The organism is Pseudarthrobacter sp. rb, assembly GCF_056389225.1.
The window spans coordinates 114,913-169,972 of record NZ_JBWJAR010000008.1; the positions used below are offsets into that span (position 1 = coordinate 114,913).

The 55,060-nt window shown below is 67.4% G+C and carries 55 protein-coding genes (1 of these 55 cut by a window edge); 32 read left to right on the plus strand and 23 right to left on the minus strand.

Annotated elements, in window-relative coordinates; genetic code table 11:
• The 3 genes from ACWRN3_RS12685 to ACWRN3_RS12695 all read right to left on the minus strand — a co-directional run.
• Positions 1–237, minus strand: partial view of a universal stress protein gene (locus ACWRN3_RS12685; RefSeq protein WP_476740833.1) — the 5' portion only. Its footprint begins 273 nt before the window's first position; only the first 237 of its 510 coding nucleotides appear in the window; it begins with the start codon at positions 235–237; its stop codon lies beyond the left edge, outside the window.
• Between the two features lie 82 nt (positions 238–319).
• Entirely contained in the window at positions 320–1,132 is an 813-nt protein-coding gene (locus tag ACWRN3_RS12690) for a class F sortase (RefSeq protein ID WP_476740834.1), read from the minus strand.
• A 103-nt stretch (positions 1,133–1,235) separates the two neighbouring features.
• On the minus strand, positions 1,236–1,976 hold the full coding sequence (locus ACWRN3_RS12695; protein WP_476740835.1) for a hypothetical protein: 741 nt from the start codon (positions 1,974–1,976) through the stop codon (positions 1,236–1,238).
• Positions 1,977–2,255: 279 nt separating this feature from the next.
• Here ACWRN3_RS12695 and ACWRN3_RS12700 point away from each other — a divergent pair, with 279 nt between their 5' ends.
• The 8 genes from ACWRN3_RS12700 (at position 2,256) to ACWRN3_RS12735 (ending at position 8,808) form a co-directional block, all read left to right on the plus strand.
• Complete coding sequence (locus tag ACWRN3_RS12700; protein ID WP_255173766.1) at positions 2,256–2,456, plus strand: hypothetical protein; 201 nt, start codon at positions 2,256–2,258, stop codon at positions 2,454–2,456.
• Positions 2,457–2,528: 72 nt separating this feature from the next.
• Complete coding sequence (locus ACWRN3_RS12705; RefSeq protein WP_255173765.1) at positions 2,529–3,638, plus strand: WD40/YVTN/BNR-like repeat-containing protein; 1,110 nt, start codon at positions 2,529–2,531, stop codon at positions 3,636–3,638.
• Complete coding sequence (locus ACWRN3_RS12710; protein WP_255173764.1) at positions 3,631–3,918, plus strand: MoaD/ThiS family protein; 288 nt, start codon at positions 3,631–3,633, stop codon at positions 3,916–3,918. The genes ACWRN3_RS12705 and ACWRN3_RS12710 overlap by 8 nt, the downstream gene beginning before the upstream one ends.
• Positions 3,919–4,052: 134 nt before the next feature.
• Positions 4,053–4,835 carry an ABC transporter ATP-binding protein gene (locus ACWRN3_RS12715; protein WP_255173763.1) on the plus strand — a complete coding sequence of 261 codons (783 nt, stop codon included), beginning with the start codon at positions 4,053–4,055 and terminating at the stop codon, positions 4,833–4,835.
• A complete protein-coding gene (locus tag ACWRN3_RS12720) occupies positions 4,822–5,532 on the plus strand; it encodes an ABC transporter ATP-binding protein (RefSeq protein ID WP_255173762.1) in 711 nt (236 codons plus the stop codon). The genes ACWRN3_RS12715 and ACWRN3_RS12720 overlap by 14 nt, the downstream gene beginning before the upstream one ends.
• Before the next feature lie 5 nt (positions 5,533–5,537).
• A complete protein-coding gene (locus ACWRN3_RS12725; RefSeq protein ID WP_255173761.1) occupies positions 5,538–6,419 on the plus strand; it encodes a branched-chain amino acid ABC transporter permease in 882 nt (293 codons plus the stop codon).
• Entirely contained in the window at positions 6,419–7,555 is a 1,137-nt protein-coding gene (locus tag ACWRN3_RS12730) for a branched-chain amino acid ABC transporter permease (RefSeq protein WP_476740836.1), read from the plus strand. Before ACWRN3_RS12725 ends, ACWRN3_RS12730 begins: the two co-directional genes overlap by 1 nt.
• Before the next feature lie 2 nt (positions 7,556–7,557).
• On the plus strand, positions 7,558–8,808 hold the full coding sequence (locus ACWRN3_RS12735; RefSeq protein ID WP_476740837.1) for an ABC transporter substrate-binding protein: 1,251 nt from the start codon (positions 7,558–7,560) through the stop codon (positions 8,806–8,808).
• Here the strand turns inward: ACWRN3_RS12735 and ACWRN3_RS12740 are convergent, their stop codons facing one another.
• The 7 genes from ACWRN3_RS12740 to ACWRN3_RS12770 all read right to left on the minus strand — a co-directional run bounded on the left by ACWRN3_RS12740 (position 8,809) and on the right by ACWRN3_RS12770 (position 16,487).
• Positions 8,809–9,429 (minus strand): helix-turn-helix transcriptional regulator, encoded by a 621-nt coding sequence (locus ACWRN3_RS12740; RefSeq protein ID WP_255173758.1) that lies wholly within the window; start codon positions 9,427–9,429, stop codon positions 8,809–8,811.
• 69 nt (positions 9,430–9,498) lie between these two features.
• Positions 9,499–10,911, minus strand: a complete 1,413-nt coding sequence (gene ligM, locus ACWRN3_RS12745; RefSeq protein ID WP_324643563.1) for a vanillate/3-O-methylgallate O-demethylase — start codon at positions 10,909–10,911, stop codon at positions 9,499–9,501.
• Positions 10,912–10,949: 38 nt separating this feature from the next.
• Positions 10,950–11,822, minus strand: a complete 873-nt coding sequence (gene purU / locus ACWRN3_RS12750) for a formyltetrahydrofolate deformylase (RefSeq protein ID WP_324643562.1) — start codon at positions 11,820–11,822, stop codon at positions 10,950–10,952.
• Positions 11,823–11,833: 11 nt separating this feature from the next.
• Positions 11,834–12,730 (minus strand): methylenetetrahydrofolate reductase, encoded by an 897-nt coding sequence (locus tag ACWRN3_RS12755; protein WP_476740838.1) that lies wholly within the window; start codon positions 12,728–12,730, stop codon positions 11,834–11,836.
• A gap of 120 nt (positions 12,731–12,850) precedes the next feature.
• Positions 12,851–14,341, minus strand: a complete 1,491-nt coding sequence (locus tag ACWRN3_RS12760; protein WP_476740839.1) for an aldehyde dehydrogenase family protein — start codon at positions 14,339–14,341, stop codon at positions 12,851–12,853.
• A gap of 46 nt (positions 14,342–14,387) precedes the next feature.
• Complete coding sequence (locus ACWRN3_RS12765; RefSeq protein WP_255173753.1) at positions 14,388–15,353, minus strand: VOC family protein; 966 nt, start codon at positions 15,351–15,353, stop codon at positions 14,388–14,390.
• Positions 15,354–15,389: 36 nt separating this feature from the next.
• The gene (locus ACWRN3_RS12770) at positions 15,390–16,487 is read right to left on the minus strand and encodes a 4-oxalomesaconate tautomerase (RefSeq protein WP_476740840.1); all 1,098 of its coding nucleotides are present in this window, start codon (positions 16,485–16,487) and stop codon (positions 15,390–15,392) included.
• Between the two features lie 206 nt (positions 16,488–16,693).
• On the opposite strand from ACWRN3_RS12770, the gene ACWRN3_RS12775 reads away from it, so the two are divergent.
• Genes ACWRN3_RS12775 through ACWRN3_RS12785 form a run of 3 tightly spaced genes read left to right on the plus strand, consistent with a single transcriptional unit; the run spans position 16,694 to position 20,299 of the window.
• The gene (locus ACWRN3_RS12775; protein WP_476740841.1) at positions 16,694–18,043 is read left to right on the plus strand and encodes an aminomethyl transferase family protein; all 1,350 of its coding nucleotides are present in this window, start codon (positions 16,694–16,696) and stop codon (positions 18,041–18,043) included.
• 17 nt (positions 18,044–18,060) lie between these two features.
• A complete protein-coding gene (gene ligM, locus ACWRN3_RS12780; RefSeq protein ID WP_324643554.1) occupies positions 18,061–19,473 on the plus strand; it encodes a vanillate/3-O-methylgallate O-demethylase in 1,413 nt (470 codons plus the stop codon).
• Positions 19,463–20,299 (plus strand): NAD(P)-dependent oxidoreductase, encoded by an 837-nt coding sequence (locus ACWRN3_RS12785; RefSeq protein WP_476740842.1) that lies wholly within the window; start codon positions 19,463–19,465, stop codon positions 20,297–20,299. Before ligM (ACWRN3_RS12780) ends, ACWRN3_RS12785 begins: the two co-directional genes overlap by 11 nt.
• A gap of 29 nt (positions 20,300–20,328) precedes the next feature.
• On the opposite strand, the gene ACWRN3_RS12790 is transcribed toward ACWRN3_RS12785, so the two are convergent.
• The 4 genes from ACWRN3_RS12790 to ACWRN3_RS12805 form a co-directional block, all read right to left on the minus strand.
• Positions 20,329–20,565, minus strand: coding sequence for a hypothetical protein (locus ACWRN3_RS12790; protein ID WP_141158887.1), 237 nt, complete (start codon positions 20,563–20,565; stop codon positions 20,329–20,331).
• 124 nt (positions 20,566–20,689) lie between these two features.
• Positions 20,690–21,916 carry a pyridoxal phosphate-dependent aminotransferase gene (locus ACWRN3_RS12795; protein WP_255173748.1) on the minus strand — a complete coding sequence of 409 codons (1,227 nt, stop codon included), beginning with the start codon at positions 21,914–21,916 and terminating at the stop codon, positions 20,690–20,692.
• Between the two features lie 100 nt (positions 21,917–22,016).
• Positions 22,017–23,711 carry an alpha-amylase family protein gene (locus ACWRN3_RS12800; RefSeq protein ID WP_476740843.1) on the minus strand — a complete coding sequence of 565 codons (1,695 nt, stop codon included), beginning with the start codon at positions 23,709–23,711 and terminating at the stop codon, positions 22,017–22,019.
• The gene (locus tag ACWRN3_RS12805; RefSeq protein ID WP_476740844.1) at positions 23,708–24,748 is read right to left on the minus strand and encodes a TIGR03885 family FMN-dependent LLM class oxidoreductase; all 1,041 of its coding nucleotides are present in this window, start codon (positions 24,746–24,748) and stop codon (positions 23,708–23,710) included. Before ACWRN3_RS12805 ends, ACWRN3_RS12800 begins: the two co-directional genes overlap by 4 nt.
• 148 nt (positions 24,749–24,896) lie before the next feature.
• On the opposite strand from ACWRN3_RS12805, the gene ACWRN3_RS12810 reads away from it, so the two are divergent.
• The gene (locus tag ACWRN3_RS12810) at positions 24,897–25,820 is read left to right on the plus strand and encodes an AEC family transporter (protein WP_476740845.1); all 924 of its coding nucleotides are present in this window, start codon (positions 24,897–24,899) and stop codon (positions 25,818–25,820) included.
• Between the two features lie 52 nt (positions 25,821–25,872).
• The gene (locus tag ACWRN3_RS12815; protein WP_476740846.1) at positions 25,873–26,961 is read left to right on the plus strand and encodes an ATP-dependent DNA ligase; all 1,089 of its coding nucleotides are present in this window, start codon (positions 25,873–25,875) and stop codon (positions 26,959–26,961) included.
• A gap of 116 nt (positions 26,962–27,077) precedes the next feature.
• Here ACWRN3_RS12815 and ACWRN3_RS12820 read toward each other — a convergent pair whose 3' ends face one another.
• The gene (locus ACWRN3_RS12820; RefSeq protein WP_476740847.1) at positions 27,078–28,397 is read right to left on the minus strand and encodes an MFS transporter; all 1,320 of its coding nucleotides are present in this window, start codon (positions 28,395–28,397) and stop codon (positions 27,078–27,080) included.
• Positions 28,398–28,629: 232 nt separating this feature from the next.
• Between ACWRN3_RS12820 and ACWRN3_RS12825 the strand changes: the two genes are divergently transcribed.
• The 12 genes from ACWRN3_RS12825 to ACWRN3_RS12880 all read left to right on the plus strand — a co-directional run bounded on the left by ACWRN3_RS12825 (position 28,630) and on the right by ACWRN3_RS12880 (position 40,039).
• Positions 28,630–29,493 carry an IclR family transcriptional regulator gene (locus ACWRN3_RS12825; RefSeq protein ID WP_476740848.1) on the plus strand — a complete coding sequence of 288 codons (864 nt, stop codon included), beginning with the start codon at positions 28,630–28,632 and terminating at the stop codon, positions 29,491–29,493.
• A gap of 155 nt (positions 29,494–29,648) precedes the next feature.
• A complete protein-coding gene (locus ACWRN3_RS12830; protein WP_476740849.1) occupies positions 29,649–30,530 on the plus strand; it encodes a shikimate dehydrogenase in 882 nt (293 codons plus the stop codon).
• Complete coding sequence (locus ACWRN3_RS12835; protein ID WP_476740850.1) at positions 30,530–32,401, plus strand: bifunctional sugar phosphate isomerase/epimerase/4-hydroxyphenylpyruvate dioxygenase family protein; 1,872 nt, start codon at positions 30,530–30,532, stop codon at positions 32,399–32,401. Before ACWRN3_RS12830 ends, ACWRN3_RS12835 begins: the two co-directional genes overlap by 1 nt.
• 58 nt (positions 32,402–32,459) lie before the next feature.
• Complete coding sequence (gene pcaH / locus ACWRN3_RS12840; protein ID WP_476740851.1) at positions 32,460–33,332, plus strand: protocatechuate 3,4-dioxygenase subunit beta; 873 nt, start codon at positions 32,460–32,462, stop codon at positions 33,330–33,332.
• Between the two features lie 5 nt (positions 33,333–33,337).
• Positions 33,338–33,895, plus strand: coding sequence for a protocatechuate 3,4-dioxygenase subunit alpha (gene pcaG, locus ACWRN3_RS12845; RefSeq protein WP_324643545.1), 558 nt, complete (start codon positions 33,338–33,340; stop codon positions 33,893–33,895).
• On the plus strand, positions 33,892–35,370 hold the full coding sequence (locus ACWRN3_RS12850; protein WP_324643544.1) for a lyase family protein: 1,479 nt from the start codon (positions 33,892–33,894) through the stop codon (positions 35,368–35,370). The genes pcaG and ACWRN3_RS12850 overlap by 4 nt, the downstream gene beginning before the upstream one ends.
• A complete protein-coding gene (locus tag ACWRN3_RS12855) occupies positions 35,363–36,181 on the plus strand; it encodes an alpha/beta fold hydrolase (RefSeq protein WP_255173737.1) in 819 nt (272 codons plus the stop codon). Before ACWRN3_RS12850 ends, ACWRN3_RS12855 begins: the two co-directional genes overlap by 8 nt.
• Positions 36,178–36,618: a 4-carboxymuconolactone decarboxylase gene (gene pcaC / locus ACWRN3_RS12860; protein ID WP_324643543.1), complete on the plus strand. Its 441-nt coding sequence runs from the start codon at positions 36,178–36,180 to the stop codon at positions 36,616–36,618. Before ACWRN3_RS12855 ends, pcaC begins: the two co-directional genes overlap by 4 nt.
• A complete protein-coding gene (locus ACWRN3_RS12865) occupies positions 36,615–37,814 on the plus strand; it encodes a thiolase family protein (protein ID WP_476740852.1) in 1,200 nt (399 codons plus the stop codon). Before pcaC ends, ACWRN3_RS12865 begins: the two co-directional genes overlap by 4 nt.
• The gene (locus ACWRN3_RS12870; protein WP_255173734.1) at positions 37,814–38,503 is read left to right on the plus strand and encodes a 3-oxoacid CoA-transferase subunit A; all 690 of its coding nucleotides are present in this window, start codon (positions 37,814–37,816) and stop codon (positions 38,501–38,503) included. The genes ACWRN3_RS12865 and ACWRN3_RS12870 overlap by 1 nt, the downstream gene beginning before the upstream one ends.
• A 1-nt stretch (position 38,504) precedes the next feature.
• A complete protein-coding gene (locus ACWRN3_RS12875) occupies positions 38,505–39,191 on the plus strand; it encodes a 3-oxoacid CoA-transferase subunit B (RefSeq protein WP_255173733.1) in 687 nt (228 codons plus the stop codon).
• Positions 39,192–39,226: 35 nt separating this feature from the next.
• Entirely contained in the window at positions 39,227–40,039 is an 813-nt protein-coding gene (locus ACWRN3_RS12880; protein ID WP_255173732.1) for an IclR family transcriptional regulator domain-containing protein, read from the plus strand.
• A gap of 86 nt (positions 40,040–40,125) precedes the next feature.
• On the opposite strand, the gene ACWRN3_RS12885 is transcribed toward ACWRN3_RS12880, so the two are convergent.
• Positions 40,126–41,463: an MFS transporter gene (locus ACWRN3_RS12885; RefSeq protein WP_476740853.1), complete on the minus strand. Its 1,338-nt coding sequence runs from the start codon at positions 41,461–41,463 to the stop codon at positions 40,126–40,128.
• 135 nt (positions 41,464–41,598) lie between these two features.
• Here ACWRN3_RS12885 and ACWRN3_RS12890 point away from each other — a divergent pair, with 135 nt between their 5' ends.
• Both ACWRN3_RS12890 and ACWRN3_RS12895 read left to right on the plus strand, forming a co-directional pair.
• Positions 41,599–42,438 (plus strand): shikimate dehydrogenase family protein, encoded by an 840-nt coding sequence (locus ACWRN3_RS12890; protein WP_476740854.1) that lies wholly within the window; start codon positions 41,599–41,601, stop codon positions 42,436–42,438.
• An 87-nt stretch (positions 42,439–42,525) separates the two neighbouring features.
• Positions 42,526–43,305 carry an IclR family transcriptional regulator domain-containing protein gene (locus ACWRN3_RS12895; protein WP_476740855.1) on the plus strand — a complete coding sequence of 260 codons (780 nt, stop codon included), beginning with the start codon at positions 42,526–42,528 and terminating at the stop codon, positions 43,303–43,305.
• A gap of 28 nt (positions 43,306–43,333) precedes the next feature.
• Here ACWRN3_RS12895 and ligK read toward each other — a convergent pair whose 3' ends face one another.
• Positions 43,334–44,017 carry a 4-carboxy-4-hydroxy-2-oxoadipate aldolase/oxaloacetate decarboxylase gene (gene ligK, locus ACWRN3_RS12900; protein WP_476740908.1) on the minus strand — a complete coding sequence of 228 codons (684 nt, stop codon included), beginning with the start codon at positions 44,015–44,017 and terminating at the stop codon, positions 43,334–43,336.
• A 22-nt stretch (positions 44,018–44,039) separates the two neighbouring features.
• A complete protein-coding gene (locus ACWRN3_RS12905) occupies positions 44,040–45,065 on the minus strand; it encodes an amidohydrolase family protein (RefSeq protein WP_476740856.1) in 1,026 nt (341 codons plus the stop codon).
• Between the two features lie 193 nt (positions 45,066–45,258).
• Here ACWRN3_RS12905 and ACWRN3_RS12910 point away from each other — a divergent pair, with 193 nt between their 5' ends.
• The 5 genes from ACWRN3_RS12910 (at position 45,259) to ACWRN3_RS12930 (ending at position 49,963) form a co-directional block, all read left to right on the plus strand.
• Positions 45,259–45,915 (plus strand): GntR family transcriptional regulator, encoded by a 657-nt coding sequence (locus tag ACWRN3_RS12910; protein ID WP_476740857.1) that lies wholly within the window; start codon positions 45,259–45,261, stop codon positions 45,913–45,915.
• A gap of 175 nt (positions 45,916–46,090) precedes the next feature.
• On the plus strand, positions 46,091–47,269 hold the full coding sequence (locus ACWRN3_RS12915) for a Re/Si-specific NAD(P)(+) transhydrogenase subunit alpha (RefSeq protein ID WP_476740858.1): 1,179 nt from the start codon (positions 46,091–46,093) through the stop codon (positions 47,267–47,269).
• Positions 47,269–47,589: an NAD(P) transhydrogenase subunit alpha part 2 gene (locus ACWRN3_RS12920; protein ID WP_255173725.1), complete on the plus strand. Its 321-nt coding sequence runs from the start codon at positions 47,269–47,271 to the stop codon at positions 47,587–47,589. Before ACWRN3_RS12915 ends, ACWRN3_RS12920 begins: the two co-directional genes overlap by 1 nt.
• Positions 47,586–48,959: an NAD(P)(+) transhydrogenase (Re/Si-specific) subunit beta gene (locus ACWRN3_RS12925; RefSeq protein ID WP_255173724.1), complete on the plus strand. Its 1,374-nt coding sequence runs from the start codon at positions 47,586–47,588 to the stop codon at positions 48,957–48,959. The genes ACWRN3_RS12920 and ACWRN3_RS12925 overlap by 4 nt, the downstream gene beginning before the upstream one ends.
• An 83-nt stretch (positions 48,960–49,042) precedes the next feature.
• A complete protein-coding gene (locus ACWRN3_RS12930; protein WP_255173723.1) occupies positions 49,043–49,963 on the plus strand; it encodes a diacylglycerol/lipid kinase family protein in 921 nt (306 codons plus the stop codon).
• A gap of 37 nt (positions 49,964–50,000) precedes the next feature.
• Here ACWRN3_RS12930 and ACWRN3_RS12935 read toward each other — a convergent pair whose 3' ends face one another.
• The 5 genes from ACWRN3_RS12935 to ACWRN3_RS12955 all read right to left on the minus strand — a co-directional run bounded on the left by ACWRN3_RS12935 (position 50,001) and on the right by ACWRN3_RS12955 (position 54,990).
• The gene (locus ACWRN3_RS12935) at positions 50,001–50,726 is read right to left on the minus strand and encodes a maleate cis-trans isomerase family protein (RefSeq protein ID WP_476740859.1); all 726 of its coding nucleotides are present in this window, start codon (positions 50,724–50,726) and stop codon (positions 50,001–50,003) included.
• Positions 50,727–50,734: 8 nt separating this feature from the next.
• Positions 50,735–52,165: an amidohydrolase family protein gene (locus ACWRN3_RS12940; RefSeq protein ID WP_476740860.1), complete on the minus strand. Its 1,431-nt coding sequence runs from the start codon at positions 52,163–52,165 to the stop codon at positions 50,735–50,737.
• A 30-nt stretch (positions 52,166–52,195) separates the two neighbouring features.
• The gene (locus ACWRN3_RS12945) at positions 52,196–52,984 is read right to left on the minus strand and encodes an aspartate/glutamate racemase family protein (protein WP_476740861.1); all 789 of its coding nucleotides are present in this window, start codon (positions 52,982–52,984) and stop codon (positions 52,196–52,198) included.
• Entirely contained in the window at positions 52,981–53,664 is a 684-nt protein-coding gene (locus ACWRN3_RS12950) for a GntR family transcriptional regulator (protein ID WP_476740862.1), read from the minus strand. The genes ACWRN3_RS12945 and ACWRN3_RS12950 overlap by 4 nt, the downstream gene beginning before the upstream one ends.
• 78 nt (positions 53,665–53,742) lie before the next feature.
• Complete coding sequence (locus tag ACWRN3_RS12955) at positions 53,743–54,990, minus strand: MFS transporter (RefSeq protein ID WP_476740863.1); 1,248 nt, start codon at positions 54,988–54,990, stop codon at positions 53,743–53,745.
• Between the last annotated feature and the right edge of the window lie 70 nt (positions 54,991–55,060).

Sequence of the window (55,060 nt, forward strand, 5' to 3'; positions counted from 1 at the left end):
TTTCAGCTCCGTTGCGAGTTCCAGCATGTCGTCATCAGCGTCCGGGTGGCGGGAAAGGCGGTGGGCGGAGCGGGCCGGGTCCCACTCCACGAGGTAGCTGGCTTCATCCACGTACGCGCAGACCAGGGGCGCGCCCAGCCGGGCAGCCAGGACGGCCGCGGTCTGGATGACCTCCGGGTGCTGTTTGGGCATGATCCCCACCAGCAGCGGGGCCCCGTCGAAATGTTCCCACGTCATGCTGCCCATTGTCCGCCCGCCCAAGGCCGCCTGAACAGGTACGTTGGGCCCGGGCCCGTCCCGGGAACACCGCGGTGCGGTGCTAGGGAACGGCGGGGGAGGCGGTGACCACGACGTTCTTGCCCCACGGATCCTCTGTGTAGCAGCTGATGAGGACCAGCCGGTTGGGCACCATGTCCCAGACCGGGCTGTCCTTGAGGCCGGACTTCAGGTAGGTCGTGACGCTGTCCACGTGATAGCTGATGGTTCCGGCCGGAGTCTGGACATCCAGCAGGTCGCCAACGGCGGCCGCCGAGCTCAAATGGTTGAAGGGGGCGTCCGCGCCCTCCCAGCTGTGGCCGATGACGTAGGTGGTGTTGCCGGAGCCCTTTCCGGGGATGCCGAAGGCCGTGAGCCAGTACCCGTCCTTGGTGGCAGGGGGCTCTATGGTGCGGCTGGACTGGGCTTCGCCGTCCAGGTCCAGGGGTTGGACGGCTACGTCGAAGGCGGCGGCCGGGTAGCGGATGTGCAGGGGCGGGGCGGCCGGCGGAAGGTCAGGTGCTTCCGCCGCCGGTGGGCCCGGAGCCTGGGCGGCCGCGGCTGGCGGCTGTGGCACGCCAATTTCCGCAATGGGAGCCGCGGCACCGAGGGGCCCGGCGGCAAGGGGTCCGGCGGCAGGGGACCCGGCGGCAACGGGAACGCTGCGGGCCGAAGCGGAGACGCTGCCGGCGGCCAGCAGCGGAGCCGGGTGGAACAGGGGAGCGCCAACCGTAAAGGACAGGAAAGCGAGGATGCCGCAACAAAGGATGGCCAGGTCGCCCCGGTTCCACCGCCGCCACGACTGCCGCCTGGTGATGCTTCGCCCGGGCCCCGCGTGCCGGCGTCGGTCCTGTCGCATGGCGTTCCCCTGTGGCATGGCATTCCTTAAGGGTTGGGCTGGATGGGAAGGAAGGCGCCCTGCCGGGCACTGGCAGGACGCCTTCCTTGTCGGGAAGCCACGGGAAGTGGCGGATGCCGGGCTAGCCGGCGGTGTGCAGCGGACGTGGCCGGCGGCGTACTGCCACTGCTGCTCCCGCGGCGGCCAGCGCTCCCACACCTGCAAGCCAGCCGGGCGCGCCGTCAACGGAACCCACAGCCGTCTGGGCGTTGTAGCCCTGGTTGGTCCCCACACTGGCGGCCGCTGCGGCGGGGGCTGCCTTCGGAGCCGCGGCCTGCTGGGCAGGCGTTGCCTGGGCGGGTACAGCTGCCGGGGCCACCGCGGCCGGCGGCACCACCGCAGGGGCTTCCGCAACAGGGGTTTCCGCTGGAGGCTGCACCAGGGGTTGTTCCGCGGGCTGGTCGACGACGACGGGCGTCTCCTGGGCCGGCGGGGTCACCACGGGCGGCTGCTCCGTAGGAGGCGCCACCACCGGGGGTTCCTCGGCGGGCGGCGTGGCGGGAGGGCTTACGGGAGGGTCGACGACGACGGGCGGATCCACGGGGTCGAGCACCTCGCCGGGCGGCAGCGGCGCGCACTTGGCGACGTAGAGTGCCTTTCCGGCGCTGGTCCAGTTCTTGCCCGGCGTATTGGATGTCGGCGGAATGATGTCCAGCGGATGCTGGTCGTGGCCGCCCAGCCCGTTGATGCTGAATTCCAAAGGTGCCCAGGTGATGCCGTCGCTGTGGCAAACGGTGACTTTCTCCCCCGCGGCCATGGCGGGCGCCGTGAGGCTGATCAGGCCGAGCCCAACCACCCCCAGTGTGGCTAAGGTGCGTTTCATGATTTCTCCCCATATATGTGTGAAACGGACCATGGCGGGGACGTGCCAGCGGTGGCGCCGTATGCCCCAGCAGCACGGTCAGCTTGCCTTGAGATTTCAGGCTAGGGGCGCCGCCCGGGGCAGTCGCCAGTAGGGGGTACTCGTCTTTCCCCGGGGCCGGCCGGCCAAGTTACCTGCCAGTACCCTAAACCCGGGCCGCGCCACCTGCTTCCGCGCCGGGGACCTTGTCCGCCGGGTGGGCCGCGCCTAACGTTTTAAGTGAAGCAAGGAGGGGGAATCGTGGAAATCTTCATGTGGTGGCTGGACCTGGACCTCGCCAGCAAGGAGTGGCTGCGGCAAAACCTCCATTCAGCGGAACTGCCGCTTCCGGTGCTCCAGGGGATCGCGGAGGCGGGCGGCCCCCACCCCGGCAATCCCGCTGCAGTGCTGACCGCCGCAGACTGGGACTTCATCGAGACCCAGTCGGAATTCGTGGACTGATCCCGCCCGCCGGCAGTTCAGGGAGCCGAAGGGGGCCTGAACCCGTTGCGCCTTGGCCACTGCGGTGGTTGCATGGTCCGCATGGCAACGGCGGCAGAATCATTCCTCCTGGCAATCGGCACCAAGAAAGGGCTGTGGCTCGCCACAAGCCGGGACAGGCGGGAGTGGTCCTTCACCGGCCCGCATTTCCTCATGGCTGAAATCCCCAGCATCGGAATCGATACCAGAGAGGGCCGCACCCGCATCCTGGTGGGCGTCCGCAGCCCGCACTGGGGGCCCACGGTTGCACACTCCGATGACCTGGGCGCCACCTGGTCCGAGCCGGAGCATGGCGCCATCACGTTTCCCGAGGACACCGGCGCAGCCCTGGACCGTGTGTGGCAGATCTACCCGGACGCCGAGTCCCGTCCCGGAGTGGTGTGGGCCGGCGCCGAGCCCATCTCCGTCTGGAAGTCCACGGACGGCGGCGAGCACTTCGAGTTGAACCGGGGCCTGTGGGACCACCCGCACCGCAGTGAATGGGGAGCCGGCTATGGCGGTGCGGCGGCACATTCCATCGTGGTGGACCCTGCGGGTGAAACTGTGCACGTCGCCATGAGCACCGGCGGCGTGTACCGCTCGCTCGACGGCGGCACGTCCTGGGAGGCGCGCAACAAGGGCATCTCGGCCTACTTCATGCCGGACCCCAACCCCGAGTTCGGCCAGTGCGTCCACAAGATTGCCGCTGATGCTGTGGTGGAAGGACGCCTCTACGCCCAGAACCACCACGGCGTCTACCGGACAGACGACAATGCCGACAGCTGGAACTCCATCGCGGAGGGCCTGCCCGCGGACTTCGGCTTCGTGATGCTGACGCATCCGCGCAGGGACGGCACCGCCTGGGTTGTTCCGCTGAAGGCCGACGGCGAACGCATTCCTCCCGACGGAAAGCTCGCCGTCCACCGCACGGACGACGCCGGGAACAGCTGGAAGCGGCTCAGCACCGGGCTCCCCGGGCAGGAGTACAACAGCGTGCTCAGGGACGCCGCCTCGGTGGACACCGCCGAACCCGCCGGCGTCTACTTCGGTACCCGCGGCGGGACCGTCTACGCGAGTGCGGACGAAGGGGAGACTTTCACGGAAGTGGCGTCGCACCTGCCGGACGTCCTCTGCGTCCGGGCGGCAGTGGTGGCCGGTGCCTGAGATCTCGCTGCTGCTGCCCGGTGTCCTGCAGCCGCTGGCCGGCGGGCAGTCCGTCCTGTCCACCCGGGCCGACGGGCCGGTGACGGTGGCACACCTGCTTGACGCGGTGGCCTCGGACTATGCCGTGCTGGGCCGGCGGCTCCGCGATGAAACCGGGGCCCTGCGCAGATTCGTGAACATCTATGTGGGCGGCGACGAAGTGCGGCGGCTGCAGGGCCTGGACACCGAGGTCCAACCCGGCCAGGAAGTGCTGGTAATCCAGTCCGTTGCGGGTGGCTGAGCCGCGCCTGGGGTCCTGACCGCCAAACGATTCCAAAATCGTTGACAATTTCGTCCGCGATCCGTACCGTCGGTTTCGTGCAGTGGTGATCAACTGCACCCATTCCTAGCGATGATGCGACAGGAAGGTACAGGGTGGCCGCGAGCCTGAGCCTCAAGGACGTCAGCCTCCACTTCGGCGGGGTCAAGGTGCTGCAGGACGTCAGCTTCGACGTCGAGCCCGGCGTGATCTTTGGCCTGGTAGGCCCTAACGGTGCCGGCAAGACCTCCCTGTTCAACTGCATCAGCGGCCATTACCGGCCAAGCTCCGGATCGATTTCCATCGACGGAACCGAGGTTTCCGGCAGTGCCCCTTCCCGGATGGCCCGCCTTGGACTTGCGCGCACCTTCCAGCATCCTGCGCTCCAGCTAAACACCACAGTGCTGCAGAACGTGCTCCTCGGAGGGCACACGCGGCTGCCCGGCGGCCCGGTCTCCTGGGCGCTGAGGATGCCCTACACCGTCCGGGCCGAGCGCGCCGTCCGTAACGAGGCGCTCGAACTCCTTGCCAAGGCCGGGCTGGGCTGGGCGGCGGATGTGCCAGCCGACGAACTCTCCCACGGGCTGCATAAAGGCATCGAGCTGTGGCGGGCCCTTCTTTCCAGGCCCGCCCTGCTTCTTCTCGACGAGCCGGCAGCCGGGCTCTCCCACGGGGAAGTCGAACAACTCATCGCCACCGTGAAGCGCCTCCGCGCCGAGCAGGACGTCACCATCATCATCGTGGAGCACCACATGGGACTCATCTCCGCGCTCACCGACCAGGTGGTGGTCCTGGACCACGGACGGAAGCTGATGTCGGGAACCGCGGCGGAGGCCCAGTCCGATCCCCGCGTCATCGAGGCCTACATTGGGAGGGACGCCGCGGATGACGCTGCTTGAACTCACGGACGTGACAGCGTCCTACGGGCCCGTGCAGGTCCTGGACGGGGTCTCGCTCAGCGTGCCGGACGGCGGGTCCGTGGGCATCCTGGGCGCGAACGGGGCGGGCAAGACCACCACGCTCCGCGCCATCAGCGGCAGCGTCAGGACCGGTGGACGGATCAGGTTCGATGGCCGGGACATCCGGGGCCTCCGGCCGGACCAGGTGGCCGCGCTGGGCATAGCCCACGTGCCCGAGGGCCGGGGCACACTGGGCCAGCTCAGCGTGCGCGAGAACCTGATGGTGGGCTCCTACCTGCGCAAAGACCGGAAAGCCATCGCCGGGGACATCGACTACTGCCTTGACCTGTTCCCGCAGCTGCAGGACCGGGTGGGCTCGCGGGCGGCGGCACTGTCCGGCGGCGAACAACAGATGCTCGCGGTGGGCCGCGCCTTCATGGCCAAACCCAAACTGCTGCTTTTGGACGAAGCCTCGCTGGGGCTGGCGCCCAGCACTGCCAAGGCGGTCTACCAGGCCATCCGCCGGCTGCGGCTCGAGTCCGGGATCGCCATGCTGGTGGTGGAACAGAATGCGAACCTCGCATTCTCCCTGGTGGACACCGCCACGGTCCTGGAAACGGGCCGGAACGTCCTCACCGGAACCTCGGCCGAACTCAAGGGCATGGACGAAATCCGCCGCGCCTACCTGGGGGGCTGACCGGCATGGGAACCTTCATCCAACTCGTCGTTGACGGCCTCGCCACCGGTTCCATCTACGCCGCCCTGGCCCTGGCAATCGTGTTGGTGAACCAGGCCACCGGCCTGATCAACTTCGCGCAGGGCGGCATGGCGGTGGTGTCCGCCTACATCGCCTACGTGTTCGTGGAACTCGGCCTGCCGCTCATCCTGGCCATCATCCTTGCCATTGTCCTGTCCTTCCTCTTCGGCGCACTGGTGGAACGGTTCCTGATCCGGCGGTTTGAACGGGGGGATCCGGACACCGCAGTGGTGGTGACCATCGGCCTGCTCACCCTGGTCACCGGCATCTGCGCAGTCCTTTGGGGCTACAACAACCTGGGGTTCCCGTCGCTCTTCCCGCTGACCAGCGTTGAAATCCTCGGGGCGGTGGTCAGCGTCAGGTCCCTTGCCACCGCCGTGACCATCGTGGTGATCATGGTGGTCCTGCAGCTGCTCTTCCTGCGCACCAAGCTGGGACTGGCCCTGCGCGCCGTTGCCGACAACCCGGCGTCGGCCGCTTTTTCCGGCCTGCCGGTGGGCCGCCTGCTCATGGTGGGATGGGGACTTGCGGCCACCCTGGGGGCGATCGCCGGCGTCCTCGTGGCTCCCCAGCTGACCCTCACGCCCGGCATGCTGGACACGGCCCTGGTCTATGCGCTCGCCGCCGTGATCCTCGGCGGCCTGACCAGCCCCATCGGCTGCGTGGTAGCGGCGTCCGCGATCGGTGTCCTGGAAAACCTGGTGGCCGTGTACATTCCCCTCATCGGCCACGACCTCAAGATCGCCGTGCCCTTCGCGCTGATCTTCGTCATCCTCATCGTTCGTCCCCAGGGCCTGTTCGGCAGAAAGGTCGTGGTGAGGGTCTGATGAGTGCCGTTGCCGCCACTGCCCGCAGGCCATGGGTCCGGATAGTCCTCGCCGCCGTCGTGGCCATAGTGCTGCTCGTGGCCCCACTGGCCCTGCCGGCCTTTGCGAACCAAACGCTGGTCCGCATCGGTGTCTATGCCGTGGCGGTGCTCGGGCTGAATATCGTCATGGGCTACACAGGCCAGGTCAACCTCGGGCAGATCTTCTTCGTGGGGCTGGGCGCCTATGTCACCGCGTACGGCGTCAACCATGGCTGGAACATCCTGCTGGTGTTCGCCGCCGCCTGCGCCGTTGCCGGCGTGGTGGGACTGCTGGTGGCCCTTGCCGCCGCCCGCCTGGGCGGCCTTGCCATCGCGATGGTCACCATCGCCCTCCCGATCGTCGGGGTGCCACTGGCCAAGCGCCTCTCCGAATTTACCGGCGGCTCGCAGGGGATCTCCGCGCGGTTCACGGACGCCCCGGACTGGTCCGGCCTGGACAACGACCAATGGCAGTTCTACATCGTCCTGGCGGTGGCGGCCGCGGCTTTCCTGCTGGCGCGGAGCCTGGTCCGGGGCAAGTACGGGCGGGCATTCGCGGCCGTCCGGGAAGACGAGGCTGTTGCGGCCTCCATGGGCATTTCGCCCTACCGGACCAAGGTCCTCGCCTTCACCATCGCCTCCATCTTCGGCGGTGCCAGCGGCTTCCTGTACCTCGCAGCCGTGCAGTACACCTCGCCGGAGACCCTGAGTTTCGGCCATTCCATCAGCCTCGTGGCCGCCATGGTCATCGGCGGCGCCGGGAGCATCGCGGGTTCGCTCCTGGGCGGCGCCTACTACGTCTTCGTTCCGCAACTCACCAACGCCATAGATCCCAACCTCACCACCATCAGCCAGGGTGCCATCCTCCTCGCGGTGCTGTTCCTGTTGCCCGGCGGCCTGGTCAGCATCCCCAGGGTGGTCCGCAGGCTGGCCCGCCGGACCGGCGCCGCCGGTGGCCGCTCCGCCGCCCGCTCCACCGCCGCCCACTCCACCGCTGCCGGCTCCCCGGCGGCTCCTGCAGCGGATACCTCCCAGCAGACCGCTCCAGCCCACCGTCCGGTACCGGACAGTGCGCTGGAGGGACACGAACAAACAGAGAGGCAAGATGGACCATGAAGATGAGAAAGAAGCCCGGCGGGGTACTTGGCATCGTTGCCGTGACGGCCGCCGTCGCGCTCTCCCTGTCCGGATGCAGGGGTGACAGCGGCGGCCAGGGCGGCGGTTCGGCATCCTCTCCGGGGATCACGGATTCGGCGATCACGCTTGGGATCACCACGCCGCTCAGCGGCGCCACCGCCGGACCGGGCAAGTGCACGGTTGCCGGGGTCTCGGCGTACTTCGGGGCCGCGAACGCCGCGGGCGGTGTGAAGTTTGGTGACGGCAAAACGCGCACCGTGAACATCAAGTCCTATGACGACGCCTACGACCCGCAAAAGTCCCTGGCCAACTTCCAGCAGATGGTGTCCGACAACGTGTTTGCCGCCACCGCCGGCCTGGGGACGCCCACCAACCGGGCATTCCGCGACGCGGCCATCAGCCAGAAGGTCCCGCAGGTGCTGGTGATGACCGGTGACCCACTGTTCAGCGACCGGAAGCAGAGCCCCTGGCAACTGGGCTTCGTGCCCGTCTACCAGAATGAGGGTGCCGCGTTCGGAAAGCTCCTGGCGAAGTCGGGTGCGCAGCACAAGGTGGCCATCCTGTCGCAGAACGATGACTACGGCAAGGGATACGTCTCGGGCTTCAAGGAGGCCATCCAGGGGGCGTCCAACATTTCGGTGGTGGGGGAGCAGACCTATGAGGCCACCGACACGTCCGTGGATGCCCAGCTCACCCAGCTGGCCTCCTCGGGGGCTGACGTCTTCTTCAACGCCATGTCCATCACGCCGCTCACCATCGCGGCACTGCAAAAGGCACAGCAGATCGGCTGGAAGCCCAGCTGGTTCCTGCCCTCCAACACGTCCAGCCCCACGGCGATCCTCGAACCGGGCGGCGCCTCCGCCTACCCCGGAATCTACTCGGTGTCCTTTGCCAAGGCACCGCAGAGCCCGGCGTTCGCCAAGGACACCGACGTCGTCAAATTCCTCGACGAACTGAAGAAATACGGGAACTACCCGGACATGCCGGCCTTCCCGCATTGCATGTGGAGCTACATGGTGGGGGCCACCCTTGAGAAGGCGTTCCAGAACATGAAGGAGCCCACGCGGGACAGCTTCATGACGGCGCTGCGGGACATCAAGGACCTGAAGGCGCCACTGATGCTGGAGGGTACGTCGGTCAACACCACGGTGGATGGCCAGCCGGCGGTGTCCTCGGTGGTGGTGCAGAAGTACAACGGCAAGGGCTATGCAACTGCCGAGAACTTTGGCTGATCAGCTCCGGGCGGCGCTTGGCACCGGCCGGGCGCCGCCCGGGGATTCCAGGCTGTCCACCAGTTCCAGCCCGCGCCGGGCCCACGCGATCTCCGCGTGGGCCCGGTCCACCAGGCCCTCATAGGTGAACCGCTTGAACGCAATGGTCCGTTCGCGGTCAGCCGGATCGGTCACGGCCAGGCGGCGCACCAGCATCGGGTTCTCCACCTGGGCGATGCGCTGGAGCTCACCCTCCCATTGGGCGAGCTCGGCCTCCCATTGCTCCTGGTGCCGGCGGAAAAACTCCCTGGCCGTCTCCGGGGATGCCGCCTCAAGGTAGGCGGCACGCAGGTGGGCGGGATCGCGGACCCGCGCGTACTCCAACGGGGTCTGCATCCACTCGAGGAAGGCCTGGTTCCCCGCGTCCGTGACATGGTAGACCCGGCGGGTGGCGCGCTGGCCCCTGGGCTGCTCCTCACCCTCGATGAGGTTCTCCGCTTCCATCTTGCGCAGCTCAGGGTAGATCTGGGAATCGGGGGCATGCCACACGTGCCCCACCGACATGGAGAACTGCTTCTGCAGTTCATAGCCAGACAGCGGGCCCACACGCAGCAGCGCAAGCAGCGCGTACCGAAGGCTCATGCGGTACTCCTCCAAGGGCTCAAGGAAGGTGCGGGGGCGCCCGCGCCCCCGCACTCCGGCGTCCCCAGCCTAGGCCGACTGGTAGTTCGTCCGCCACCCGCCGTGATACGTGGCGCGCGCCACGGTGGAGTAGGGCACGGGGCTGACCACGGCCCGCACTTCAGTCTGCACATGGGGTTCGACGGCGGCCTTGGCGGTTCCGCCGTTGGGCTCACCCCACACGACCTTCAGTTCCGTGCCTTCCGGGACGTTGGGATCGATGGTGGCCAGCGACAGGGCCCGGCGTTCATTGGCGCTGTAGCCGGTGAACATCGAGTAGCCCACCACGGTTCCGTCGGCGTCCACCACCGAGTCATAGTTGGCCGAGCCGTAGTTTGCCAGGGGCAGGTCAAAGAACTTGTAGCTTGGTCCGTCCACGTTGAACAGCGACGCGAAAATGGAGGTGACATCCTCCGCGTCCCAGGCCAGGGTGACCTTCTTGCGCTGCGAGGCGGGGTCGATCTTCTGGAGTGCGTCGCGGCCGATGAAGTCGTGGTCGAACTTGACGAACGAGCCGTAGCCCAGCTCCCACGGGGTCAGGTAGTAGTCCTCGATGTTCCCGGACACGAACGAGCCCGCCAGGGTTCCGGTGGCTTCGTAGCCGTCAGCGGGCAGCCATTCGCGGTAGCCGCGCTCCGCTTCGCCGGTGTAGATGGCCGGCAGCGGCGACGGGATCCAGCCGGACTCGAGGGTGTTGGACGGGTACGCCCGGGAGCCCACGGGCACCAGCCCGAACTCGGCGCCGGCCTCCACGATGGCGTCGCGGATGCGGTCGTGGTCCGCGTACGGGCCCCACACTTCCAGGCCCGGTGCGCCGGCCATCCCGTGCCGCAGGGTGCGGACGGTGGTCCCGGCGATGGCCATGGTGGACATGTTGAAGAACTTGAGCTGCTCCAGTGCGCCGCCGTTGAGCTTCTCAATGACCTGCCAGGCGTTGGGTCCCTGGATCTGGAAGCGGTAGTACTGGCGGGTCACGGGGTGGCCGTACGGCCGTGACGGTGAGCGCCGGTCCACGGTGATGTCCAGGTCCCGGTAGCCGCCAGTCTCGCCGTGGTAGAGCAGCCAGTTGGCTGCCGGGGACCGGCCGACGTACACGTATTCGTCCTCCGCCTCGTGGAAGAGGATGCCGTCTCCGATGACGTGTCCGGACTCGGTGGTGGGCACGTATTGCTTGGCTTTGTTCACCGGGAAGGCGGCGGTGGAGTTGATGGCGGTGGCGGTGATCAGCTTGATCGCGTCCGGGCCCTTCAGGAACAGGTTGTCCATGTGGTGGGACTGGTCGTAGAGGACGGCCGTCTGCCGCCAGGCGGTTTGCTCCTTGATCCAGTTCTGGAAGTCGGCCGGGACCACCGGGTAGATGTAGGAGCCGATCTGGGAGTTGCGGAGGAGGTCAACCGCCCCTTTCGACGCGTCGAGGACTTCCTGCAGGTTTTTCGGTGCCACGTTGAACCTCTTGTTCTGTATCGGATTGTTGGTGGGTATCAGAAGACGATGGTCTGGTTGCCGTGCCGGATGACCCGGTCCTCGGCATGCCACTGGACGGCGCGGGAGAGCACCGCGCGTTCCACGTAGGCGCCGCGCGCCTGGAGGTCCAGGGCGGAGTGCGCGTGCGTTACGCGGGCCACGTCCTGTTCGATGATGGGCCCTTCGTCCAGGTCCTTGGTCACGTAGTGCGAGGTGGCGCCGATCAGTTTGACGCCCCGCTCCTTGGCCTTGCGGTAGGGCGCGGCGCCCACGAACGCAGGCAGGAAGGAGTGGTGGATATTGATCAGCGGCACGGAAACCGCGTCCAGGAATCCGGGGGACAGGATCTGCATGTACCGGGCCAGCACCACGAAGTCCACGTTGCCCTCCAGCAGCTTCAGGACCTGGGCCTCCGCTGCTGCCTTGTCCGGCCCTGCGGAGGGGACGTGGAAGAACGGGACGCCAAAGGCCCGCACGTCCTCGGCCGTGTTCGTGTGGTTGGAGATCACCATGGGAATGGTCACGGGCAGTTCACCCCTCCGGTGCCGCCAGAGCAGTTCCAGCAGGCAGTGGTCGGAGGTGGATACCAGGATGGCCATGCGCTTGGGGATGGAGCGGTCGGTCAGGGTCCAGGAGAGCCCCAGCGGGGTGAGGGTCCTGGCGAGGTCGGCCTCGATTTCAGGCATCGCGGCGGCCAGGTCCGGCCGGTTGAAGACGACCCGCTGGAAGAAGTCACCCGATGAAGGATCACTGGAGTACTGGTCCAGGGAGACGATGTTTCCCCTGTTGCGGGTCACCAGGGCGGCCACCGCAGCCACGATGCCCGGCTGGTCCGGCCCGTCAACGATCAGGCAGGACTGGTCCTTGCGGGATTCGGTGTGCAGGACCATCGCGTGCCGTCCTAGCCCTCTTCCGCGGTGAAGTGCCGGACCCAGTTGGCCGTGGCCAGCAGGCCGCCAAACGTGTAGAAGTGCAGGCCAACCTGCCCCGGGAGGTGTTGGTGGGGGCCGGGCGCGCGGTCGGCAAGGACGGCGGCCAGATCGTTCACGAACCGGTCCGGTCCGGCGTCGCCCATGAGGTTGGTCAGCGAGAAGCCGTATTTCTTGACGATCATCGCGTTGGCGCCCACCCCGAAACGGCGCGCAAAGCCGAGGAGCCGTTTTACTCCCGCCGGGCCGGGGGTTCCCACGCGGATTGGTGCCTGGATTCCCCTGGCCCGGACCTCGGCGATCCACGCAGCCACCGGTTCGGTGTCGAAAGCGAACTGCGTGATGATGGAGGCGCCAAGGTCCTGCGCGGCGAGGGCTGCGGTCTTGTCCTCCAGCGCCCGCCAGAGGTCCTCCTTGCGGATATCGGGATGGCCCTCCGGATATCCGCCGATTCCGACCTCCCGGACCCCGAACTGCTGCAGGAGGCCGGTGTTGACCAGCGCCAGGGAGTCTTCGTACGGGCCCTGCGGTTCTGCGGGGTCGCCGCCCACCACGAAAAGGTGCTCGGCGGCGCCCGCTTCCGCCAGGCGCTGGAGGAACTTTTCGAGGTCGCCCTTCGACGCCAGCCTGCGCGCCGAGACGTGCGGCACGGGGGTGAATCCCAGGTCCCGGGCGGCCTTGGCCGCGGCCACCCGCATCTCCAGGTCCTCGTTGCCGAGGAAGGTGACGTTGATGCGGGTGCCCGGCGGAATGCTGTCTTTTGCTTCGATGAGGGCGGGAATGTCCTTGCCGGTCATCTCCAGCGAGAAGTTCTTGATGAGTTCCAGGGATGCTGCCCGGTTTTGGGCGGGCATGATTCGAGTCGCCATCAGGTCATCCTTTCGGCGGGTGCAGCGGTGCACCCGCCTCCAAGATTACCTATGCACATAGGTAATGTCGATAGCTAATGACGGAATCCAGGACCTTCCGGCCCATCGTCCATCCCGGGCCTACCCTTCTGCTGCCTCCGGTTCCAGATGGGCGATGGCGCGGGTGTCCTGGAAGGCCCGGACCCCTTCAATGCCCTGTTCCCTGCCCATGCCGGACTGCTTCATTCCGCCGAATGGCGCGCGCAGGTCCAGCCGGGTTGCACCGTGGTCGTTAACCCAGACGTAGCCGCAGACCAGGCGTCCGCCCACGCGGTCGGCCGCTGCCGGATCGGCGGTCCACACAGAGCCGCACAGCCCCGCCCAGCTCGCGTTCGCCGCCTCCACCGCCTCGTCCTCCGTGTCGAACGGGATCAGGGGGATGACGGGCCCGAACTGTTCCAGGGTGACCACCCGCAGGGAAGGGTCCGGATCGATCACCAGTGCCGGACGCAGGAAGTTCCCGCCCTGCAGTGCAGGGTCCGAGGGAAGGGTTCCGAACTCCCTGACATCGGCACCGGCTTCCTTGGCCTCCTCGATGAGCTCAGCCACGAAGGCCTTCTGCACGGGGGAGTGCAGCGGACCCATGGTGGTCCCGTCGTCGAGCCCGTAGCCGATGACCGCCTTTTCAAGCCGCTGCGAGAGCCCCGCCACCACCTCGTCCAGGCGCGAACGGTGCACGTAAACCCGCTTCGCGTTCATGCAGATCTGGCCGGTGGTATCGAAGATCGCGGCGTAGAGCCGGTCCAGGTGGGTGTCATCGAGGACCGCGTCCGCGAGGATGACGGCGGCGTCGTTTCCGCCGAGTTCAAGCGTCACCCGGGTGAGTGACTTCGCAGCCATTTCCATGATGCGCTTGCCGCCGCCCACGCTCCCCGTGAAGCAGACCTTGGCGATGTCCGGGCTGGTGATGAGCGCAGCCATGTCCGCGTCCTTGCCGGTCACCACGTTCAGCACCCCTGGCGGCAGTTTTTCGGCAATCCGCTGGACCACGCGCGTCGTTGCCAGCGGCGCGGTGGGTGGCGGCTTAACGATTGCCGTGTTCCCCGCCAGCAGTGCGTGCGGCAGCGAGGCCGCGAGGATGGCAATGGGCCAGTTGAACGGCACGATGACCGTCACCACGCCCAGGGGCTGGAAAGTGACCGAGGTGGAGACGGGAATGCCGGGCGCGGGCGGCAGCACCTTGGCGGTGTCGACGTCGGGAGCCAGTTCCAGGGCGAGGTTCCACCTGATCTCGAACACCAGGGAGTCCACCCAGGCTTCCATGCGGATCTTGCCGTTTTCCTGCGAGAGGATGGCGGCATCCTCATCACGGAAATCCGCGATGCCCTCCAGTGCCTGCCGCATCCGGTCTGCGCGCTCCTGCGCCCCCAGTGCAGCCCATCCGGGGTAGGCCGCCTTCGCCGCAGCAATGGCGTCCTGGACGTCGGCCGCGCCGGCCGCCGCGGCGTGGCCCACGATGGTGCCGGGCTTGCCCGGATCGGCAATGTCCATGGTGGCGGCGGCCTGCCGTTCTGAGCCTCCGATGTAGAGGCCGGTGGTCACCGGGGCGGACGTGTCCACTGTGTTGGTCATGATGATGCACCTCTCTGTGCGGTACTGCAGGGATCCTTTAATTTTCTCACTGGCGGATGTTTGGCGTTCCGTGCGTATGGAACGTCTCGATGGTTTTCATGCCCCAGGCCTGCCCCTTCCTGCGCTCCTCCTGGCTCCACTCCACCACGGGCGAGTCCGGGTCCAGCAGCAGGCGGGCGCCGGCGTTGGCCAGTTCGATCCGGTTGCCGCCGGGCTCCCAGACGTAGAGGAAAAACGTCTGGTTGATGGCGTGCTTGTGCGGCCCGGACTCGATGTGGATCCCGTTTTCAAGGAAGATGTCCGCGGCCTTCAGGATGTCCTCGCGGGTATCCGGAGCGAAGGCAACGTGATGGAGCCGGTTGCCGTGCTTGAGCCAGTCGTCGGAGTACACGATGTCATAGGACTTGTTGTTGAAATGGAACCACCATGCGGCGTATCCGCCGTCGTCGAGCCGGATGCGTTCACTCTCCCGCCCGCACAGCGCGTGGGCCACGAACTCCCCGTTGGCCACCACATCCTTGGCCAGGAAATTGATGTGGTCCAGCCGGCGGGCGTTAACGCCCCGGCCGGGGAAGGCCGAGGCCTGGTTCTTCAGGGCGGGTTTGTCGTCCGTGGCCACGTACCGTTCGGTTGCGTAATAGATGCCCATGAGGTGCCCGTCGGGGTCCCGGAAGGAGTAGGTTGGCCCCGTTCCCACCTCACCGTCTTCCCAGCCGATGCCCAGGCCGGTGGCTTCGATGGCGGCGACCCGGCGCTCCAGCGCCTCCTGGCTGGTGGCCCGGAAGGTGGTACGCCCGACACCGGCATCGGCTGAGGCGGTGAGCTTGAGGGTGTAGAGCTGGTATTCGTCCCAGGTCCGCAGGTAGGCGGACTTCGTGCCCGCGCTGCTGGTCTCCGCTACGACGCGCATGGCGAGCAGGTCGCGGAAGAACCACAGGCTTTCCTCGAAGACGGGGGTCAGCAGTTCCACGTTTCCCAGGTGGGCGACGTCGAACGAGGTATACCCGGTCATGAAGCTGTCCTCTCTAAAGGGGTCGTTGTGCAGTCGTCACAGGCGCGGGCGCGGGAAGACGCGTCCTTCGAAAATCTTCCGTGCTGTCCTGAGGGCAGTTGAGCGGGTCACGGTATAGCCGTCCGGGGTCTTCTCGATGGCCACCTCGACATCAAAATGGCCGGTGGGGTGTTCCACCCGGAAGGGTTCCCCCGGTGAAGGAAGCGCGGCAAGGCCATGGCCCACCGACCCCTCCGACAAGACACCCGCCGCCACGGTGAGTGCTCCGAGCACGCCGATTGAGGTGTGGACCCGGACGGGAAGGAAGCTGCGGGTGGCTATGGCGCCCCCGGCCCGCGGCGGTGCCAGCAGCACCAGCTTGGGTACGGTGGCACCGCTGACATCGCCCATGCCCATCAGGCCCGCCGCTGCGAGGCGGAGCCCGGCGAGCCGTTCTGCCAGGCCTTCGTCTGCCTCAAGGTCTGCAGGGGCTTCCTGGCCGGTGATGCCCAGGTCGGCAGCTCGCATCAAAACGCTGGGCATTCCGTTGTCAACGCAGGTAAGGTCCACGCCCTCCGCGTGGTCCAGAGTCCTGCCCGTGGGGAACAGGGCACCCGTCGATGATCCCGCCGTGCCCTCGAAGTTGAGCCGGATGGCCGCTGCCGTTCCCGGAACGCCGTCGATTGCCACTGCCTCACCTGCCGCCGGGCCGCCGTCGTAATCCACCACCCCGCCGGGCGTGGCAAACCGCGCGGTGGCCATGCTGCCGGTGTTCACCATCCGGATGCGCACCTCGGTGTGGCCATCGGTGGGCTGCACCAGGCCCCGCTCCACGGCGAAGGGTCCCACGGCGGCAAGGATGTTTCCGCAGTTCTGGCGGCCGGTGACCAGTGCCGTGTCGACGCCGACCTGGAGGAAGAGGTAGTCGACGTCCGCGCCGGCGTCCGGGGACGGGGCGATGACCGCAACCTTGCTGGTCAGGGGGTGTGCCCCGCCGAGCCCGTCCACCTGCCGTGGATCGGGAGAGCCCATGATCCTCAGCAGCAGGTCGTCGCGTTCCGCGGGATCCGCGGGCAGGTCGGAGGCGAGGAACAGGGCACCCTTGGAGGTCCCTCCCCGCATGAGGAGGCAGGGGATCCCCTTAGTTTCGGGCATTTCCACCCTCGCGTTCCACGGCGGGCATGGTGCCTGGACGGCCCATGGTCAGTCCTTTCCGGCGGACAGTGCCAGACAACCATGCTCTGGAACTCTGGTCAAGACATCCGATACAATTTTGTTAGCAATCGTGTTGGTACTGGATGTCCCGGGCTGCTTTCCACCGTGGACCGAACGACGGAGTTCGCAGTGACAGGGATTTCGCAGTGACGGAGACTTTGCAGGAAGCGCTGGACCGCGCGGCTTCCCCGGTCCAGCTTTTGCGCGATTCCCCCGCCAGCCCCCATGTTTTCCCCGTGCGGGCCGAGTTCAGCAACTGGCGCTCCGAGCAGAATTCCTGGCGCAGCACCTGTGCCCTCCTCGACCAGTCGCACCACATGACCGATCTCTTCCTGTCCGGGCCGGGAGCGGAGGGGCTGCTTCGCGGGCTCGCGGTGAACTCCTTCGCGAATTTCCCCGTGGACCGCGCCAAGCAGTTCATCGCGGTGAACCATTCCGGACAACTCATCGGCGACGCCATCCTGGCTCACCTCGACGAACAGTCCTACAACCTCGTGGGGCACCCAATGGCCATCGACTGGGTGCAGTACCACGCCGAGTCCGGCGAACACGACGTGGACGTCTCCCGTGACGGGAACTCAATCGTCCGCGCCGGTGATCCCCGCCTGTTCCGCTTCGAGCTCCAGGGGCCCACCGCCCTGGCCATTGTCGAAAAGTTGACCGGTGCCCCGGTGCCGCAGCTTGGGTTCTTCCACATGGGGCGCTTTCCGATCGCCGGGCTGCAGGTCCGCGGGATCCGGCACGGCATGGCGGGACAACCGGGGTATGAGCTCTTCGGACCCTGGGCCGAGGGCGCCCGCGTCAGGGACGCGCTGCTGCAGGCGGGCGGCGAATTCGGCCTGACCCAGGTGGGGGCAAAGGGCTATTCGACGGCGAACCTTGAGTCCGGCTGGGTGCCCTCACCAGTGCCGGCGGTCTTCACGGACGAACGGTTGCGTGGCTACCGCGAATGGCTTCCGGCGTCAGCTGCCGGTTCACTCGGGGGAAGTTTCGATTCAGCGGACATCGAGGACTACTTCGTCACCCCGTACGAGCTCGGGTATGGCCGCTCGGTCGCGTTCGACCACGACTTCGTGGGGCGGGATGCGCTTGAAGCGCTCTCCCGGACCTCCTCCCGCCGCAAGGTGACGCTCGTCTGGAACCCCGACGACGTCCAGGACGTGATGGGTTCCATCCTGCGTCCCGGGATTCCCGCCAAGTACATCGAACTGCCCAAGGCCCGCTACGCCCTCTTCCAGGTGGACCGGGTCCTCCAGGACGGCAGGACGGTGGGCCAGTCCTTTGACTGCGGCTACATCGCCAACGAGCACTCCTTTGTTTCCCTGGCGGCCGTGGACAACCTTGAGGACGGTGCCGAGGTCACTGTGCTCTGGGGCGAAGAGCCCAACTCCGCCAAACTGCAGGTGGAACCCCACCGTCAGGTCCCCATCCGAGCGACCGTCGCCCCCGCTCCTTTCGTGCAATACGCACGCGAGAGCTACCGCGCCACCCACTGAACCGAAGGAGAAAGCCCATGGCCCCGAAATCCCTGCAGGACGTGCTTGATGCGGCGGGCAACACCGTCGAACTGCTGCGCAATTCCCAGCTCGGCACCTACATCTATCCGGTGGTTCCCGCCGAGTTCACCAACTGGCGGCGCGAGCAGCGCGCATGGCGTGAAACGGCGGTGCTCTATGACCAGTCCCACCATATGGTCAACTTCTTCGTGAAGGGCCCCGATGCCCTGAAGCTCTTCTCGGACACGGGCATCAACAGCTTTGCCAACTTCCCGGTGAACACCGCAAAGCAGTTCGTTCCCACGGCCTCCAACGGCGGAGTCATCGGCGACGGCATCCTGTTCCACCTGGAAGAGCAGGAGTTTGTCTACGTTGGCCGCGCGCCGGCCGCCAACTGGCTCCAGTTCCACGCCGAAACCGGCGGATACGACGTCGAATGCACCTACGATGACAGGTCTCCGTCGCGCCCCTACGGCCAGGCAGTCACCCGGAAGTATTACCGTTTCCAGATCCAGGGCCCCAGCGCCTGGCAGATCATCGAGAAGCTCAACGGCGGAACGCTTGAGCAGGTGAAGTTCTTCCACATGGGCCACCTGGCCATCGCCGGGGAACAGGTCCGCACGCTGCGCCACGGCATGGCGGGGGCCCCGGGGCTGGAAATCTGGGGACCCTACGAACAGCACGGAAAAATCCGGGATGCCGTGCTCGAGGCCGGGACTGAGTTCGGGCTGGAACCGTGCGGGTCGCGGGCCTACTCCTCGAACACGCTCGAATCGGGTTGGATCCCCTCGCCGCTGCCGGCAATCTACAGCAGCGATGCCGAGCGCGCCTACCGTGAATGGCTGCCGGCAACCAGCTATGAGGCGGTCAATGCGCTCGCCGGCTCTTTCGTCTCCGGCAACATCGAGGACTACTACCTGACCCCCTGGGAACTGGGCTACGGCTCCTTCGTAAAATTCGACCACGATTTCATCGGGCGGGACGCCCTCCAGAAGGTCGATCCTGCCGCACAGCGGAAAAAGGTAACCCTCGCCTGGAACGATGAGGACCTGGCCACCATCTGGGCCTCGTTCCTGGACCGCGACAAGCCCGGCTACCAGTTCTTCGACGTCCCCAACGCCAACTACGGATCGTCCAACTACGACTCCGTCATCGATGCCGACGGAACGGGAGTGGGGTTGTCGCTCTTCACCGGCGTGACGGCCAACGAACGCCGCGGCCTCTCGCTGGCCACGGTGGACCCCAACGTGGAGATCGGTACCGAGGTCCGTGTCGTCTGGGGTGAACCCGATGGCGGCTCCCGCAAGACCACCGTGGAACCGCATGAGCAGATCAGTGTCCGGGCGGTGGTCAGCCCGGCGCCCTACGCGGTCACCGCCCGGACCGAATACCACGGCGGCTGGCGGACCGCGGCCGCCGGTGCACGGTAGTCCGGCGGGAACGGCCGGCCGGTCTGTTGCCGTCCTGGGCCTGGGGGAAGCCGGGAGCATCTACGCCCAGGATTTGGCCGGCCGTGGATTGCGGGTCACGGGAACGGACCCTGCCGTCGACGCAGTCCCGCCCGGGGTGCTGCGGGCCCCTGGCATCAGTGAAGCGGTGGCGGGCGCCGGCCTGGTGATCAGCCTGGTGGGAGCCCGCGCGGCGGAATCCGTCCTTGACGAGGCGCTGGCCGCCATGGACCCGGCGGCCATCTTCGCGGACCTCAACACCGCCGGACCGGACCAAAAGCGGCAGCTCGCGGAACGGGCGGCCGGGAGCGGCGTCCTTTTCGCCGATGTCGCCGTCCTGGCGCCCGTTCCGCGGGGCCGGATCAATTCGCCCCTGCTGGTCAGCGGCACGGGGGCGGACGCGTTGGTGGCCCTCTTCACCGGATGGGGCATCCCGGCCAGCAACGCCGGGAGCGAAGCGGGTGCGGCGGCCGGCCGGAAGCTGCTCCGCAGCGTCTTCATGAAGGGGCTGGCCGCCACTGTCCTGGAGTCAGTCACGGCCGCCGAGGCGGCGGGGGCAAAAGACTGGGTCATCAGCCAGATTGCAGCGGAACTGGGCCCGTCAGGCGATGCGCTGGTGGAGCGGATGCTTGAGGGCACGCGGCTGCATGCCGTCCGCAGGGAGGCGGAGATGGTTGAGGTGCGGGACTTCCTGGAGTCGCTCGGGACAGCCCATCCGGTAACGGACGCCAGCATCGAGTGGCTGCATTCGCTCGCACTCCGGCAGCAGGAGCTGGAGGAGGAACAGGCTGCGGACAGTCCTTCCTGACTACGCCCGCCACCGTCTTCCCGGACCTGCTATGCCACCCGCCAGACGCTGCACTCGTCTGTATTGATTGCTTTGCGCACGCCGCTGATGCGGTCCAGGATCCAGACCACACCGATGCCGGGCGCTGTTTCCTGGACGCTGCCGCGGCGGATCACCACGTCGTCGTAGGAGGGCCCCACCGACAGGCGGGCTTCGATTTCATCGCCGCGGTGGAGCTGGTCCAGGGCGCGGACTCTTGTTACATGCGTGGTCGCTTTCTTCAACATCGCTGGGGCCTCCTGGCTGGAGCTGGTGCCGGCTCTTGCCTGCACTACCAAGTGTGGGCCTGGAATGTTGCGTACCGGTTTCCCCGCGGTTAGGGCCCGGTTAGTTCTTCGCGCCGCCGCGGTTTCAGGCTGCGGCCCCGCTCCGGTAGGCCGCCAGGAATGTGGAAATCCTCCGGACGGCTTCCTCGATGTCCAGCACCGAGGGAAGGATGACAAAGCGGAAGTGGTCCGGCGCGGGCCAGTTGAAGGCCGAACCGTGGGAGACCAGGATCTTTTGGTCCCGGAGCAGGTCCAGGACGAATTTCTCGTCGCTCTCGATCGGGTACAGCTCCGGGTCAAGGCGCGGGAACAGGTACATGGCGCCCGACGCCGGGACGCACGTGACGCCGGGAATGGCCGTGAGCAGTTTGTGGGCAAGGTCCCGCTGTTCGCGCAGCCGGCCGCCCGGCTTCACCAGCGCATCAATGCTTTGGTAGCCGCCGAGGCAGGTCTGGATGGCGTGCTGGGCGGGAACGTTGGCGCACAGGCGCAGCGACGCCAGCAGTTCCAATGCTTCACGGTAGGCGGCGGTGGCGGCCAGCGGGCCGGTAATTGCCACCCACCCGGCCCGGTAGCCCGGCATCCGGTAGGCCTTGGACAAGCCGCTGAAGGTCAGGCAGCACACGTCCTCCGCCACCGCAGCGGTGTGTATGTGCGTGGCGTCTTCATAAAGCACTTTCTCGTAGATCTCGTCGGAGAAAAGAACCAGGTTGTGCTTCCGGGCCAGGCCGGCGAACTGTTCCAGGATGTGCCGGGGGTAGACGGCCCCGGTGGGGTTGTTCGGGTTGATGATCACGATGCCCTTGGTGCGGTTGGTGATCTTCGCTTCCACATCGGCCAGGTCCGGCCACCAGTTCTCCGCCTCGTCGCAGACGTAGTGGACGGGCTTGCCGCCGGTCAGGGTCACGGCGGCGGTCCACAGGGGGTAGTCAGGTGCCGGGACCAGGATTTCGTCGCCGTTCTCCATGAAGGCCTGCAGGCACATGGAGATCAGTTCGCTGACGCCGTTGCCGATGACGATGTCCTCGACCCCGATGTTCATCAGGCCTCGGGTCTGGTAGTACTGCGAGATGGCGGTCCGGGCCGTGAAGATGCCCTTTGAATCGCTGTAGCCCTGGGCGCCGCGAAGGTGGTGGATCATGTCCACCACCACAGACTCGGGCGCTTCCAGCCCGAAGGGTGCCGTGTCCCCGAGGTTCATCTTGAGGATCCGGTGCCCTTCGGCCTCCATGTTCTTGGCGGCCTCGAGGATCGGTCCGCGGAGTTCGTAGCGGACGTTCCGGAGTTTGCTGGAGTGTTGCATGGCGCGCATGGTTGATCTTTTCACAAAGCACGACGGCGGGCGGCGGCTCCACACCTTTCCGCCACACGTGCGGGAGGGGAGGACCCGGTCCAACCCCTCATCCCGTCCGTTACGGCGCCAGCCGGTCGCCTTTCCGGTGCACGCGGAACCAGCGGTAGCCGTAGCGTCCCAGCTCCACCTGGAATCCGCCGTCGGGATCCAGGTCGACGTTGCCGCCGTCGAACAGGTCCAGCAGCATGGCACCGCGGAATGCCTGCGCCGGGCCGTCCCCCGGCCCCACCTTCCCGCTCACCTTCACCGGATCCTCGCCAAAGTTGTGCAGCAGTACCAGCGTGCCGCCGCCGGAACTGCAGGCATGGGCGAACACCGCCGGCTCAGGCTGGTCGATGACCCCAAACTCGCCCCACCCCAGCTCAGGGGCCTCCCGGTAGCGGGCGATCAGCGTGGCCATGAAGGTGAACAGGGACTCCGGGTCCCGTTTGCCCGCCGCCGCGTTGACCTGCTCCGGCCCGTAATCCCCGCGCACCAGCGGTGCCACCAGGTCCGAGGCCTTGGCGTTGGAAAAGCCGCCGTTCTTTTCGCTGTTCCACTGCATCGGCGTGCGGACGGCGGCCCGGCTCTTTTGCCGGAGGTCCTCACCCATGCCTATCTCCTCGCCATAGAAGATCACGGGGGTGCCTGGCAGGGAGAACATCAGGGAGTACACCATCCGGATCCGTTCCTGGTCCCCGCCCAGCATCGGGGGCAACCTCCGCCGCAGCCCCCTGCCGTAGACCTGCATGTTCTTCTCCGGCCCAAAGGCTGCGAAGACCTCCTGCCGCTCCCCGTCGCTGAGCTTGTCCAGCGTGAGCTCGTCATGGTTCCGCACGAACATGGCCCATTGGTTGTCCGGGTTTATGGGCGGCCGGCTCTTGAGCGTTTCCGCCAGCGGCCTGGCGTCCTTCCGGGCCAGTGACAGGTAGATGTGCTGCATGGACATGAAGTCGAACTGCATGTTCAGCTCACTGCCCTCCGGGCCGCCGAAGTACTCGAGCTGCTCCTTGTAGGGCAAGTTCACTTCGCCCAGCAGCACGGCGCTGCCGTTGCGCCGGTTCAGGAAGCTGCGCAGCGCGCTGAGGTAGCCATGCGGGTTGATGTTTGCTGCCTGGTCCTTGGGTTGGCCCCTGATTTCCAGGAAGAACGGCACGGCGTCCAGCCGGAAGCCGTCCAGCCCCAGTTCCAGCCAGAGTCCCATGGCTTTTGCGATCTGGTCGCGGACTTTCGGGTTTGTGACGTTCAGGTCCGGCTGGTACTTGGCAAACATGTGCAGGTACCACTCGCCGGTGGCCTCGTCGAGGGTCCAGAGCGAGTTCTCCTCCCCAGGGAACACCACCTCGGCGGAGGTGTCCGGGGGTGTGTCCTGCCGCCACACGTAGAAGTCGCGGTACGGGTTGTCGGTTGATTTCCGGGCCGCCACGAACCAGGGGTGCTGGTCGGAGGTGTGGTTGACCACGAAGTCGGCGATGACCCGCAGGCCCCGGTCCTTGGCGGCACGGATGAACTCCACCAGGTCGCCCAGCGTGCCGAGCCGCGGGTCCACGCTGAAGAAGTCAGTCACGTCGTAGCCGTCGTCCCGGTCCGGGGACGGGTAGAACGGCATCAGCCAGATGCACGTCACGCCCAGTGCGGCGAGATAGTCCACCCGCTGGGTCAGGCCGGCAAAGTCACCGGTGCCGTCGCCGTCGTCGTCAAAGAACGTCTCTACGTCCAGGCAGTAGATGACGGCGTTCTTCCACCACAGGTCGGACGTCTCCGCGATCCTCATGCCGGAGACCCCGACGCCGGATTGGCAGCCGCGCGGACCAGCTGAGGTTCAGAGGGGGTTCCGGCAGCAGCGGTTCCGCGGGTGCGCAGCTGCGGCAGGACGCCTGCGGCGAACGCGTCGATGAAGGGGGCCTGCTCCTGACCCACGAAGTGCAGGTACAGCTCGTCGAAGCCCAGCTCCGCATACCCGCCCAGCCAGTCCACGTGCTCGGCCAGGCTGGCGGAGACGTTGACCGTGCTGCGGACCTGCTCTTCGTGCACGTGCTCGCCCACGCCGTCGAAATGTCCTGCGGTGGGCAGGTCCCAGGGGATGGGCGGTGCGAACGTGTTGGTCCGCCACTGGTCCATGGCGATGGCTGCCGCCTCATCCCCGCTCCGCGCCCAGGAAAGGTGCACCTGCAGCACGGCCTTCCCCCTGCCCCCGCTGTCGCGGTAGGCGGCCAGCATTTCACGCAGCTTCGGCGCGGGCTGGTTGACGGTGACCAGCCCGTCCGCCCAGGCCGCTGCCCGACGCGCCGTGTCCACACTGATGGCCGGCGCGATTAACGGCGGCGGGGCACCGGGGACACCCCAAATCCGCGCCTGCTCCACCGTCACCAGGCCCCGGTGCGTGACCTCCTCGCCGCGGTGCAGCCGGCGGATCACGTCCACGCATTCCTCCAGCCGGCGCTGCCTGATGTCCTTCGGCGGCCAGGGGTCCCCGGTGACATGCTCATTCATGTTTTCACCGCTCCCCGGGGCAAACCAGAACCTGCCGGGAAACATGCTGGCCAAGGTTGCGGAGGCGTGCGCGATGATCGTGGGGTGGTACCGCTGGCCGGGTGCGGTCACCACTCCGAAGCGCAGGCCGGTGGTGGCCAGCGCTGCCCCCAGCCAGGACCAGGCGAAACCGGAGTGACCCTGGCGCGCTGACCAGGGCTCGATGTGGTCCGAGCACATGGCCGCATCGAAGCCGGCGCGTTCCGCGTGCTGGACGTCTTTGAGCAGCTGGCCGGGACTTATCTGTTCGTGCGATGCGTGAAAACCGACAGTTACCATCGATAACCTCTACCGTCCCGCACCGTGCCGTGTCGAGGGTTCGCCGGAAATTCAGCGGGCCCGGGCCACTTGTCGGATAAGTTGGAGACTTGTGGTACTGCGTTCTGGCTGACGGTGGGAACGCAGTCGATGGAAGGGAAGTACCTCGATGGGCGGCGTGCTGATCGGGCTGGCGGTGATCGGCGTCGTCATAGCTGCCGGGTATATCGCCGCGCGCTGCGGCCTGGGCGATGAAGCCACCATCTCGGCGCTGACCCGGACCGCCTTTTTCATCACCAACCCGGTACTGCTTTTCACAGTGGTGCTTAAGTCGGATTTGTCCGTGGTCTTCTCCGCCTATGTTCCGCTTGCCATGATCACCGCCGCGGTGACCGCGCTGCTTTATGTGGCCGCCAGCCGCATCTGGTTCCGCAGGCCGCTGGCCGAAACGGCAGTGGGCGCGATGGCCGGCTCCTACGTTAATGCCAACAACATCGGCATCCCCATCACCCTCTATGCCCTGGGTGACGCCACTCCCGTGGCCCCGGTCCTGCTGGTCCAGCTGCTCCTGTTCGCCCCGCTGGTCCTGACGCTTCTTGACCTCAGCGAAGCCGGCCGGTTCTCGCCCCGGCTGATGCTGACGCAGCCCTTCCGCAACCCCATGATCATCGCCTCGCTCCTGGGCGTGGTTCTGGCCGCGTTCCACGTGCAGCTGCCGGCCCCGGTGATGGCACCGCTCACCCTCCTGGGCGGTGCGGCCGTCCCGGTGGTGCTGCTGGCGTTCGGCATGTCACTGCACGGCACCAAAATGCTCCGAAGCGGCGGCCACACGGCCGAAATCCTTACTGCCACGGCACTGAAGTCCACCGTGATGCCGGCGGTGGCCTTCGTCGTCGGGCGCTTCCTCTTGAACCTGGACCACCACATGCTCCTGGGCGTGGTGCTGATGGCAGCGCTGCCCTCGGCCCAGAACGTGTTCCTGTTCGCCAGCAAATACGGGCGCGGCGTGGCCGTGGCGCGGGAAACCATCCTGCTCTCCACGGCCGCCGCTGCGCCGGTGCTGGTGCTCATCGTTTGGCTGTTGGCAGCCTGAAGCGGGCGCGCCGCCCTACCGCCCCGGCCACGGGCCGGGCAAGAATGGGCACATGGAACTTCCCGTGATGCCGCCCGTCCCGCCCATGCTCGCCAAGGCCGTCAGCGGCATCGACGGCATTCCCGGCAGCGGGGACCTCAGCTACGAACCCAAGTGGGACGGCTTCCGGTCCATCATTTTCCGTGACGGTGATGACCTGGAGATCGGCAGCCGCAACGAAAAACCCATGACCCGGTACTTCCCGGAACTCGTGGCGGCGCTCAAGGAGAACCTGCCGCCGCGCTGCGTGGTGGACGGCGAGATCATCCTGGTGGGGGCGTCCGGGGACAGGCTCGATTTCGACACCCTGCAGCAGCGCATCCATCCTGCTGCCAGCCGCGTGAAGCTGCTGGCGGAGCAAACCCCGGCAAGCTTTGTGGCTTTTGACCTCCTGGCCCTCGGCGATGAGGACTACACCGGCAGGCCCTTTGCGGAGCGGCGCGCTGCGCTGGAGAAGGCGCTCGCCGCGAGCAAGGCACCAGTGCATCTCACCGCCGCCACCACGGACAAGGACACGGCCGGGCACTGGTTCGAACAGTTCGAGGGGGCCGGGCTGGACGGCATCGTGGCCAAGCGGCTAAACGGCCGGTACGAACCCGACAAGCGGGTGATGTTCAAGGTCAAGCACGAGCGCACCGCGGACTGCGTGGTGGCCGGCTACCGCCTGCACAAGAGCGGGCCGGACGCCATCGGCTCACTGCTGCTGGGCCTGTACAAGGACGACGGCGGCCTGGCAAGCGTGGGTGTGATCGGCGCCTTCCCGATGAAGCGGCGGCAGGAGCTCTTCCAGGAACTCCAACCACTGGTGACCGATTTCGACAACCACCCCTGGGCCTGGGCCAAGCAGGAAGAAGGCGAACGGACCCCGCGGAACGCGGAGGGCAGCCGCTGGAGCGCCGGCAAGGACCTGTCCTTCGTTCCGCTCCGGCCCGAACTGGTGGTGGAGGTCCGCTACGACCACATGGAGGGTGACCGGTTCCGCCACACGGCCCAGTTCAACCGCTGGCGGCCGGACCGGGAACCGGAATCCTGCACCTACGCGCAGCTGGAGGAGCCGGTGAACTTCGATCTCGCCTCGGTGCTGGAGACCGGCCGGGGGTAGCGGCAGGCTCTCGGTCGTCACAAACTGGCCCGGTTTTAAAGGGGGAGAGCCCGCCATTTGGGGAATGGCGGGCTCTCCGGCCTGAAAACCGGTCCAGTCTGTACGCGGCGGACGGCCTACTTCAGGCCGAGCTGCTTGGTGGGGGTCCGGAAGGATTCCTTGGCGGTCAGGGCTGAAACAGCGGCCACGGCGCAGATGATGGCAGTGAAGATGCTGATCTGCACCCAGCCGCCGGGCTTGATGCCGCCCATGGCCGCGACGATGGCCGGCGCGAACCCTGCCATCAGGAAGCCCAGCTGGGTTCCGATGGCGAGGCCGGAGAAGCGGACCTTGGTGCTGAACATTTCGGCGTAGAAGGAAGGCCAGACGGCATTGGCCGCCGCGTAACCGCATGAGAAGTAGCCGATGGCGGCCAGGAACATCAGCGGGACGCTGTGGGACTCCAGGCTCAGCAGGAAAACGGGGGTGAGGACCGCGCTGGCCACGGCGCCGTAGATGAAGACGGGCTTGCGGCCGATCTTGTCCGCCAGCATTCCGAAGAGCGGCTGGGTGCCCAGGGCCACGATGTTGGCGGCAACCACCAGCCACAGGGTGGTGGTGCCGTCCACGCCTGCCACGGTCTTGGCGTAACTGATGGCCAGGGTGCCGAACACAGTGGAAACGGCGGCGATGAAGGCGCAGCAGATCACGCGGAGGACGTCGCGCCAGTGGCCCTTGAGGAGGTCTGCCACGGGCAGCTTGGCGATCTGCGCGTTCTTCCGGGCTTCCTCGAAGGCGGGCGGCTCGTGCAGGGTGCGGCGGATAAGGAACGCCACCACAACCACCGCGGCGCTCAGCCAGAACGGGATGCGCCAGCCGATGCCGAACTTGATCTCGTCCGGCAGGGCCAGGACAGGGATGAACACCAGGGCCGCGAGGATCTGGCCGCCCTGGGTGCCGGTGAGGGTCCAGGAGGTGAAGAAGGAACGGCGGTTGTCCGGGGCGTGCTCCAGGGTCATGGAGGAGGCGCCGGCCTGCTCGCCTGCAGCGGAGAGGCCCTGGCACAGGCGGGCCAGCACCAGCAGCGCCGGAGCCCACCAGCCGACCGTACGGAAGTCGGGCAGGCAGCCGATGACGAAGGTGGAAGCACCCATGAGCACCAGGGTGAACATGAGCACTTTCTGGCGGCCCACCCGGTCGCCGAAGTGGCCCAGGATGACGGCGCCGATGGGCCGTGCCACGTACGCGAACCCGAAGGTGGCGAAGGACATGATGGCGGCGTTGGCATCGGCGCTGGGGAAGAAGACCGTGGGGAAGATCAGCGCTGCGGCCGAGCCAAAGATGAAGAAGTCATAGTATTCGACGGCGCTGCCCAGGAAGCTGGCGAGGGCGGCCTTCCTGGGTGTTCCGGCGGAGGTGAGGGCACCCGCCCCTGCGGACGGAAGTGTCTTGCTCATGGTGTTCCTTTGGTGTGACGACATTGTCGCGGATGGATCTGGGGGTCGCAGCCGCCGAGGCCTTGGTGCGGGCGGGGGATGCGGCTGGAGTCCGGTGGAAAGACCCGGCAGTTGTAGCCACATGGTGGGAGCTACTTTTGCGATACAGAAACTATGACTGTGAGGGCAGTCACCTGTCAAGAAAATAATCACCATCTAGAAATAGCTCTCACATTGTGGCAACATCGAACCCATGAGTGTGAACCAAACCACAGCGGCCAATGAAGAACCCGCTGCCGCCGCCCGCGCCGGAGAGCCCGTGAATGCCATGCCGCCGGAAGGCAAAGTGGGTGCCCGTCCCGCCGACCGCACGGACATGGTGGGCAAGGCCCTGGGGCTGCTGGTCCTCCTGGGTGATGAACCCCGCGGTGCAAGTGCCGCGGAGATTTCCCGCCGCGCCGAACTTCCCTTCAGCACTACCTACCGCCTGCTGGGCTCCCTGACCCGCGACGGCTTTGTCGATTACGAGCCGGACGGCCGCCGCTACCACCTGGGCCTGCGGATCTTCCAGCTGGGACAGCGCGTCTCCAACCACCATGGCTTCGCGGGAACAGCCATGCCCATCCTCCGCCGGGTCACCGAACAGACCGGCGAGGCCACCATCCTCAGCGTCCGCGACGGCCTGCACCACCTGACCGTCAGCAAGGTGGACGGGCCGCAGACCTTCCGCGTGACCAGCGACCCCGGCCACCTCGGCTCGCTCTCCACCACCGCCGTGGGCAAGGCCCTGGTGGCTTTTGCCGAGGATGTGGAACGCGAAAAGCTGCTGGCCGAGGTCCCGCTTGAGGCGCTCACTGACACATCCATTACGGACCGCGGCGCCTTCCGGGCCGAGATCGAGAAGGTCCGCCGGCAGGGATATGCCGTCATGGATGAGGAGAACGAGGCGGGGATGCGCGCCGTGGCCGTGCCGCTGCTCAATGACCAGGGGCATGCCTTCGCCTCGCTGGCCACCGCCGTGCCGGTGTTCCGGCTGGACCTTGAGGGGCTCGTGGCGCACGTTCCCCTGCTGCAGGAAGCCGCCGCCGAACTGGCCGCCAGGCTGCCCCAGCGATAGCACCAGGAGGCCTCACGGCTTCCCCGGAGACTTATTCTGTTCGCATCTAGAACAACAGTGCGATAAGTGAACATTTGTTGTACCGTAATCCCTATCACCCCGCAGCGCGGCCGAGTTCCGCTACTGCCCGGTGTCGTACCAAAGGAGCTGCACGCATGAGCAATCGAACTGAGTCCTACCTGGTAGGGCTGGTTGGTGACGGCGTTACGCCATCGCTCACGCCGCCTATGCACGAACGGGAAGGTGACGTGCAGGGCCTGCGCTACCTGTACCGGCCCATCGACCTGCTGGAACTGGGGCTGACCGGGGAATCGGTGGGCGCCATCCTGCACAGCGCCCGCACCCTGGGCTTCAACGGCCTGAACATCACCCATCCCTGCAAGCAGCTGGTCCTGCAGCACCTGGATGAGGTCAGCCCGGACGCGCGCCGGCTCGGCGCCGTAAACACCGTGGTCATCCGGGACGGCCGCTTCATCGGCCACAACACCGACTTCTCCGGCTTCGCCGCCGCCCTCGCCTCCGGCCTCCCCGGCGCCCGGCTGGACCGTGTAGTGCAGCTCGGCGCGGGCGGGGCCGGGTCCGCCGTCGCCTACGCCCTGCTCAGCGCAGGCGTAAAAACGCTGGACCTGGTGGACATGGACCCCCAACGGGCGGCGGCACGGGCTGCCGAGCTGCAGGGCTTTTTCCCGCACAGCACCGTCACGGCCCGCACGACGGCGGAGCTGCCGCAGCTGATGCCGCTGGCCGACGGCCTGGTGCACTGCACACCCGTTGGCATGGCAGCCCACCCCGGCGTCCCGCTGGACCTGGACCTGCTCGAGCCCCGGCACTGGGTGGCGGACATCGTCTACCGGCCGATCGACACCGAACTGGTCCGCGGCGCCCGCGCCAAGGGCTGCGAGGTCCTGGACGGCGGCCGGATGGCAGTGGGCCAGGCCGCCGACGCGTTCCGGATCTTCACCGGCCTGGACGCGGACCCGGAGCGCATGCGCTCGCACTTCCTGGAACTTGTGGCCGCCGAGGAGGTGGCCGCCTGATGCGCACCGGAATCGCCACCGTCTGCCTCTCCGGCACCCTGAAGGAAAAGATGCAGGCCTGCGCCAGCGCCGGCTTCGACGGCATCGAGATTTTTGAGCAGGACCTGGTCACCTCACCGCTCAGCCCTGAAGATGTGCGGAAGATGGCAGCGGACCTGGGGCTCGGCCTGGACCTGTACCAGCCCTTCCGCGACTTCGACGGCGTCACCCCGGACCTGCTGAAGGCCAACCTCCGGCGCGCCGAGGCCAAGTTCAAGCTCATGGCACGCCTGGGCATGGACACCATCCTGGTGTGCTCCAACGTTGCCACCGCCACCATTGACGACGATGCTGTCCGCGCGGAACAACTTGCACAGCTCGCAAACCTGGCCGGGGACCACGGCGTCAAGGTGGCCTATGAGGCCCTGGCCTGGGGCAAGTACGTCAACGACTACGAGCACGCCTACCGCCTGGTGGAGATGGTGGACCACCCCAACCTGGGAACCTGCCTGGACTCCTTCCACATCCTGTCCCGCGACTGGGACACCGCGCCGATCGAGGACATCAACCCGGACAAGATCTTCTTCGTCCAGGTGGCGGACGCCCCCAAGCTCTCGATGGACGTCCTGTCCTGGAGCCGCCATTACCGGGTGTTCCCGGGCGAGGGGCAGTTCGAGCTGGCCAAATTCATGGGCCACGTGGTCCGCGCCGGCTACACCGGACCCGTCTCGCTGGAGGTCTTCAACGACGTCTTCCGCCAGTCGGACGTCGAGCGCACCGCGGTGGATGCCATGCGGTCCCTGATCTGGCTGGAGGAGCAAAGCGCCAAATGGCTCGCCGGCACCGAAGCCGCGCCCGGCAACGCAGGCGCGCTCCGCCGTCGTTATCCCATGGAACTTGCCACGCTGCCCAAAGTGAACGAACCCGCCGGCTTCAACTTTGCCGAGGTCAAGGCGGACGACACCGCCCAGCTGGAGAAGCTCCTGGGCCAGCTCGGGTTCCAGTTCGAGGGCCGGCACCGCACCAAGGACGTCCAGCTGTGGACCATGGGCCAGGCCCGGGTCATCATCAACGAGCAGGCCGCACGGCACGCCGAACCGGCAATTGCCGCACTGGGGTTCGACGTCGATTCCCCCGTGATCGCCTCCGCCCGCGCCCAGCAGCTCAAGGCCCCCGTGGTGGCCCGCAAGGTCCAGGCGGACGAGGAAGTGTTCCAGGGCATCTGCGCCCCGGACTCCACCGAGATCTTCCTCTGCCAGGGCAGCCCGGACGGAACCGCAGCGTGGACGCACGAATTCGGGGAAGGGCTGGAACACCCGTCAGCAGGAGCGAGGGCGGTCATCGACCACGTCAACCTGGCCCAGCCGTGGCAGCACTTCGACGAGGCTGTCCTCTTCTACACCAGCGCCCTGGCCCTGGAGCCCCAGCCCTTCGCCGAGGTGCCCAGCCCCAGCGGGCTGGTCCGGTCCCAGGTCATGCAGACCTCCGACGGCGCGGTGCGGCTCGTGCTCAACCTGGCACCCATCCAGCAGGCACGGAACGAGGCCCGGAAGACCTACCAGGAACACATCGCCTTCGCCGTGGAGGACCTGGTGGCCACCGCCCGGGCCGCGCGGGAGCGCGGCCTGGAATTCCTCCAGATCCCGGCCAACTACTACGAGGACCTGGACGCGCGGTTCGACCTGGAACCGGGATTCCTGGCCACGCTGCAGGAACTCAACCTGCTGTTCGACCGGGATGCCGACGGCGAGTTCCTGCACTTCTACACCGCGACCGTGGGCAGCGTGTTCTTCGAAATGGTGGAACGCCGCGGCCGTTACGACGGATACGGCGCCCCGAACGCCCCGGTGCGGCACGCGGTCCAGTACGACTCGCTGCACCGCAGCCCTTAAACCCGCACCACCCAAAACCCAGACGCAACAAACCCAACAGATCAGAAAGGAGCCAGCCGTGAAGGAAGACATCAACGCCGAGCTGGAGTCGGAGGAGCTCGTGCCCCCGGCCGAACCCAAGGCTGCCCACCAGCCCCTGGACAAGGCCATCGAGTCGCAGGCGGACCTCAGTGCAGAGATCAACGCCATCGGCGAGGCTTACCGGCGCGCCCTCAAGGACGGCGGCCGGCCGGAGATCCAGCCGCGCCTGGACTACCCGCCGTACCGCAGCAGCATCCTGCGCCACCCCACCAAGAGCCTGCAGCACGCGGACCCCGAGACCATCGAGCTGTACTCGCCGGCGTTCGGGCACCAGGACGTACACGCCCTGGAATCGGACCTGACGATTCAGCACAACGGGGAACCGCTGGGCGAACGGATCATCGTCTCCGGCAAGGTCCTGGACGGCGACGGCCGCCCGGTGGCAGGACAGCTGGTGGAAATCTGGCAGGCCAACTCCTCCGGCCGCTACATCCATAAGCGTGACCAGCACCCCGCGCCCATCGACCCCAACTTCACCGGCATTGGCCGCTGCATCACCGGCCCGGACGGCTCGTACCGGTTCATCACCATCAAGCCCGGCGCCTACCCGTGGAAGAACCACCTGAACGCGTGGCGGCCGGCGCACATCCACTTCTCGCTGTTCGGCACCGAGTTCACCCAGCGGATCATCACCCAGATGTACTTCCCCGGTGACCAGCTCTTCCCGCTGGACCCGATCTACCAGACCATCGTTGACCAGGATGCCCGCGACCGGCTGGTGGCCACCTATGACCACAGCATCACCGAGCCCGAATGGGCCCTGGGCTACAACTGGGACATCGTCCTGACCGGTCCCAAGCGGACCTGGACCGAAAACGAGGCGCTCGGCGCCGCAGGCGACGAGGAGTAGGAAAGATGAGCACCAAACTGGTACCCACCCCCGGCCAGACCGTGGGCCCGTTCTACGGCTACGCGCTCCCGTTCGAGAAGGACAACGAACTCCTGCCCCCAGGCTTCCCGGGCTCCATCCGCCTGCAGGGCACCGTCTATGACGGCGCCGGCCACACCATCCCGGACGCCATCCTGGAGATCTGGCAGCCGGACGCGGACGGCAAGGTTGTCCAGCGCACCGGTTCCCTGGTCCGCGACGGCTACACCTTCACCGGCTGGGGCCGCGGCGCCGTGGGCAACTCCGGCGTCTTCACCTTCACCACCGTCAACCCCGGCCCCACCAAGCCGGGCGCGGCACCGTTCATTTCGGTGGCGCTTTTCGCCCGCGGCCTGACCAACCGGCTGTTCACCCGCATCTACCTGCCGGAGGACACCGAGGCACTGGCCAATGACCCGCTGCTGGCCTCGCTGGAGCCGGAGCGCCGCGAGACGCTCATCGCCCGCCGCGACCCCGACGGCGGCCTCACCTGGGACATCCGTCTCCAGGGTGAGGGCGAGACGGTCTTCCTGGACTTCCAGTGACCCACGCCGCCGCTTTGGGAGACTTGCGCGCCTTCGCGGAAGAGGCCGACGCCGGCCTGCTCACCCCCGTCTCAGCGTCGCCGTTGGTGGCGGCGCTGACGGGGGACCGGGCAGTGCTGGCGGCCATCCTTGCCGTCGAAGCCGGCTGGGCCGCCGTCCTGCAACGGGCCGGGCTGGCACCCGCCGGTTCGGCCGCCGTCGTCGCCTCCGCCACCGAGGCGGGGCGCTACGACCTGGCCGGTATCGCGCTGCGCGCCCAGGGCGGCGGCAACCCGGTGATCCCGCTGCTGGCGGACCTCCGGAAGAACGTGGCGGCGCTGGATACCGCCGGAGTTGGTGCCGCGAAGGCCGTGCACACCTCCCTGACCAGCCAGGACGTGCTGGACACTGCCCTAATGCTGCTGGCCCGCAACACCGTCCACGCGGTGCTGGCGGACTTGAAAGGCACTACGACGGCGCTCGCGCACCTTGCCGGGGAGCATGCGGACACGCTGTGCGTGGGCAGGAGCCTGACACAGCATTCCCTGCCTTACACCTTCGGGCTGCGGGCCGCGCAGTGGTTCCAGGGCGTGGCCGCCGCGGGGCGGCAACTGGAAACCCTCGAGTTCCCGGTCCAGTTCGGCGGGGCGGCGGGAACACTCGCTGCCGGAACGGTGCTGACGGATGGCTCCCAAGCCACGCCGTTCACCCTGGCCGACGCCCTGGCGGCCCAGCTGGGCCTGGCCCCGGCCGCAGCTCCCTGGCACACCAACCGCCTGGCCATCACATCCCTGGGGCATGCGCTGGCGTCCGCGCTGGACGCCTTCGGCAAGATCGCCGCGGACGTCCTGTTCCTGAGCCGGCCCGAGGTGGCGGAGCTCGCCGAACCGCGGGCCGCCGGGCGGGGCGTGTCATCCGCCATGCCGCAGAAACAGAACCCGGTGCTGTCCGTCCTGGTCCGCAGCGCCGCGCTCCAGGCACCACAGCTGGCCGCCCAGCTGCATGTGGCTGCCGCCAACTTCAACGACGAACGCCCGGACGGCGCCTGGCACACCGAATGGCCGGCCCTGCGCCAGCTGCTGGCCCTGGCCCTCGGCGCCGCGGGCCACATCCGCGAACTCGCCGGGGGGCTGCAGGTGTTCCCGGACGCCATGCGCCGCAACCTTGACCTGTCCGGCCCGCTGCTGCTGGCTGAGGGCGTCAGCGCCGCGGTTGCCCCCCTCCTCGAGGAGAAGGACGGCCGCAGCGGCAAGCAGCAGCTGCAGGACGTGGTGGACCAGACGCTGCAGGCGCCCCCTCCGGAACAGGCCGCTACCTACCGCAAGCTGTTCCGCGACGCCTTCCCCGCCGCCGTCGTCCCTGACGCCCGGCTGGAGGAGCTCCTGGACCCCGCCAGCTACCTGGGCCAATCGGCGGAGATTACCCGCCGCGTCCTGGCCGCCTTTCCCGAATTCACTTCCCCTACCACCGACGCGAATGGAGCTTACCGTGGCTAAGCCGGCTTTGAAGGCAGCACTGCTGTCCCCGCAACGTCCCCTGGGCGACCACCCCCTGATGGTGGTGGGGCCCTCCCTGGGCACCTCGTCGATCCTGTGGAACAGGGTGGCGTCCCTGCTCGGCAACGATTACGACGTGGTGGCCTGGGACCTTCCCGGACACGGCGTCTCACCCGCCGCCATCGAAGCGTTCGACGTCGCCGCGCTCGCTGACGCCGTCGTGGACCTGGTGGACTCCATCGCCCCCGGTGAAAACTTCCACTGCGCAGGGGTCTCCCTGGGCGGCGCCGTCGGCCTGCAGCTGGGCATCAAGCACGGGGAACGGCTGAAAAGCCTCTCCGTGCAGAACAGCGGCGCCAAGATCGGCACCCCCGAAGCCTGGCTGGAGCGCGCCGAAACCGTCCGCACCCAGGGCACACCCGTCATGATCCAGGGGTCCGCGGAGCGCTGGTTCGCACCGGGCTTCATGGACCGGGAACCCGATTTCAGCAGCCGGCTGCTGCACGCCCTGCGCGACGCCGACCGCTTCAGCTACGCCTTCTGTTGCGAAGCGCTGGCCGCCTTCGACGTCCGGGAAGAGCTGGGTAGCATCACCGTCCCCACCCAGGTCATTGCTGGGTCCCTGGACGGCGTGGCCACGCCCGCCATGGCCGAGGAAGTGGCAGCGGGCATCACCGCCGGCGGCGGCACCGCGACGGCGGTGACCGTGGAGGGGATCTCGCACCTGGCACCAGCCGAAGCTCCGGCACACGTTGCGGACCTGATGCGCAGCCTGGCCACCTGGGCCGAATCACGGCAGGCCGCCAAGTGAGCGGCGCTGAACACCACGGAGCGCAACGCCACGGCGTGGTCCAGCCCGGCGCCACCAGCCAGGAAATCTACGACGGCGGCATGGCGGTCCGGCGCGAGGTGCTGGGCGACGCGCACGTGGACCGGGCCAACGCCAACAAAGATGAATTCACCGACGACTTCCAGGACATGATCACCCGCATCGCCTGGGGCGGAATCTGGACCCGGCCCGGCCTGACCCGCCAGATGCGCTCCGCGGTCACCATCACCGCCATGGTGGCGCACGGCCACTGGGAGGAGTTGGCCATGCACATCCGCGCCGCCCTCCGGAACGGCCTTAGCAGGGACGAGATCAAGGAAATCCTGCTGCAGACAGCCATCTACTGCGGAGTCCCCTCCGCCAACACCGCCTTCAAGACCGCCCAGCAGGTCTTTCGAGAAATGGACACCACCCGATGAACCAGGCTTTTGTGTACGACGCCGTGCGCACCCCCTTCGGCAAGTTCGGCTCCGGCCTCGCCGCCGTCCGTCCGGACGACCTTGCCGCGCACGTGATCAAGGAGTCCGTGAAGCGGGCGCCGGGGCTCGATGTCGAGCGGATCGATGAGGTGGTGTTCGGCAACGCCAACGGTGCCGGTGAGGAGAACCGCAACATCGCCCGGATGGGCACCCTGCTGGCCGGGCTCCCGGTCTCCCTCCCGGGCACCACGGTCAACCGGCTCTGCGGTTCCTCGCTGGATGCCGCGATCATCGCCTCCCGACAGATCAACGCCGGCGACGCGGACCTGATGCTCGTCGGTGGCGCCGAGTCGATGTCCCGCGCGCCCTGGGTGCTGCCCAAGACGGAGAAGCCGTATCCGGCCGGGGACATGACCCTGGCGTCCACCACGCTGGGCTGGCGCCTGGTGAACAAGGCCATGCCCAAGGAGTGGACCATCTCCCTGGGCGAGGCCACCGAGCGCCTCCGCGAAAAGTACGGCGTGACCCGGGAGGCGCAGGACGAGTTCGCCGCCGCCTCGCACAACCTGTCCGCCGCCGCCTGGGACGAGGGCTTCTACGACAACCTCGTCGCCCCCGTGCCGGGAACGGACCTGGTCCGCGATGAAGGCATCCGGGCGGGTTCTTCGGCGGAGAAGCTCGGCGGGCTCAAGACCGTGTTCCGGGCAGAGAACGGCACGGTCACCGCGGGCAACGCGTCACCATTGTCCGACGGCGCCTCCGCGGCATGGGTGGGCTCCGAGGCGGCCGCCGGGCTGCTGGGGCTGGACCCGCTGGCCCGCATCGCCGGGCGTGGCGCGCACGCCAACGATCCGCAGTACTTCGGCTACGCCCCCGTCGAGGCCGCGAACAAAGCCCTCGAAAAGGCGGGTATCGGCTGGGACCAGGTGGGCGCCGTCGAACTTAACGAAGCCTTCGCCGCGCAGTCCCTGGCCTGCATCAACGCCTGGGGTATTGACCACTCAATCGTGAACCGGCGCGGCGGCGCCATCGCCATGGGACACCCCCTGGGTGCTTCCGGGACCCGGATCCTGGGCACCCTGGCCCGGTCCCTGCAGGCCTCCGGCGAACGCTGGGGCGTCGCTGCCATCTGCATCGGCGTGGGCCAGGGCCTGGCCGTCGTGCTCGAAAACGTCACCGCTGGAAAGGACCAGTAATGCTGAACTTCGTAGATTCGGTCCAGGACGCCGTTGCCGGCATCAAGGACGGCTCCACCGTGATGATCGGCGGGTTCGGCAACGCCGGCCAGCCCTTCGAACTGATCGACGCGCTGCTGGAATGCGGCGCCACCGGCCTGACCGTGGTGAACAACAACGCCGGCCAGGGCGACCAGGGCCTGGCCCTGCTGATCAAGGAGGGCCGGGTGAAGAAAATGATCTGCTCGTTCCCGCGGCAGTCCGATTCCTGGCACTTCGACGCCAAGTACAAGGCCGGCGAGATCGAGCTCGAGCTGGTGCCGCAGGGCAACCTCGCCGAACGCATCCGCGCCGCAGGGGCCGGCATCGGCGGGTTCTTCACCCCCACCGGCTACGGCACCATGCTCGCCGAGGGCAAGGAAACCCGCTTCCTGGACGGCAAATGGCAGGTCTTCGAAACCCCGATCCACGCCGACGTCGCCCTGATCAAGGCCCTCAAGGCGGACGGCAAGGGCAACCTGGTCTACCGCAAGACCGCCCGGAACTTTGGCCCCATCATGGCAGCGGCCGCGAAGCAGACCATCGTCCAGGTGTCCGACATCGTGCCGACCGGCGGGCTGGACCCGGAGAACGTGGTCACCCCGGGCATCTACGTCAACAGCATCGTCAAAGTTGCCGGCAGCGGCAGCACAGCAGAAAAGGCGGCCTGACATGAGCGTGCAGTCCAACGAAAAGTCCCTCCAGACCTCGGCGACGCCGCTGGGCCGCGACGACCTGGCCCGGCTGGTGGCCAGGGACATCGCACCCGGGTCCTTCGTGAACCTTGGCATCGGCCAGCCCACCCTGGTGTCCAACTACCTCACTGAGGAACAGAACATCACCCTCCACACGGAGAACGGGATGCTGGGCATGGGCCCGGAAGCCAAGGGCGAGGAGATCGACGAGGACCTCATCAACGCCGGCAAGATCCCCGTCACCGAACTCCCGGGTGCGTCCTACTTCCACCACGCGGACTCGTTCGCCATCATGCGCGGCGGGCACCTGGACATCTGCGTCCTGGGCGCCTTCCAGGTCTCCGCCACCGGTGACCTCGCCAACTGGCACACCGGGGCACCCGGTGCGATTCCCGCCGTCGGCGGCGCCATGGACCTGGCCACCGGCGCCAAGGACGTCTTCGTGATGATGACCCTCCTGACCCGCGAGGGCGCCTCGAAGATCGTGGACGCCTGCACCTACCCGGTCACCGGCGTCGGCTGCGTCACCCGCGTCTACACGGACAAGGCCGTCTTCCTCATCGGCCCGGACGGCGTCACCGTCCGTGAGACCTTCGGCTGTACCCTCGAGGAACTCCAGGACCTGGTGCCCGTCCCGCTGAAGGCCACGCCCGCCGCCGCATAAGCCTGCGCCCGTCACCGCACCTAGGATTGGTAACCATGATTGACGCCGCAGGCACAGATACCCAGGCCGCCCCGCAGGCCAGCGACCAGTACGTCCAGTCGCTGGCCCGGGGCCTGGCGGTGATCCGCGCCTTCGACGCCGAGCGTCCGGTCATGACGCTCACCGAGGTGGCCTCGCGCACCAACCTCACACGGGCTACGGCCCGCCGTTTCCTGCACACCCTGGTGGAGCTCGGCTACGTGCGGACCGACGGCAAGACATTCGCGCTCACGGCCAAGGTCCTCCAGCTGGGATACGCCTACCTTTCGGGGCTGTCGCTGCCGCAGCTGGCGCAGCCGCACCTGGAGGAGCTGTCCCTCAAACTGGGGGAATCCACGTCCGCGGCCGTGCTGGACGGCACGGATATCGCCTACATCGCGCGGGTGACCAGCCGCCGGATCATGACCGTCGGCATAACGGTGGGCACCCGGTTCCCGGCCTATGCGACGTCGATGGGCCGGGTGCTGCTTGCCTACCTGCCGCCGGCGGACCTCAAGGCCTGCCTGGCGGCCACCGACGTCAAACCGCTCACCCCCCGCGCCCTGGGCACCGTCCCGGAGCTGCTGAAGGTCCTGGAAACCGTCCGGGCGCAGGGCTGGTGCCTGCTGGACCAGGAGCTGGAGCTTGGCCTCATGTCCGTGGCCGCCCCGGTCTATGACGGGGCCAAGGTGGTGGCGGCAGTAAACGTGTCGCTGCAGGCCCAGTCCGTGGAGGCGAAGCCGGACCCGCAGGCGTACCTGGCGTCCGTGGCGCAGGAGATCGTGGCCACGGCCAAGCTCATCTCCGCGGACCTCACTGCCCGCGGCTGACCTTACCCGGAGCTTATTGAAGAGGACGACGGCGGGTGCTTCCCGCCGTCGTCCTCTTCAGTTTTTCCGGATGGCCGCGAAGGCCGCTACTTTACGTGGTTGCCCAGCTCCCGGAGCGGGGTCTTTGCAGTTTCGCGCGCCCACCAGGCGCCTGCCACCGCCAGGACTGAGGAACCTGCCACGATCCAGGCTGCCGGTCCCCAGTTTGCCTTGTCCGCACCCACCAGGGCGGTGCCGAGCAGCGGGGTGAAGCCGGCGCACAGGATGCCGACCTGGAGTCCGATCGCCATGCCGGAGTACCGGACCTTGACGTTGAAGAGCTCGGAGAACCAGGCCGGGTAGATGGCGTTGGACATGGCATAGGTGCCGGCGGTGATCAGCGTGCTGGTCAGGAAGATCATGGGGATGTTTCCGGTGGAGATCACCCAGAAGTAGACAAAGATCATGGCCCCGGAACCGAGCACACCGCCGATGAAGATGGGACGCCGGCCAAAGCTGTCGGACCATCGTGCCATCAGCGGTTGGCTGGCGATCGCCAGGACGTTGCCCAGGATGCTGACCCAGAGCATGGTGGACGCGGGGACACCCACCGAGACCGCATAGGCCAGGCCGAAGGATTGCATGAACGTGTTGGTGACGGTCTCGAAGGACATCAGCGCCACCTGGAAGAACTGCGCCGGGTGCGTCTGGAACATCTTGGCGAAGGGGAGCTTCACCAGTTCCCCGTGGTCATGCTTTTCCTCAAAGACCTCCGGCTCCTCCAGCGAGCGGCGGACCAGGTAGGCGACGATCAGGACCACCAGGGAGAGCCAGAACGGGATCCGCCAGCCCCAGGCGAGGCGGTCCGCCTCGCTCATGGCGGCCACGGGCAGGAAGGCCAGGGATGCCAGCACGATGCCGGCGGAAATGCCGCTCATGGCGAAGCTGGCGAAGTAACCGCGGCGGCCTTCGGGCGCTTCCTCCGTGGACAGTGCGGAAGCGCCTGCGGTTTCCGCTCCGGCGGACAGGCCCTGCATCAGGCGCAGCACCACCAGCAGTGCCGGGGCCCAGTAGCCGGCTGCGTTGAAGTCGGGCAGGGCGCCGATCAGGAACGTGGCACTGCCCATGAGCACCAGGGTGAGCACCAGGGTGTTCTTGCGCCCGATCTTGTCACCGAGGTGTCCGAACACCACGGCTCCGAAGGGCCGTGCGACGTAGGCGACGCCGAATGTGGCGAAGGAGGCGATGAGGGCCACCGTGGGATCGCCGGCCGGGAAGAAGATCTTCGAGAACACCAGCGACGCGGCGGTGGCGTAGATGAAGAAGTCGTAGTACTCCAGGGCGCCGCCAAGGAAGGCAGCCAGCGCGGCTTTCCGGGCGCGCTTGAGCTGGCGTTGTGCTTCAGGCGTTGACTGCGCCTGGGCTCCTGCTGCGATGTGGGTCATGGTGGGGTTCCCTTCCACGCTGAAGGTGGGGATCTGTCGTTATTTGTACGCAATGCGAACAGGTGTGCGGAATGCGCCTAGAAAGAGGATACTAGTCGGTGACGCCAATCACAACGGCAAGAGGAAAGGTGCATCATGGCCGAACCACGCGGGCAGGCATCCCGGCTGGTCCTGATCGGCTCCGCCGCCTCACAGGCCATGTCCCCCGGCCTGTGGAATCCGGTTCTGCAGGAACTCGGCAGCGGGTGGACATATGAGGCTTGGGATGTGGCACCGGACGCCGATCTTGGCGCCGTCCGGCGCAGGCTCATGGAACCGGACATCGTGGCGGCAAACGTGACCATGCCGCACAAGCACTGGGCCGCGGAAACTGCTGATGAAGCCACCGGGCCCGTCCTGCTCAGCGGTGCCTGCAACCTGTTGGTACAGCAGGGCCGCCGCCTGGCAGGGCACAACACGGACGTTACCGCCGTGGGCGTCCTGCTGGAGGGCCGGTACCAGCGGCACGCGGTGTTGCTGGGCGCCGGGGGAGCAGCCCGGGCAGCCTTGATCGCGCTCAAGGACAACCTGGGAAGAGTGTCCATTGCGGACCGCGATCCCCATGCGTCGGAGGAGTTGCTGGACCTGGCCAACGGCTTCGGCATCGAGGCGCAGGCCGTCACCTGGCAGGAGGCGCAGGACCTGGCGCCCGGGGCATCCCTGATTGTCAATGCGACACCCGTCGGGAAAAAGGCCACCGACGGTCCGGTCTGGGGCGGCGCCCCGCTGGCCCCCGATGCTGTGCTCTACGACTACGTCTACGCCGGCCACGCCACTGCCAGCGTGGAGCGGGCCATGGAGTTGGGAGTCCGGTGCATCGATGGGTGGGACCACCTTCGTGAGCAAGCCGTGGCCATGGTGCCCCTTCTTGGCCTGGGCGGCCGGGCCTGCGAGTTGCTGCGGCAAACCCTGGGAGCCCTCCGGGAAAAGCACTGAAAGGCGGACGCGCCGAACGATAAGATCGAACAGGCACCGCAGGCCGGCGCAGGTGTGCCAACCGTTCAGAGAGGAACAGCAACGTCAATGGAGGAGCAGGCAGCCTACTTCGTGAAGTCGGTTGAGAAGGCATTCGACGTCCTGCTCGCTTTCACTCCGGACCAGCCCCGGCTGACCGTGTCGCAGGTTGCTGCCCGGACGGACATGACCCGTGCCTCCGCCCGCCGCTTCCTGCTGACCCTGGCGGACCTTGGGTACATCCGCGTCGAGGGGCCGGCCTTCGAACTCACGGCGCGGTCCCTGGACGTCGGCCGTTCCTACCTTGCGGGCCTGACCTTGCCCAGGGTTGCCGAGCCCCATCTCAGGGACCTGGCTGCGGAGCTCAATGAAACAACAGCCCTGTGCGTCCTCGACGGCGGCGATGTGGTCTACGTGGCCTGCGTGCCGTCTCCGGGGCTGCTCAGCGTTTCCATCACCGTCGGCACGCGCTTCCCGGCGTGGGCAACCTCCATGGGCCGGGTCCTGCTTGCCGGGCTGCCTGGTCCACAGCTGGAGGAGTACCTCCGGTCGGTCCAGCTGCGCCGTTTTACCGACCGCTCAATCGGCAGCGTGGAGGACCTCAGGGCAGAGGTGGAAGCGGCGCGGGCCAGGGGCTGGTCCATGGTCTCCCAGGAACTTGAGGAGGGCCTGCGCGGTGTGGCCGTCCCGGTCCGCCGCGGAAACGAGGTCGTTGCTGCTGCCAATGTGTCCCTGCAGACACACCGGGCAGCGGCCCGGGACATCGAGGCAACGGTCCTGCCGCAGTTGACCGAGGCTGCGCGGCGCATTGCACTCGATTACGGCGGTCCTGCCGTCCGCGCCGTTTAGCCCTCGCAGCTCCTGGTCCACGCAGCAGTTAGTCCACGTACCGCAGCCCCGCCGCTTCAAGCAGTCCGCGCATGTTGTAGATGTCCAGGCCCAGCTCTCCTGCTGCGAAGCGCCCGCGCTTGGCTTCTTCGTTCTTTTCGCGTTTCATGGCGGCTGCCGCTACCTCGGCGGCACGGGCGGCAGGCACCACCACGACGCCGTCGACGTCGGCAATCACCACGTCCCCCGGGGTGACCAGCGCGTTGGCACAGACCACCGGGACGTTCACGGATCCGAGCGTTGCTTTCACGGTGCCTTTGGAATTGATGGCCCGGCTGAAAACGGGGAAGTCCATGGCCTGGAGAGCTGCGACGTCGCGGCAGCCACCGTCGATGACCAGGCCGGCAGCGCCCTGTGCTCGGAGTGACGTGGCCAGCAATTCGCCGAAGAAGCCGTCCTCGCATTCCGTGGTGCACCCTGCCACCACCACGTCTCCGGGCCGGAGCTGTTCGGCTGCGACATGGAGCATCCAGTTGTCGCCGGGCTGGAGCAGGACGGTGACAGCGGTACCGCACAGGGCGGCACCGGGGTAGACGGGGCGGATATAGGGACGCATGAGCCCCAGGCGGCCCATGGCCTCATGCACAGTGCTGACGCCGAACGCGGAGAGGGCCTTGACGGCGTCTTCCCCGGCGCGGGTGATATTGGTGTGGACCACGCCGAGTTCCTGCATCATTGTTCCTTCCGAAGGCATGTCACCGGCCCTGTTGTGTGAGCAGGGCGTCAAGGCGTGGATAAACGTTGCGTGCGTTGTGCTCCTGGATGGCACCGAGTTCGGCCTCGTCAAGGCCGGCGTCGTCGATGTAGCGTGCCGTGTCGTCGAAGTGGTGGCCGGTCCACGGGTCGATGTCCCGCACCGCGCCGATCATTTCAGAGGCGAAGAGAATGTTCTGCGTCGGGATGACTTCCAGCAGCAGGTCGATTCCGGGCTGGTGGTAGACGCAGGTGTCGAAAAAGACGTTCTGCAGCAGGTGTTCTTCCAGCGTTGGCTTTCCCAGTGCCATGGCGAGGCCCCGGAAGCGTCCCCAGTGGTACGGCACTGCGCCGCCGCCGTGGGGGATGACGAGCTTCAGGGTGGGGAAGTCTGCGAACAGGTCGCCCTGGATGAGCTGCATGAACGCTGTGGTGTCGGCATTGAGGTAGTGCGCGCCGGTGGTGTGGAAGGCGGGATTGATGCTGGTGCTGACATGGACCATGGCAGGGATGCCGTACTCCACCATTTTTTCGTAGATCGGGTACCAGTACCGGTCCGTCAACGGCGGGGCAGTCCAATGGCCGCCGGACGGGTCCGGATTCAGGTTCAGGGCCACGGCCCCGTAGTCCTCTACGCATCGGGTGAGTTCCGGGAGGCAGGTAGCCGGGTCCACGCCGGGTGACTGCGGGAGCATCGCGGCCGGGACGAACCGCTCCGGATAGAGCAGGCTGACCCGGTAGCAGAGTTCGTTGCAGACGGCCGCCCATTCGGAGGAGGTTTCAAAGGACCCGATGTGGTGGGCCATGAAGGATGCCCGGGGTGAGAAGAGGGTGAGGTCGATGCCGCGCTCATCCATGAGCCGCAGCTGGTTCGCCTCGATGCTCTCCCGCAGGTCGTCGTCGGAGATCTTCAAATCCGCACGGGATGGCGGCGGCGAAGGATCCTGCAGCGCTGCCACCTGGCGCTCACGCCACTCCCCAAGGGCGGCGGGCGCCGTGGTGTAGTGGCCGTGGATGTCAATAATCATCGCGCATGCTCCTGGCAGGGGCGCCTGCAGAACGACGCCGTTCTAACTCGATAACCGCACAAGCAAATGTTGTCAGCAATATAGCTAACAATCAATGGTTAGCACGGGGTCCAGGCAGCCGAGTCTGGAGTACGCTGAATCCGGAAAATTGTCAGCAAAATTGGCAACCGGCTGAACAGGGAGATGGTGGGCTGTGGAGACCGTGGACGGAACGGGCCGGACCCTCACCGCCGCCGAACTCGCGGAGCTGCTGCGCACCGCCATTGTCAGCGGCGAACTGGTCCCCAACCAGCGCCTGGTGGAAGGCGACCTCGCCGCCGAGTATGGAGCGAGCCGTGGAAACATCAGGGTGGCGCTCTCGGAGCTGAGCGTTGAAGGCCTCGTGGAACGCGTCCAGAACCGGGGTGCCAGGGTGCGCGCCGTCTCTGTGGACGAGGCCGTTGAAATCACTGAGGTGCGCGCGGCCCTGGAAGCCCTTTGTGCCCGCAAGGCCGCCGAACGGGCCACGGACAGCGACCTCGCCGAATTGCAGGAGCTGGCAGCCCGGATGAAGGGCGCCGTGGACCGCGGAGACCGCGAGTCCTACTCGGAAGGCAACCAGGCGATGCACGAAAAGATCATTGCCATGAGTGCCCAAAAGACCGCCGCAGCAACCATCCAGCGCCTGCGCGGACAGGCGGTCCGCTTCCAGTTCCGCCTGGCGCGCCAGCCGGGCCGCCCGGCCGTCTCGCTCCCGCAGCACCTCGCCGTCATCGATGCCGTCTGCGCCCATGACGCCGATGCCGCCGCCGAGGCCATGCGCGTCCACCTCGAAAGCGTGGCGGACGCCATCCGCGCCAGCAACAAGTAGGCCGGCCGCCGGGCCACACGTGACGCCCAGCCGCGGGAGGACGCGCGCTGACAGGCGAATCGTTACCCACAACCTCCCCGCCGACTACTCCCGCCGCGGGCCGCTGCGCTCTAGACTCAACCCAACTGCGTGCAGCAGAGCCGCTGCACAGCTCGTCAGGAAGAGGAGTCGGCGGGTGAAACTGGGGATTCCGCGGGAACGCAGGGAGGGCGAGCGGCGTGTCGCCGCCACTCCGGATACTGTCAGGCAGCTGGCGGGGATGGGGCTGGACGTCCTGGTGGAAACCGGGGCAGGGGACGGCGCGGGGCATGCCGATCCCGCCTACCAGCAGGCCGGAGCCACCATCGTCCCTGTACTGGACACTACGGCCCTGGACGTCCTGGCCCACGTCCGGCCCCTTGACCCGCACACTGCCGCGTCCCTGCCGCGGGGAGCCGTGACGGTGGGCCTCGCGTCGCCGTCGTCCGAACTGCCCGCGGTGCAGGCGCTCGCGGACAACGGAGTGACTTCCTTCGCCCTGGAACTGGTGCCCCGCATCTCGCGCGCCCAGTCCATGGACGCCCTGACCTCCCAGGCCCTGGTGGCCGGCTACCGGTGCGTCCTGGAGGCAGCCATCAGGCTTCCCCGGTTCTTCCCGCTGTACATGACCGCGGCGGGAACCGTCCCGCCGGCCCGTGTCCTGGTGCTCGGTGCCGGCGTGGCAGGGCTGCAGGCCATCGGCACCGCCAAGCGGCTCGGGGCACGGGTTTTCGCCAACGACATCCGCCCCGCCTCAGCCGACGAGGTCGCCTCGATGGGCGGCACCTTCATCCGGCTGGACCTCGAAACCGCTGAAGCCGCCGGCGGCTACGCCCGGCAGCTGAGTTCCGACGCCGGCACGCGGCAGCGGCAGCTGCTGGCACCCCACGTGGCGCAGTCGGACGTCCTGATTACCACGGCGGCCGTCCCCGGGCGTCCGGCGCCCCTCCTGGTGACCCGGGAGATGGTGCAGGGCATGCGCCCGGGATCGGTCGTCGTCGACCTCGCCGCCGAGTCCGGCGGCAACGTGGAGGGCTCCGTGCCCGGACGGGACATCCCCATCCCCACCGCCGACGGAACGGGCCACATCACCTTGGTGGGGCTAAAGGACCCTGCTTCCGCCATGGCGTCGGATGCTTCACGCCTGTACGCCAAGAACGTGGCCAACCTGTTGGCCCTGCTGGTCCACGACGGGAACCTCACGCTGGATTTCGATGACGAAGTGGTGGCCGGTGCGTGCCTTACCCATGCCGGGGAAGTGCGGCACCAGCCCACCGCGGACCTCCTGGCGGCACGGACAGCCACGGCTGCGGCCGGGCAGGAAGGAACGCGCTGATGGACGGGATCGCGCTGCTGACCATCACCGTGCTGGCGGTATTCGTCGGTTTCGAGGTGGTCTCCAAAGTCTCCAGCACCCTGCACACGCCCCTGATGTCCGGCGCCAACGCCATCCACGGGATCATCCTGGTGGGGGCCATCATTGTCGCAGGGCAGGCAACGGACCCCTGGGTGCTCGCGGTGGCGCTGCTCGCCGTCGTCCTTGCCACGGCCAACCTGGTGGGCGGGTTCGTGGTGACAGACCGGATGCTGCACATGTTCCACGGCAAAAAGGACGCCCTTAGGGCAGACGCCCAACCCAAGGCAGGCAGCAAATGAGCCTCCTCGACCCCGTCTGGACCTCCCTGCTCTACCTCGCCGCTGCGGTCTGCTTCATCCTGGCCCTGCGCGGACTCAGTTCCCCGCGGACGGCCCGCCGCGGAAACCTGGTGGGCGCACTCGGTGCGCTGATCGCCGTCGTCACTGTCTTCCTGTCCGCCCGGCTGGAGAACATTCCCTGGATCCTGGCCGCCATCGCCGTGGGTTCCGCGGTGGCGGCGCCCGTGGCCCGGCGGGTGAAGATGACGCAGATGCCACAGCTGGTGGCGCTCTTCAACGGGGTTGGCGGCGGCGCGGCAGCCCTCGTGGCGCTCCTGGAGCTGGGCCATGCGGAAGACCCCTGGGTGCGGGTGGCGATCGTCTTCACGCTCCTGGTGGGTGCTGTGTCCTTCGCAGGATCAGGCGTCACGTTCGCCAAGCTGCAGGAACTGATGACCACCCGGCCTGTCGTCTTTCCGGGCCTTCCCGTGGTGATGGCTGTGGTCCTCCTGGCCGCACTCGCCGCCGGCGTCGCCGTGGTCCTCACCGCTTCGCTGCCCCTTGCGGCGCTGTTGCTGGTCCTGGGCCTGGCCGCCGGCGTGCTGCTGGTGCTGCCCGTGGGCGGCGCCGACGTGCCCATCGTCATCTCGCTGCTGAACGCCTTCACCGGCCTGGCCGTCGCGGCATCCGGCCTGGTGCTGGGCAACGTCCTGCTGGTGGTCGCCGGCACCCTGGTGGGAGCCTCCGGCACCATCCTCACCCGTGCCATGGCGGCTGCCATGGGCCGCAGCGTGGCGGGCATCCTGTTCGGGGCTTTCCGGGGAGGTTCGACGGCGGGGTCCACGGCCGTGAGCGGGCGTCCGGTCCGCTCGTCCTCACCGGAGGACGTGGCAGTCCTGCTGGGGTACGCCCAGCGGGTGATCATCGTCCCCGGCTACGGGCTGGCGGTGGCACAGGGCCAGCACACTGCCGCCGAACTGGCCCAGGCACTGGAAGCCCGGGGCATCGAGGTGGACTTCGCCATCCACCCCGTGGCCGGCCGGATGCCCGGCCACATGAACGTGCTCCTGGCGGAAGCCAACGTGCCGTACGAGTCGCTCAAGGAGATGGGCGAGATCAACCCGGAGTTCAAGACCACCGATGTGGCCCTGGTGGTAGGCGCCAACGACGTGGTGAATCCGGCCGCCAAGACGTCCTCCGGGTCCCCGATTTACGGCATGCCCATTCTGGAAGTGGCCCAGGCGCGGCAGGTGGTTTTCCTGAAGCGCTCCATGCGCCCGGGCTTCGCCGGCATTGAGAACGAGCTGCTGTACGAACCCCAGACCTCCCTGCTGTTTGGTGACGCCAAGGACTCCCTGGCCCAGGTGCTGGGTGCAGTCAAGGCGCTGTAGGCCGCCGCGCTGCGCCGGACCGCCCCCGCGGCGGGATACCCTTCTTTCAGAAGCCTGCTTTCCATCCGCCATTAGAGGACGCCATGACTGAGACCAGCTCCACTTCGCCCAAACGTGCCGCCATCATCGTCAATCCCGCCAAGCCGGTGGACATCGACGTGCGCGGCCTGGTGGCCAAGCACTGCGTGGAAAACGGCTGGGGCGAAGCCATCTGGCTGGAAACCACCAAGGAGGACCCCGGGGTGGGCCAGGCCAAGGAGGCTCTGGCGCAGGGCGCGGACATCGTCATCGCCGCCGGCGGCGACGGTACTGTCCGCTGCGTCGCCGAGGTCCTGGCAGGCGGTGACACCCCCATGGGCCTGCTGCCCCTGGGAACCGGCAACCTGCTGGCCCGCAACCTGGGCATGGACGTCACCGACTACGACGGCGCCATGGCCGGGGCCCTGATCGGTACCGAACGGAAGATCGACGTGGTCCGCGCCCGCCGCAGCGACCCGGACAAGGAACAGCTGTTCCTGGTCATGGCCGGCATGGGCTACGACGCCACCATCATGGCGGACACCAATGAGGACCTGAAGGACAAGGTGGGCTGGCTGGCCTACGTGGACGCCGGGATCAGGAACCTGCCCGGCAAACCCGTCAAGGCCACGGTGGTGATCGACGGGAAATCAGTGGTCCACCGCGGTGTCCGCAGCGTGATGGTGGGCAACTGCGGCAAAGTCCAGGGCGGCCTGGAAATCTTCCCTGACGCCAAGATGGACGACGGACTGCTGGACATCGCCGTCCTGGCCCCCCACCACGGAAAGCTGGGGTGGCTCTCCGTGGTGGCCGGCATGATCGGCAAGGGCCGGGGCAAAGACACCGCAGTGGAGTACTTCCAGGGCAAGACCGTTGAGATCACGCTGGAGCACAAGGACGACTACCAGCTGGACGGCGACCACGAGGGCGAGGGCAAGCACGTGCTCATGACCATGGAGCCCGGCGCCCTCACCCTGCGCATGTAACGGCCTGCGGGTGCAGGGATTTTCCGGGGCAGGTCCGCTACACCAGCAGCCTGCCCCAGCGCGCGTCCAGCAGCGGCGCGCCTGCCAGTTTCAGGGCGTGCCAGAGCGTCACTGCCACTGAATCCAGCACCGGGACCCCGGTGGCGTGCTCGATCTCCGCGGTGATGTTGGCCCCGTACAGGTTGGTGCACAGGTACACCAGCGCGTCGGGAGCCGCGGCGGCGAGTTCCAGGGAGCCGGGACGCATCTCGTCGTCGGTGACCCGGGCAAAGGACTCGTTGTCACTCAGGCCCAGCGCCCGGTGATCCACGGTCTTGATGCCTTCCCGCTCGTAGGATGCGATGACCTGGTGGTTCACATCCTCGGTATAGGGCGTGAAGAGGCCGATCCGCCCGGTGCCGAAGGCCCGGAAGGCCTCAAGGTAGGCCAGCGTTGAGGTGGTGGCCGGGATCCCGGTGGCGGCCGTGATCCCGCCGGCCAGTTCCTGGTCGTGCGCTGACCCCAGCCAGGAACCCGAGGTGCCGTTCCAGGCGATCACGTCCACATCCGCCGTCGCCAGCAGCGTGGCCGCCTCCGCCATGCCGGCGGGGTCGAACTGCCGGTTGGAGGAATCGTCCAGGGCGATGCGGGTGACCGGGATCCTGGTGAAGTGCACCGTGACGTCGGTGCGGCTGCCCAGGATGCGGTAGGTCTGGGGTTCCAGGCAGGTGTTGGAGGAGGGCACGATCATGCCGATCCTGCGGGGGCGTGTGGTTGCTGGCATGGGGGCTCCTAGAGGACGGCGGCAGGCAGGTGGGAGGCTTCGGCGGCAGGGGACTGGTGCTGCCGGAAGCCGTTGCGGTTGATGAAGCGGCCCACCGCACCCGGGTCGTGGAAGCCGCCGGCGTCCAGGACCACGCGCCCGTTGGAAACCACGACGGCGGGCCAGCCCGTGAGTGCCTTCCCGTCGAAGGGTGAAAAGTCGGTTCCCATGTGCAGGGCGGCGCCGTTGACCGTGCGTTCCTCGGCTGGATCGAAGACCACCAGGTCGGCGTCGAACCCCTCGGCGATGCGGCCTTTGCCGGGGACGGCGTTGATCCGCGCGGGCTCCGCAGCGAACGCGCTGACGAACTGCTCAACGGTGGCGCCTGCGGAGGTCATCGCGCTGAACGTGACGGGCATCCGGGTTTCCACGCCGGGCAGTCCGTGCGGCATGGCGCGCACGTCATCGGTGCGCTCGCGCTTCTGTGACAGGTCGTAGCAGGAGTGGTCGGAGGACATGGTGTGGATGGCGCCGGACGCCAGCCGCTCCTTGAGGGCGGCCACGGTTTCCGCGCTGCGCATGGGCGGGCAGCAGGCGAACCACTCGGGGAAGGTGGAGGCGTAGACGGTGTCGTCCAGTGTGACGTAGTGCGGGCAGGTCTCGGAGTACGCCTCAAGCCCGCGTTCCCGTGCCTGCGATACCAGGTCGACGGCGCCGGGCGTGGACTGGTGGACGAAATAGACCGGTGCGCCGGTGTATTCGGCCATCGCCAGGGTTTCCTTGACCGAGATCTCCTCGGCCAGTTCGGGCCGGGTCCGGTGCAGGTGTTCGATGCCGATCCGGCCGTCCTGGGCGTGCTGTTCGGTGCAGTCGGCGATGATGGGATCGTGCTCGGCATGGATGTAGGCCAGGCCGTCCAGCCGCACCATTTCGCGCATCACCTTCAGGATGGTGTCGCCGTCGGCCATGGTGGTGCCGCGGTTGGTGGTGTACATCTTCACCGAACGCACGCCCTCGGCGGCCAACTGCTCCAGCTGCCACGGCACGGTCTCATCCCAGCTGACCACGGCGCCGTGCAGGGCCACGTCGCAGCGTGACTGGGTGGCGAGTTCCTTCTTATGCAGGACGGCGGCGAGCGCGGTTTCCTGGGCATCGCGGGGGATGCCGAAGTCGATGATGGTGGTGGTGCCGCCCCACAGGGCTGCGGTGGAGGTGGTGCGGTAGTCGTCGAGGGTGCGGAAGCGGCCGGTCACCTGCGCGACGTGGCAGTGTCCGTCCACGCCGCCGGGGATCACGAGCTTGCCCGTGGCGTCGATGGTGCGGCCGGCCGCCGGGGCGGGTTGGGCGGCGTCCACGAGGGCGGCAATCTTTCCTTCGTGCACCACAATGTGGGCTTCCTGCCGGCCCGTGCTGTTGACGACGGTGGCGTTGGCTATGACGAGGTCTGGCTGGTGGGACATCGGTGTCCTCCTTGGAGGGGTGAAGTTTGTTTAGGTGGCGGGCTGCGGGGTGCCGGCGTGCTCCTGGCGGGCGGCGAGGGCCGCGTCCAGGTTGCCGGAGAGGCCTTTGCGGTCCTTGGCCGGGGGCGGGGCGAAGGCGCCGGCGCGGTGGGTTCCGGACTGCAGTGCAGCTACGGCTTCGGCCATGCGGATGCCGGCGGAAATGCCGTCGACCACGGGGACGGGAATCTGTCCGTTGAGTTCCCGGGCAAGCCCGGCCAGCGGGGCGCCGGCGAGGATCACGACGTCGGCACCGTCCTCGGCCACGGCCTGCCGGCCCAGTGCCAGCAGGGTTTCCCTGAAGTCCTGCTGGACGGAAGCGATGCTGGTCAGGGAGTCGTTGATGGAGCGGATGGAAGCCAGCCGGCCGGAGAGGCCGAACCGCTCCACGCACTCGCGGTACCAGGGCCTGATCCGGTCTGAGATGGCGATGATGGAAAAACGGTGGCCCTGCAGGGCGGCTGCGCACAGGGCCGCCTCGGTGATGCCGATGACGGGGACGTCCGCGAGTTCCTTGAGGGCAGGCATGCCCGGATCCCCAAAGGCTGCCACCACCACCGCATCCACCGGGTCTGCTCCGGGGCGGGTGTGTTCGGCGATGATTTCGGCCACCGCTCCGGCGGCGATGAGGGATTCGAAGCGGGTCTCGATGTATTCGACGCCGTGGGCGGCCGTCCGGACCAGCAGTTCAGTGCCGTGGGAGGCGGATCGGAGCGCCTCGGATTTGATCAGCGCCGTGACATCTGCGCTGATGTTGGGGTTGATGACCAGGAGTTTCATTTTCTCTTCCGGTGGAATTCTGGTTCGGTCTTCTGGAAGTCCTCAGGGAACTGGTCCCGGTACTTTCCAATGTGGGAGGCGGACTGGGCGGCTGCCCTGTCCGGATCGCCGCTGGCGATGGCGGCATAGAGTTCGCGGTGTTCGCGGACGAGCTCGGGCAGGTCGCTGACGTGCCGGAACAGCCAGTGCATGCGGCCCTGAAGGGGTTCCAGGGCGGACTTGAGGAAGTTGTTGTCGGCGATGGCGGTGATGGCGTCATGGAATTCGCTGTTGGCGCGGTGTGCCTCCATCACCGCCCCCTTGGCCAGGAACGCCTCCGCGTTGTCCAGCAGCCGCTTGAGGTAGGAGAGGTCGTCCCTGGTGGCCCGCTTGGCGGCGAGCCTGCAGGCCAACACCTCCAGGGACTGGCGGACGTCGAACAGGTCCTCCACGTCCTTGGGGCTAAGGCTGCTGACTTCTGCCCCGCGTGCGCCGCGGTCGCTGATGAGGCCTTCCTGGCGCAGCATGCGCAGTGCCTCGCGCACCGGCAGCCGGGATACGGAGAATTCGGCTGCCAGGTCGCGTTCCACCAACCGCGTGCCGGGAGCGTAGTGTCCTTCGAAAATCCGGGTGCGGAGGGTGTCCCGGACAGTCTCGCGGAGGGGGCGGTCCTTGTCCTGGGTCTCTTCTGCGGTCAGCATGGTGCTCCATTCGGATTTTGTACGGCACGGCTCCCGGCTGCGGGGGCGTCGGTTGCAAGTTTCCCTGCGAGGGTCAGCTTAGACAGGAAGCCGCTTGTTGTAGTTCAGGGTGAGCACTGATGCGCCCATGATCACGGCGGAACCCACGAAGTACAGCAGCGCCCAGGTGTAGGAGCCGGTGGCGCCCACGATCAGGCCGACGACGATGGGGGTGACAAAGCCGGAGATGTTGCCGCTGAGGTTCATGGCCCCGCCCAGGACGCCGGCGTTGGTGCGGCCGCCCAGGATGGAGGGGATGCTCCAGAACAGGCCCACCCAGCGCAGGAAGAACAGGACCACGGAGAGCAGGACCACGGCGGTGGTGGCGTCCGGGACAACGGTCACGCCCACCAGCCCCGCCACGACGATGGCGCTGGAGATGCCCAGGAGGGTCCGCATCACCAGGTTCGCGGAGGCGCCCGAGGCGCGCCACTTGTCGGCGATGGTGCCGCCGATGATCTCGCCGACGAACCCGGCGCCGAAGATCACCAGGGTGGACCAGCCGATGGTCTTCAGGTCGAAGCCCTTGGCCTGCGCCAGGTACAGCGGGCCCCAGGTCAGCAGGCCATAGAACACGCCGTTGAATCCCAGCCAGCCCAGGCACATGGCCCAGAAGGAGCGGAACTTGAGGTAGGGGAGCAGGCCTCGCTTGCCCTTGCTGCCGTCCATGGCTGCTTCGGCGTCCTCGGCAGCGTGGGAGGCTTCGATGTAGGAGGCCTCGGCATCATTGACGCCGCGGTGCTGGCGGGGGTTGTCCCGGACGTACCACCAGACGGCCAGGCCCATGAGGACGGTGGCGGCGCCGGCGATGACGAAGGACCAGCGCCAGCTGCCGGTGGAGGCGATGAGGCCGGCGATGATGATGCCGCCCAGCCCTGCTCCCAAGGGTGCGCCGCCGTCAAGGATGGTCGCGCCGCGGCCTCGTTCGGACTTGTGCATCCAGATTGCGTTGAGCTTTCCGCCGGCAGGCATCACGCCGGCTTCGGTCACGCCGATTCCAAGCCGGGCGATGAACATGCTCAGGAAGCCGCCGGCCATGCCGGACGCCGCTGTCGCAGCACCCCAGCCGATGCAGGAAGCGGTCATGACCTTGCGGGGACCGAATTTGTCGATCAGCCAGCCCACGGGAACCTGCATCAGGGCGTAGGTCCAGAAGAAAGCGGACAACAGCAGGCCCACCAACTCCGGAGCGAGGTTGAATTCCTTTTGGATGATGGGCAGCGCGACAGAAATGGAGCCGCGGTCGATGTAGTTGACGGAAACCAGAACGAGCAGGAGCAGGAACATTTTCCAGCGGACGGAGGTGCGCCGTTGCGTTCCGCCCTTTCCGAATTGTTCGGCGGTTTGGGGGTGCGGC

What these genes read in the sequence shown, in the direction of transcription:
- ACWRN3_RS12890 (WP_476740854.1), top strand. Translation starts at nt 41,599, where the DNA reads ATGGCCGAACCACGCGGGCAGGCATCCCGGCTGGTCCTGATCGGCTCC.
- ACWRN3_RS12740 (WP_255173758.1), bottom strand. Translation starts at nt 9,429, where the DNA reads ATGAGCCTTCGGTACGCGCTGCTTGCGCTGCTGCGTGTGGGCCCGCTG.
- ACWRN3_RS12705 (WP_255173765.1), top strand. Translation starts at nt 2,529, where the DNA reads ATGGTCCGCATGGCAACGGCGGCAGAATCATTCCTCCTGGCAATCGGC.
- ACWRN3_RS12690 (WP_476740834.1), bottom strand. Translation starts at nt 1,132, where the DNA reads ATGCCACAGGGGAACGCCATGCGACAGGACCGACGCCGGCACGCGGGG.
- ACWRN3_RS12950 (WP_476740862.1), bottom strand. Translation starts at nt 53,664, where the DNA reads ATGCTGACCGCAGAAGAGACCCAGGACAAGGACCGCCCCCTCCGCGAG.
- ACWRN3_RS12800 (WP_476740843.1), bottom strand. Translation starts at nt 23,711, where the DNA reads ATGAGGATCGCGGAGACGTCCGACCTGTGGTGGAAGAACGCCGTCATC.
- ACWRN3_RS12955 (WP_476740863.1), bottom strand. Translation starts at nt 54,990, where the DNA reads ATGTTCCTGCTCCTGCTCGTTCTGGTTTCCGTCAACTACATCGACCGC.
- ACWRN3_RS12930 (WP_255173723.1), top strand. Translation starts at nt 49,043, where the DNA reads ATGACTGAGACCAGCTCCACTTCGCCCAAACGTGCCGCCATCATCGTC.
- ACWRN3_RS12810 (WP_476740845.1), top strand. Translation starts at nt 24,897, where the DNA reads ATGGGCGGCGTGCTGATCGGGCTGGCGGTGATCGGCGTCGTCATAGCT.
- pcaG (WP_324643545.1), top strand. Translation starts at nt 33,338, where the DNA reads ATGAGCACCAAACTGGTACCCACCCCCGGCCAGACCGTGGGCCCGTTC.
- ACWRN3_RS12820 (WP_476740847.1), bottom strand. Translation starts at nt 28,397, where the DNA reads ATGAGCAAGACACTTCCGTCCGCAGGGGCGGGTGCCCTCACCTCCGCC.
- ACWRN3_RS12795 (WP_255173748.1), bottom strand. Translation starts at nt 21,916, where the DNA reads ATGCGCGCCATGCAACACTCCAGCAAACTCCGGAACGTCCGCTACGAA.
- ACWRN3_RS12940 (WP_476740860.1), bottom strand. Translation starts at nt 52,165, where the DNA reads ATGTCCCACCAGCCAGACCTCGTCATAGCCAACGCCACCGTCGTCAAC.
- ACWRN3_RS12760 (WP_476740839.1), bottom strand. Translation starts at nt 14,341, where the DNA reads ATGACCAACACAGTGGACACGTCCGCCCCGGTGACCACCGGCCTCTAC.
- ACWRN3_RS12815 (WP_476740846.1), top strand. Translation starts at nt 25,873, where the DNA reads ATGGAACTTCCCGTGATGCCGCCCGTCCCGCCCATGCTCGCCAAGGCC.
- ACWRN3_RS12825 (WP_476740848.1), top strand. Translation starts at nt 28,630, where the DNA reads ATGAGTGTGAACCAAACCACAGCGGCCAATGAAGAACCCGCTGCCGCC.
- ligM (WP_324643554.1), top strand. Translation starts at nt 18,061, where the DNA reads ATGGCCCCGAAATCCCTGCAGGACGTGCTTGATGCGGCGGGCAACACC.
- ACWRN3_RS12935 (WP_476740859.1), bottom strand. Translation starts at nt 50,726, where the DNA reads ATGCCAGCAACCACACGCCCCCGCAGGATCGGCATGATCGTGCCCTCC.
- ACWRN3_RS12945 (WP_476740861.1), bottom strand. Translation starts at nt 52,984, where the DNA reads ATGAAACTCCTGGTCATCAACCCCAACATCAGCGCAGATGTCACGGCG.
- ACWRN3_RS12870 (WP_255173734.1), top strand. Translation starts at nt 37,814, where the DNA reads ATGCTGAACTTCGTAGATTCGGTCCAGGACGCCGTTGCCGGCATCAAG.
- ACWRN3_RS12720 (WP_255173762.1), top strand. Translation starts at nt 4,822, where the DNA reads ATGACGCTGCTTGAACTCACGGACGTGACAGCGTCCTACGGGCCCGTG.
- ACWRN3_RS12925 (WP_255173724.1), top strand. Translation starts at nt 47,586, where the DNA reads ATGAGCCTCCTCGACCCCGTCTGGACCTCCCTGCTCTACCTCGCCGCT.
- ACWRN3_RS12905 (WP_476740856.1), bottom strand. Translation starts at nt 45,065, where the DNA reads ATGATTATTGACATCCACGGCCACTACACCACGGCGCCCGCCGCCCTT.
- ACWRN3_RS12765 (WP_255173753.1), bottom strand. Translation starts at nt 15,353, where the DNA reads ATGACCGGGTATACCTCGTTCGACGTCGCCCACCTGGGAAACGTGGAA.
- ACWRN3_RS12835 (WP_476740850.1), top strand. Translation starts at nt 30,530, where the DNA reads ATGCGCACCGGAATCGCCACCGTCTGCCTCTCCGGCACCCTGAAGGAA.
- ACWRN3_RS12885 (WP_476740853.1), bottom strand. Translation starts at nt 41,463, where the DNA reads ATGACCCACATCGCAGCAGGAGCCCAGGCGCAGTCAACGCCTGAAGCA.
- ACWRN3_RS12920 (WP_255173725.1), top strand. Translation starts at nt 47,269, where the DNA reads ATGGACGGGATCGCGCTGCTGACCATCACCGTGCTGGCGGTATTCGTC.
- ACWRN3_RS12790 (WP_141158887.1), bottom strand. Translation starts at nt 20,565, where the DNA reads ATGTTGAAGAAAGCGACCACGCATGTAACAAGAGTCCGCGCCCTGGAC.
- ACWRN3_RS12770 (WP_476740840.1), bottom strand. Translation starts at nt 16,487, where the DNA reads ATGCCCGAAACTAAGGGGATCCCCTGCCTCCTCATGCGGGGAGGGACC.
- ACWRN3_RS12755 (WP_476740838.1), bottom strand. Translation starts at nt 12,730, where the DNA reads ATGGCGACTCGAATCATGCCCGCCCAAAACCGGGCAGCATCCCTGGAA.
- ACWRN3_RS12865 (WP_476740852.1), top strand. Translation starts at nt 36,615, where the DNA reads ATGAACCAGGCTTTTGTGTACGACGCCGTGCGCACCCCCTTCGGCAAG.
- ACWRN3_RS12805 (WP_476740844.1), bottom strand. Translation starts at nt 24,748, where the DNA reads ATGGTAACTGTCGGTTTTCACGCATCGCACGAACAGATAAGTCCCGGC.
- ACWRN3_RS12695 (WP_476740835.1), bottom strand. Translation starts at nt 1,976, where the DNA reads ATGAAACGCACCTTAGCCACACTGGGGGTGGTTGGGCTCGGCCTGATC.
- ACWRN3_RS12895 (WP_476740855.1), top strand. Translation starts at nt 42,526, where the DNA reads ATGGAGGAGCAGGCAGCCTACTTCGTGAAGTCGGTTGAGAAGGCATTC.
- ACWRN3_RS12735 (WP_476740837.1), top strand. Translation starts at nt 7,558, where the DNA reads ATGAGAAAGAAGCCCGGCGGGGTACTTGGCATCGTTGCCGTGACGGCC.
- ACWRN3_RS12880 (WP_255173732.1), top strand. Translation starts at nt 39,227, where the DNA reads ATGATTGACGCCGCAGGCACAGATACCCAGGCCGCCCCGCAGGCCAGC.
- ACWRN3_RS12875 (WP_255173733.1), top strand. Translation starts at nt 38,505, where the DNA reads ATGAGCGTGCAGTCCAACGAAAAGTCCCTCCAGACCTCGGCGACGCCG.
- purU (WP_324643562.1), bottom strand. Translation starts at nt 11,822, where the DNA reads ATGGTCCTGCACACCGAATCCCGCAAGGACCAGTCCTGCCTGATCGTT.
- ACWRN3_RS12830 (WP_476740849.1), top strand. Translation starts at nt 29,649, where the DNA reads ATGAGCAATCGAACTGAGTCCTACCTGGTAGGGCTGGTTGGTGACGGC.
- ACWRN3_RS12730 (WP_476740836.1), top strand. Translation starts at nt 6,419, where the DNA reads ATGAGTGCCGTTGCCGCCACTGCCCGCAGGCCATGGGTCCGGATAGTC.
- ACWRN3_RS12725 (WP_255173761.1), top strand. Translation starts at nt 5,538, where the DNA reads ATGGGAACCTTCATCCAACTCGTCGTTGACGGCCTCGCCACCGGTTCC.
- ligK (WP_476740908.1), bottom strand. Translation starts at nt 44,017, where the DNA reads ATGCAGGAACTCGGCGTGGTCCACACCAATATCACCCGCGCCGGGGAA.